The sequence below is a fragment of the Pectobacterium sp. S5 genome, assembly GCF_051707265.1.
Taxonomy (GTDB): Bacteria; Pseudomonadota; Gammaproteobacteria; order Enterobacterales; family Enterobacteriaceae; genus Pectobacterium; species Pectobacterium polare.
Window position 1 is genome coordinate 2,075,615 of the sequence record NZ_JAULSZ010000001.1, and the last position, 55,100, is coordinate 2,130,714.

Consider the following 55,100-nt stretch of genomic DNA (forward strand, 5'->3'; position numbering starts at 1 on the left):
CCATCGGGTGGGTCGGGATCACCAGCAGTGAAAGCGTCGTTAAGTGAAAATAAAATGAACCACGATCCCGTATTGCAGCTCAGCACCGTATTACGTCCTGAGTGCACCCGAAGCACCGTCCACTGCCAGAGTAAGAAACGGGCATTGGAAATTATCAGTGAGCTCGCCGCCAAGCAGCTTAACATTCCTTCGCAGATTATCTTTGATGCCATCCTGACTCGGGAGCGGATGGGCAGCACGGGAATCGGCGGTGGCATTGCCATTCCTCACGGTAAGCTGGAAGACGATAATGCGCTGGGCGCCATCGGTGTTTTCATCCAGTTAGAGCAACCGATCGCTTTCGATGCCATTGATAATCAGGCTGTTGATCTGCTTTTTGCCTTGCTGGTTCCAGCGGAACAATGTAAAACCCATTTGCATACCCTGTCGCTTGTTGCCAAGCGGCTGGCGGATAAAACGGTTTGCCGACGCCTGCGTGCGGCGCAAAGCGATGAAGAGCTGTACCAGATTATGACGGAAGCTGGTTAAGCCGGATGGTTGTCATGTTCACGATGACGGGCGATTCGCGGTGGATTCAGAGAATGCTTGCAATCCATGCGCTAAGCCGTCATTTTTTTAGCTATACATCACTTTATAAAAACAGTGGCAATGAAAATTCGCCATCACATTGCCAGAGGGGAGTCGTCAGATGGTGCTGATGATTGTCAGTGGTCGCTCAGGTTCAGGGAAATCTGTCGCCCTGCGCGCACTGGAAGATATGGGGTTCTACTGCGTAGATAACCTGCCAGTGGTTCTACTGCCAGAACTGGCTAATACGCTTGCGGCACGTAACATTTCCGCAGCAGTCAGCATTGACGTGCGCAATATGCCGGAATCACCAGAGATCTTCGAGCATGCCATGGAGCAACTGCCACCTAGCTTCTCGCCTCAATTGCTGTTTCTGGATGCCGATCGCAATACGCTGATTCGTCGTTACAGCGACACCCGTCGCCTTCACCCGCTCTCCAGCAAGAATCTGTCACTGGAAAGCGCTATTGATGAAGAAAGCGACTTGCTGGAGCCGCTGCGTTCACGCGCCGACCTGATTATCGACACCTCAGAGATGTCGGTACATGAACTGGCCGAAATGTTGCGTACCCGACTGCTCGGCAAGCGGGAACGCGAACTCACGATGGTGTTCGAATCGTTCGGCTTTAAGCACGGTATCCCTATCGATGCGGATTACGTCTTTGACGTGCGCTTCCTGCCGAACCCGCACTGGGATCCGAAACTGCGCCCGATGACCGGTCTGGATAAGCCCGTTGCGTCTTTCCTCGATAGGCATACCGAAGTTCACAACTTCATCTACCAGACTCGCAGCTATCTGGAACTATGGCTGCCGATGCTGGAAACCAATAACCGCAGCTACCTGACTGTCGCCATTGGCTGTACCGGCGGTAAACACCGTTCCGTCTACGTCGCCGAACAGTTGGCAGACTACTTCCGCTCACGCGGTAAGAACGTGCAGTCGCGCCACCGTACGCTGGAAAAACGTAAACCCTCGTAATATTCGGCAAACCAGTACAGCCAGGTAACCTATGACAGTCCGGCAAACGGTTGAAATCAAAAACAAGCTGGGCATGCACGCTCGCCCAGCCATGAAGCTGTTCGAACTGGTGCAGAGCTTTGATGCAGAAGTGATACTGCGTAATGACAGCGGTACCGAAGCCGAAGCCAGCAGCGTGATTGCCATGCTAATGTTGGACTCGGCCAAAGGGCGACTCATCGAGGTAGAAGCGACAGGCCCAGATGAAGAGCAGGCGCTTGCCGCCGTCATCGGGCTGTTTGAAGCCGGGTTCGACGAGGACTAGCATTTCCTTAGCAGGCTATCTGCCCGCCTTCGTAGTAAGGAGCGCTTCACTTTCCCTCCCGAACCCCCTACTATCTACCTCTATAAATCATAATATTTTCTTATACCCCCTGCTCCTTTGGGCGCGGGGGGTTATTTTTATATCATCTGAAAATACCAACTGGAGAGGAGTATGACGAAACCTAACCTGACAATCAGTGAATTGGATGCAGAACGTCTGGATATGTTATTGGAGCAGCCCGCCTTTGCGGACAGCGATATCGCACAGGCGTTGAATGAGGAGCTGGATCGGGCGGAAATTCTGCCTTCGGCATCGATTCCCTCACATGTCGTCACCATGAATAGTCGGGTGCGTTTCCGCGATCTGAATACCAACGAAGAGCATATCCGCACGCTGGTTTATCCAGCCGCGGTGAAGGACAGTCAAGAACCGCTGTCGGTGATGGCTCCGCTGGGCGCGGCACTATTGGGAATGCATGTGGGAAATTCTATCGCCTGGCAGTTGCCAAACGGTGAAGAAACGCGAATTGAAGTACTAGAACTACTCTATCAGCCAGAAGCCGCAGGCGAGTACCACCGCTAAACCAGCAAGGTACAATTCTGATACAAAGTACGTGCTAATAAGACATAGAGTAACAGCCGTCGGACACTGCCGACGGCGACGGTTACTCACACAGAGCAGGCTTATTCCCCTGCGATCTTCATCTCTGGCAGCAGAACGGAACCACACTGGATATTGCTTCGGGTTTCGATATCATTCCCCACAGTCACAATATTACGCAGCATGTCTTTCAGGTTACCCGCGATGGTAATCTCGCTGACCGGATACTGAATTTCGCCGTTTTCGACCCAGAAGCCGGATGCGCCACGGGAATAATCCCCCGTCACACCGCTCACACCTTGCCCCATCAGTTCGGTCACCAGCAGGCCTTTGCCCATCTGTTTCAACATACCGTTGAAATCCAGCCCCTGTCCGGCAATCCGCCAGTTATGAATACCACCTGCATGGCCGGTGCTCTGCATGCCCAACTTACGCGCGGAATAGCTTGTCATAAGCCAAGTCTGCAATACGCCCGCCTTCACAATTTCACGCGCCTGCGTTCGCACACCTTCGCTATCGAACGGCGTAGAGGCCAAACCTCTCAGCAGATGCGGTTGTTCCTCAATCGTCAGCCACTCCGGCAGAATCTGCTGCCCCAGCTTATCCAGCAGGAAAGTGGATTTACGATAAACGCTGCCGCCGCTGATGGCGCCAACCAAATGGCCAAACAGGCCCGTCGCCACTTCCGCAGAAAACATCACCGGTGCCTGCATGGTAGGCAGTTTACGCGGTGACAGGCGGGATAACGTGCGGCGCGCGCACTCTTCGCCCACCCATTCCGGGCTGAGTAAGTCGTCCAGCGCACGGCCAACGGTGTAGGCATAATCTCGCTCCATATCGCCATTCACTTCGGCAATCACACAGCTGGACATGGAGTGACGGCTAGAGCAGTAGCTTTTCAGCAGGCCGTGGCTATTGCCGAACACCTTAACGCCGTAGTGGCTGTTAAAACTGCCGCCTTCGGTGTTGGTGATGCGCTTGTCAGCCTGTAATGCGGCCTGCTCTGCACGAGCGGCTAATTCAATGCCGCGATCTGCATCCAGCTCAGTCGGATGGAACAGATCCAGATCCGGCGCGTCGAACGCCAGAAGATCCCGATCTGCCGGACCAGCAAAAGGATCGACAGAGGTATAACGAGCAATATCCAGCGCGGCCTGTACGGTACGGGCTATCGCATCCGGGCTGAGATCGGTAGACGAAGCGCTGCCTTTACGCTGTTGGTGATAAACCGTAATGCCCAACGCACCATCGCTGTTGAATTCAACATTTTCAACATCACCATAACGGGTACTGACGCTAATGCCCGTCGTTTTTGACACCGCGACTTCTGCCGCATCAGAACCGGCACGCGCCAGTTCCAGCGCCTGAGCAACCGCGAGCTCCAGCGCTTTACGCTGCTCTGCAACCTGAGTAGTTATCGTCATTGTTCTGCCATAATGAGTGGAAGAAAGCTCACCATCATCATCCCCGCAACGAGCACAAAAGGGGCGTATACTCTCTATACTTCGCGCAGCCAACACACAGGTAACGTGAAGTATGAGGAGCATAAAATGGTGTAGCATAATGCTTTCTAGTCTAACAGGATCTACGGACAATTTCGCACAAAGCCCAAACCTGTTAGTATCAGCCTCTTTTTTGCTGGTGGGCACGCTGTTCACCATCCCGGAGCCGCTACACGTAGCGTTACGAATTGCTCCTGGACACTTTTTAGGAGCCAACCATGAAGCAAAAGTACGAAGACTGGCTGAATGACGTCCCAGAGAACCAAGAAGACGACGAAGATGATGAAATTATCTGGGTCAGCAAAAGTGAAATAAAGCGCGATGCCGAAGCGCTGAAAGATCTCGGTGCGGAACTGGTCGAGCTGGGCAAAAACGCTCTGGAAAAGATCCCGTTGGACGACGATCTGCGTGCAGCGGTGGAACTGGCGCAGCGGATCAAGAAAGAAGGCCGCCGCCGTCAGCTACAGCTGATTGGTAAAATGCTGCGCGCCCGCGATCCAGAGCCGATCCAAACCGCACTGGATAAACTGAACAACCGTCATAATCAGCAGGTGGCGTTATTCCACAAACTGGAACAGCTGCGTGACCGTCTGATTGAAGAAGGTGACGATGTGGTTCCTGATATTCTGGCGCTGTATCCTCACGCTGACCGTCAGCAATTGCGCTCTCTGGTACGTAATGCGCAGAAAGAGAAAGCGACGAATAAGCCGCCGAAATCCGCCCGCCAGATCTTCCAGTATCTGCGCGAACTGGCTGAAACCACAGAGTAACGGCAATCGTGGGATGAGGAGTCTGACTCACTCATCCCATGTATTACCTGTATTGTATTGCCTATATTGTCTTACCGGTATTCAATCGGATTCACGATCAATTCCGAGCGCAACATCCATTCAGATCACAACCCGCCCAAATGCCAGGTTTTCACTTCCAGAAACTCGTCCAGCCCCAAAACAGAACCTTCGCGGCCTAATCCTGACTCTTTCACACCGCCGAAGGGAGCTAATTCGGTTGAAACCGCGCACTCATTAATGCCAATCATGCCGCTCTCCAACGCTTCTGCCACGCGGAACACACGCTGCAAATTCTGGCTGTAGAAATAAGCCGCCAGACCAAACGGCGTATTGTTGGCGCGCTGAATCACTTCTTCTTCCGTTTTGAAACGGAAACAGGGAGCAACCGGGCCAAACGTTTCTTCCTGCGCCAGCAGCATCGCTTCGTTGGCATCAATAATCACCGTCGGTTCAAAGAAGCTGTGGCCCAGCTTATGCCGTTTACCACCGACGAGCGCCTTGCCTCCCTTTTCCACCGCGTCATTGACGTGCTTTTCTACCTTCTCAACCGCAGCATCGTCAATCAGCGGGCCGAGCACAACGCCGTCATCCATACCATTACCGACCTTCAGCTTCTTCACTTCTTCCGCGAGCAGAGAGACAAACTCATCGTAGACGCCATCCTGAATATAAAATCGGTTGGCGCTAACACAGACCTGACCCGCATTACGGAAACGGTTAGCTATCGCGCCTTTTACTGCGGCCTGAATATCCGCGTCATCAAACACGATATAAGGCGCATTGCCGCCCAGCTCCATCGACACTTTCTTCATGGTTTCTGCGGCGTTGCGCACCAGCGTTTTCCCTACTTCCGTCGAACCCGTGAAGGAAATTTTGCGCACTTTATCGCTCGCCATGACGGTATCGCTGATTGCCTGTGTGTCGCCCGCCACGCCGTTGAGTACGCCATCCGGCACACCCGCCTGCTGCGCCAGCGCCAACAGCGCAAACGCGGACAGCGGCGTGTTGTTCGCGGGTTTGATGACACCGGTACATCCCGCGGCCAGAGCCGGCCCCAGCTTACGCGTCAGCATCGCCAGCGGGAAATTCCACGGCGTAATGGCGACAACGACCCCAACGGGTTCACGCGTGGCGTAAATCTTCGATCCGGGCTTAGCCGGCGGAATAATCTCACCGTTCGCCCGCTTGCCCTGCTCAGCAAACCACTGAATGAAATTCGCCGCGTAGACGACTTCGCCTTCGGCTTCCTGCACGGGTTTGCCCTGCTCGGCGGTCATCAACTCCGCCAGATAGCGTTTATTTTCCAGAATCAGCTCGTACCAGCGATACAGAATTTCAGAACGCTCCTTCGCGGTTTTACGCTTCCAGGCAGGAAAGGCGGCATAGGCGGCGTCAATCGCCGCCTGCGTCTCTTTCTTTCCCGCTTTCGCCACGCTGGCAATCGACTCGCCCGTCGCCGGATTCACGACCTCGAAGGTCGCGCCGCTCTGCTGCCATTTCCCCGCAGCAAAGTAGCCCGTTTTAAACAGTTCATGATCCTGTAAATTTTGTCCTGACATCGTATTACCTCCTGAAAAGGGTCATATTCCATGACGTTATGAGGGAAGCTACAGATAATTCAGTATAGAAGTGATGGGCGAGGGCTGCGGTACTCTCGGATTAATCGTCAGAGTTACCGCTTCACCTCGCCCACTGAGATTAGTTGCTCAGCGCATGCTGATAATCACGCAGGATCCCGGTCAATCGCCCTACAGGCGCTGTTACGCTCGGGGGAAGCTGCTGTTCTGTTAGCATCTGCTGATAGCGTTCAAGCTCGTCCAACAGCTGCGTGAAATAGCGGCTGCGCGTGCTGTCGCGTCGGGCCGAAATCACCTGCTCCGCCGTTGCACGAATCTGACGATGAAAGGCAGACAGCGCCGCGTTTTGTGGAATATCCAGCGTCCTCAGACGCTGGTGCATGATGATTAGCCACAGTGCGAGACGATACTTGGCAATATCGTCAGGGAAGCGGCTCAGCAGCAGGAACAGTTGTTGATACAGCGCAGGCAGGTGGTTTTCCTTGCGACGCGCCGTGTTGGTCGTCAGCGCCGAGACCGCGCCATACACAAAGCGGTTCAGCAGCGTTCTCCCCGTGTGTGCCTTGGTGTTATCCCGGATCAGCAGGATCACCATCAGCGCCAGAAAACAGCCGATGATCTGGCCGATCGCGCTGTCCAGAAACTGACTGACGTTGAACGTCATCGGGTTATCCAACACCAGAATATTGATCGTACTGGCCAGTGCACCCAGTGAGCCGAGTCGACGTTTTTGTACTTCAAGGCCGAGAAAGAAAGCCATTGCCCCCAGACTCAGGCACAGCAGCAGCATACTTTGCTGCGTTGACGGCATGATAAACATGAACATCACCGCACCCAGCGGCAGCGCGTAGATCGTCCCGAAAAGGAAATCCTTCGCCATCATCTGCGGGTTCGGCAACCGCATGGCAAGCGACGTCACCACCGCAATCATCACCATACACACGCTGCCAGAGGTCCAGCCGGTGCTCAGCCAGAACAGACAGCCCAACGCCGTCGCCACGCCAGTGCGTAACCCATTAATCATGGCGTGATGCGTTTCGGCTGATGGCGCTTTAATTTCCACCTCGCTGTTCAGCACGTCAGCTTCAATCGTATTGATACGCCCGTTGGTCTGCACGCCCTTCGCCAGCAGCAGGTAGCGCGTCGCCGCTCCGACCCAACTGATCAGCATCGGCGGCACATCACGACTGTCCGCCGCAATCAGCTGGCGCAATGCTTTCACACGGCAATGCACATCGCGAAACGACTCAACAGGCTGATCCAACACTTGTTTCAGGCTGCTTTTTACGGGAGTCGGGGCGTCCTGCAAAATCAGGTAGGTTTCACACGCCTGTGTAATCATCGTGAGTGATTGTGTATGCAGCGACGTTAAGCGGCGATTGCTGTTCTGCCAACGCGAGGACTCCAACATCAGGCTGCTGTGCATGCCGTTTAGCGCAGTTGTTTTGCGCACCAGCGCGTGCCATGCCTTGTCTATTGCGTCTTTCTCCGCCCCGCTCATGCAGAGTTGTAGTAACCGATACTGATCCACTAATAGTTCACCGATACTGCGGTCGACATCCTGCTTGATCGAGCGCGGTGAGAACAGCAAATCCGCCAGAATCGCACAGACGATGCCCAGCACAATCTCGCTACAGCGTTCCACGGCAAACTGCGGCGTCAGCAGCGGTGTACTCTGCGTCGAAACAATAATAATCAGTGCGGTATAGCCCGCCAGCCCGAACACATAGGCGTTTTCGACTTTAACCAGCGAGGAAATCCAGGTGCAGAAGCCCGCCCAAATACAACACAGCATCAACATCACGACAGGTGCGCGAACAGTAGCGATAATGATGACAAGTGCGCCGAGACAACCGATAAAGGTGCCGACAACACGTAGCATGCCACGATGGCGAATGGCGCCAGAAAATGGCTCACCACCCGCAGCAAACGCCGGACCAGCGGCGACAATCGCCGCCGTCAGCACCGACCAACGCGGCGTTTCCAACTGGAGATGGAAGCCCAGAAACAAAGACAGCACAATCGCGAAGCTCAGTTTGAAAGCGAAGCGAAGGCGTGCAAACTTTGGCGTCGTAAAGAACATAGCGCCTGTTAGCGACGGAGTTTTCATCATCGCCTCACTTAGCCGAACTCACGCAGGCGATAAAGGAGACGAATGAGCGGCGACGGCGCTTTATCATTGTTGACCTGCTCACCCGTGATCACCACAGTGGCCGTGGTGCCAGCCGGGTAGAGGTAGCCCATTTGGCGATCGAGGCGAATTTTTACCGGCACACGCTGCGCCAGACGCACCCATTCCAGATTGGAATCCACGTTAGCCAAACCTTTACTGTTCGCGCTGTTACTGTTGTTATTCACCCCAGCCGCCACGCTATCGACCGTGCCATAAAATATCTTTTCGCTACCCAGCGGCGTAATCTCCACACGGTAGCCACGACGCACGCCTTCAAGCTTGGTCTCTTCCATGTACGCCAGCAGATAGAACGAATCCTTCTTCACCAGCGCCACCGCCGTGTTACCGCGCTCGATAAACTCACCGCTCTGCACATGCAGGTTGGTCACCCAGCCGTCGGCAGGAGCACGTACCACGGTGCGTTCCAGCTCCAGTTGCGCCAGTGACAACACCGCCTGCGCTTTAGCAAGCTGGTGCGTGGCGGTTTCCAATGCATTACTGGACTGATCGATATTTTCCTGTGACATCGCACTGATGCCCAGTCGCGCCCGGCGTCCTGATTCCCGACGTTTTTCCGTCACCAGCGCCTGATAGTAGGCAACATCGGCTTCCGCCTGCGCCACGGCCTGATGGTAGCGCGGCTGATCGATGACAAACAGCACGTCACCTTTGTTCACCAGCTGATTGTCCGTAACGCGAACGTCGCTCAATAACCCGCTGACGTCCGGCGCAATCGCCACGACATCCGCCGTAAATTTGGCATCACGCGTCCAGGGTGATTCGGTATAGAACGCCCAGACACGGAAAATCGCCACAATCGCACACAGCACAATCACCAGCGTAATGACCACGCGGCTCAGTTTTTTGATCAGTGCGGCCTGCTGTCTAAACAAGGGTAAAAAGAAAGCTTTCACAGACGCCTCACAGACCGTAACGGAACAATAAATAAAACAGACAGCAGAACAGCGCGCTATTAAACAACGCAGGATGCCAGACGAAGTCATAGATCCCCGTCGGTTGCAGCAGGCGATTCACGACAAAAAACAGGGTCAGCGATACCAGTAAGACAAAAAATACCGGGGGAAATGACAGCCCAAACAACACCATAACCGGGAGTGAACTCATCCTCTTTTCCTTTTTCTATTAGAGAGCGGTAACGAGCAGGTGCGCTACCGGGTGGTAAATTATGTCGTCTGGCACGGCCTTTCAGCACCGACAACAGAGCCTCATCCCGCGGGCGGGTAGCCAACGGATGGGATAGCGTTAAACTGATGAATAGCGATGTCAGCAGGGGCTGACTAACGATGGGAAATCAGCGTATTACTCTAATTGGGTAAATAAACACAATCATTGAATGGCTCTGTTCTGCCCAGAACCACCGGATAGGCTATATTATGGATGCTTATTATCACCTTATCTACATAGCGTGATCTAAATCACTTTTAAGCCAGAGTGAATAATGGAAAGACTAAAGAGTATGTCGGTGTTTGCCCGCGTGGTGGAATTTGGTTCTTTTACCGCCGCAGCCCGTCAGTTGCAGATGAGCGTATCCGCCGTCAGCCAGACCGTTACCAAGCTTGAAGATGAGCTACAGATTAAGCTGCTTAATCGCAGTACGCGCAGCATTGGTTTGACGGAAGCGGGGAAAATTTACTACCACGGCTGTCGCCGCATGCTGCATGAGGCGCATGAAGTCCATGAGCAGCTTTACGCCTTCAACAATACGCCGATCGGCACGCTGCGCATCGGCAGTTCTTCCACTATGGCGCAGAATGTGTTGTCCACCATGACTGCCGCGATGCTGAAGGAATATCCCGGTTTATCCGTCAATCTGGTCACCGGGATTCCTGCTCCCGATCTGATTGCAGACGGGTTGGATATCGTTATCCGCGTCGGTGCACTACAGGATTCCAGCCTGTTCTCGAAACGATTAGGCTCGATGCCGATGGTCGTCTGTGCCGCAAAAAGCTATCTGGCACAGCACGGTACGCCGGATAAACCGGCAGATATGGTGAATTTTTCCTGGCTGGAATACAGCGTACGTCCCGACAGCGAATTCGAGCTGATCGCCCCGGAAGGCATTTCGACCCGCGTCACACCACAAGGACGCTTTGTCACTAACGACCCACAAACGCTGGTGCGCTGGCTTAAGACTGGCGCGGGCATCGCGTACATTCCGCTTATGTGGGTTGTGGACGAAATCAATCGCGGCGAAATCGAGATTCTGTTCAACCGCTACCACTCCGACCCGCGCCCGGTCTACGCGCTCTACACCCGCAAAGACAACCTGCCGCTGAAAGTACAAGTCTGCATTAACTACATGACGGAATACTTCAAAAACGTCGCTTTGACGTATCAGGGTTATCGGCAGAATCATAGCGAGGAAAAAAAGTAGGTTTTGCAAAGAGGAAAATGCGAGGCGTTTCCCTCTTTCATACAAAACACATCCCGATCCCACCATCCTTGCGCTATATCTCTTCTTTCGTTCAGGAAAGTAAAATCACATGGATAACGTACGAATAAATTCGTACAATATAGGTGAAAGATGGGATTCAAGGATGCCAAAAAGCAGCTTATTGTCTGTTTGCAGTCAGGTAATGTGCTGCATGAAGCCAGAGGGAATATCAGCACGAAGAATTTTCTGGTAACCGGACAAACATCAATAACAGAACTCATTGATATTATTTATCAATCTGCCGGGCCATCCTACTCCTCTTCACCCCATCATTTTGCAGCGCATATTGATGTTCATATCATCCGTTGCCGCCATCGGGGAATACCATGGTATATCAAATGGTATTTTACCGAGCCGGATTGTGTCTTTATTAGCGTCCACCATTGAGGCGATGACATGAAAATTTTCAAAGTCGGCGATACACAGGCTGCTCTCTGTAACACATGCCAGTCACTTGAAACCGCGACGTTTCAGCTTAAAGACGTCCCGTTCAGCGATAACAGCGGTGTGGTGAGACAAGTTTTGGTTGGCGTTTGCGAACGCTGCGGAAATGTTGCCATCATCCCTCATCAGTCTACGCCCATGATTAAGAAAGCACTGGATGTGCAGCGTAAAGCGCTGGAAAGTCGAGTGCCCGCACACATGATAGATATCCTGAATCTGGCAAGCTGCGAATTAGGTGGGGAGCCCGATTTTATTCCCACGCTGATGAAATATTATCTGCACACACTGGCGGCTGACCACGCAGCGGCAAAAGATATTCCACGTTTTCTACAAAGTGATTTGGCAAAAGGAAAATCCGAGAAACGTCTTTCACTTAAAGGCAGGCATGTCTCGGCAGATATTGATGCACTAAAAACCGCGACAAACATCTCCAGCACAACAGACCTGTTAAAAGGCATTGTTCTCAAGATTAAGGAAGACGTTTTGGTACAGCGGGATGAAATACACATCAAGCAGCTCAAATCGATTATTGCCGCGGTGTCCTGATTTTGTGCTCCGCTACATAACAATCCCAGAAAAAAACCGCGCTCATAAAGCGCGGTCTTAAAGGGAACTCAGGGTATCAGCACGAATTACGCGGTGCCGCCGACGGTTAGGCTTTCCAGCTTCAGCGTAGGCTGACCCACGCCGACTGGCAGGCTTTGCCCTTCTTTGCCGCACACGCCGACACCGTTATCCAGCGCCAGATCGTTGCCGACCATAGAGATCTGCTGCATCGCTTCAATGCCGGAGCCAATCAGCGTGGCACCTTTGACTGGCGTGGTGATACGGCCTTTTTCGATCAGGTATGCTTCGGATGTCGAGAAGACGAACTTGCCAGAGGTAATATCGACCTGACCACCGCCAAAGTTTGGCGCATACAGACCGTATTCGACGCTGGAGATAATCTCTTCCGGCGTGGATTTCCCGGCCAGCATGTAGGTGTTCGTCATACGCGGCATCGGCAAATGCGCATAAGATTCGCGGCGACCATTGCCCGTTGGCGCAACGCCCATCAGACGAGCATTCATCTTGTCCTGCATGTAGCCTTTCAGAATACCGTTTTCGATCAGGACATTGTATTGCCCCGGAACGCCCTCATCATCCATCGAGAGCGAACCACGACGCCCGGTCAACGTGCCGTCGTCCACTACCGTACACAGCTCTGACGCAACGAGTTTCCCCATCTGCCCGCTGAATACTGATGTACCGCGACGGTTAAAATCACCTTCCAGACCATGACCAACCGCTTCATGCAGCAGTACACCCGGCCAGCCAGCCCCCAACACCACAGGCATTGGCCCGGCAGGGGCGGCCACCGCCGACAGGTTAACTAGCGCCATACGCACGGCTTCTTTCGCCCAGGCGTCGACACGTGCTTCGCCGTCAGCCACTTCCCAGAAATAGTCATAGCCGCCACGCATGCCACCGCCGCTGGAACCACGTTCACGTTTGCCCTCAGATTCGACCAGCACGCTGATCGATAGACGAACCAGCGGGCGCACATCTGCCGCCAGCGTACCGTCCGTCGCTGCCACCAGCACCAGCTCATACACGCCGGTCAGGCTGGCTGACACTTCCTGTACGCGCGCATCTGCGGCACGTGCAACCGTGTCGGCACGCTGCAACAGCGCAATTTTATCCTCACGCGTCAGGCTATCCAGCGGGTTCAACGTTGGATAAAGCGCATGATGCGATACCGCTCCCAGCGTGTGCGCAGTCCCTGTACCTTGTTCCCGTACAATGCTGCGTGCAGCCTGCGCGCTCTGATGCAATGCGTTCAGCGTGATCTGATCGGCATAAGCAAACCCGGTCTTTTCACCGTCAATCGCACGGATACCCACGCCCTGATCGATATTGTAAGAACCGTCTTTAATGATGCGATCTTCCAGTACCCAGGACTCATGGTAGCTGGACTGGAAATAGAGATCGGCATAGTCCAGTCGACGCTCATTAAGCGACCCCAGCACAGCGGCAAGGTCGTCAAGATTCAATTTGTTGGCGGTGAGTAACTGCTCACTGACAAACGAAAGGCTCATAGTTTTTCACTCTTTATCAGATAATCGGCTGAGTACGCTGCGCTGCCCTAACGGCATTATTCGCCTTTCTTCTTGTTCGGCTCACGCAGCACTTCCTGAATCTTCGGCTGATCGAGGCTACCGGAAATCTGGTAGCGAATCAGCGAAATCTTGTTCCATAGCGGTGCCAGCACTTTACTGGCAGCAAACACCGCGGCCCCGACAACTGGGTTAACGGCAAATGCAGTCGCCACCCCCACAGTCGCGGAAAGTTCCGGGGCAATAACCGCTTCCATATTGACCTGTCGCTTAGCGAGATCGAGATCGCCTTTTATCGCGATATCGGCCTCCAGACCGTCGACCAACATATCATCAGTATGCAACACGCCGTCTTTAATCCATGCCGTGTTGCGAATCGAGTCGAAGTAAAATCCACGGCCAAACGTATCACTAAAATCGAACCGCAGCTTACGCATCAGCGCATCAAAGCTCAATAAACGCAGCAATTGACCAGCCTGACCCGCGCCGACCTCGGCAATTTCACCTTTACCGATACGCGTGTGCAATATTCCGCTCAGGCTGGCAATATCCGGCGCCCAAGGCGTACCACGCCAGTACAAATCGTAGTCCACATCGAAAGAACCGGCTTTCAGCGGTGAATCAACGCCAAACCAGTTAGCATTCTGCTCCAGGCTATCACCTGTCAGCCGGCCTTTTAGCGCCGTCCGCACGCCTTCCGCGTTTTCCTGCCAGGAACCGTTTACCGTCAGACGGGCTTTGCCCGTATCAATCATACCGTCTGCCAGCGTTAATTTTTCCTTTTCTGGCAGCAGCGTCCCCTGAATGCGTCCCATATTCTGCCCGATAATCCAGCACTGGCGACAGTTAACTGCCAGAGACGGCCAGTCTTCAAAGCTGATGCTCGGGTCATTCAGCGGTGATTTTTTCTCTGCTAATGCCACCGGGTTGGTCGCTTCATTCCCTTTCCACTGAGGATTGTAGTAGAGATAATTGATGTCGCTGCGCCACATGCCACGATTGGGTATCTCAACCGTTCCATCAATTTCGCGTCCTTTTGCCTGCACTTCACTGCCAGCAAGCGTATTTTTACGCGTGATTTCCAGATCGTGCCACTGCTGCCCCAGCAGCTGTAGCTCAGGCGTCCGCAGCGTCACGGCTTCTGGAAAACGAAGCGTACTGTGCGCCTTTTTCCCTTCTGCCGGTGTCGAAGCACGCAGCGCAGGCAGAAGCCCCAGCCAGCTTTCAGCATCCAGTGGCGGAAGATCGAGCACCAGAGAGGAATCTTCTGGCAATGCAGGAGCCACCGTTGCCCCGTTCTGCCAGCTTGCCCGCGCCAGCGTCACCGTGTCGCCTTTCAGCAGCCACTGGCTATTGAAGCGGTTATCCTTGCCCAGCCGTCCCTGCATCGCGAAACCATTCAGGTCACCGCTGGCTTTTACCTCCAGCGGCAGGCTCTCGCCAGCGGGTTTACTTAGCGGGTTAGGTAAGTGACTACTTACTTTATTTAAATCAGCCTGTACATCAACATCATACGTTGTTTTACCGGAATGCGGCAGGTTGACGGCCACCGTACTCTTCCAGCCTGCCGTACCAGACAAGGCTTTGCTTGCCGATGCCGGTAAACCGGGCAAGAGCGCAGGCTGCCAGTCGCCCTGCAAGCCAACATTCACCAGAAAAGCCTTCGCTTGCTCTTCCGTCGTGAAATTGACCGCCATCGGCTGATTCATCCAGTTCGCCTGAAGCGTGTCACTGCGTAAGTTGCCGTTTTCATAGCGGAACTTACCGGTCAGATTCTTAATTGTGGTATCCAGCGGCTTGATATAGAGGCTGTTATTGTTCAGCTCGATATCACCACTGGCGCGGACGTCGTCACCGGCAAGCGGGATATCCAGATGCAGTGTGCCCTTCACCGGCCCGCCAATTTTCAGCTCATCCAACGCCGTACCCAGCGAGGATTTCAGCGGCGTCTGATGAAAATAGTTCCCCACTTCAGGCCCCGGACCGTCCAGTTCGCCATCGACCAGCAGCATCTCTTTTTCATAATCGGGAATGACCGCGCTAATGTTTTTTCCTTCCACCTTGCCCAGCCAGACTTGCGGCGCAAACATCCACAGGCCGTTGTTGGCAAAATCCAGATTGATATCCAGCGGCGTCAGCGCAGGCCAGCCCGGCTGAAATTCGAAGGTGGCTTCTTTAACCGGCACCCAGACTTCAAACTGGCCTTCGTTATGCGTATACGGGAAATGCTGCGGATTGCCAGCAAAGATCAGCGTGGCGTTATCGACACGGCCGCCTTTCAGCGCACCGCTCAGATAGTCCACCAGCTCGGTGCCCATAAACAGTTCAGGATAATAGCGCCAGGCATCCGCCGCATCGGTCAGCCGAATGCCTGCCAGAATATCCAGTTTCGGCTCCTGTTTGGCAGGCTGTTCATAGCGGAAATCACCGTTAGCCCATAGCGACTTCGCCTGCACGTCCAGTCCGTGACTCCAGAGCGCCAGACCCTGTGCATCATTACGCCAGTCAATCGTGCCGCTGGCCTGCTTGATTTCCAGCGGCGCGCGGAACATATCAACATAGGGCAACGTGCTCTGCTTTAACGCGATGCTGACCTGACCACGTTCGGCACTGCCGCGAGCAGAACCGGAGAAATGATCGACCCCCGGCAGCAATTTCCACTGCTTCCAGCTCACATCCTGCCAGTTGGCCTGAAAGCGGCTTCGCTCCGGCTGTTGCAGAGGGATATCGACGGCAACGATATTCAATGTGCCCGTCGGTTGCAGGTCATCCCAGCGCGCTTTCAATTCTGGCGTCGTGCCGGACAGCAGCGGAAGCAGCGTGCTTACTCGCTCCAATGCCACGTTGCTGGCTCGAACGCGCAGCTCTTCCTGCCGATCGGGCCCTAACATGTGTTCATTCTTTGGCAGCCAGAGCGCAGAGAGCCGACCTTTCGGCCAGGCGACGCCGTCCGTTGCCAGATTTAATTCAGGCACATCCACCTGCCAGCCATTTTCCTGACGGCTGACGTGCAGCGTCATGTCATCCACATTCAGGCGATGCGCATCGCTGCCTTCACCCCAGCCTGCCGTTCCGTGATTGAGGAACACATCACCGCTGTGGATGTCGCCGTCACGGACATTCAACCAGGCTGCCAGACTAAAATCGGCACTTTCCAGCCCGGTCGTGTTTTTCATCCAGCGGCTGAGCCAGGGCTTCATATCGATATTGTCAGCCTGCAAGTAGAACGTGCCGTTGCTGAGCAGCCCCTGATCGTCGTGCAAGTCCATACGCATCTGCACGACGCCGTGCTGACCATTAAAACTCGACAGGCTGATTAAGCCTTCCGCCCGGTGACGCTTCTCGGAATTCAGCCAGGTCAGTTGAGGAATGCTCAGTTCCGCACGGGAACCGGCAGGGGTAAGAAAGGTAATCTGGCTATCACGCAGGTCAAAGTGGTCAAACTGGCGCAGGAAAAGATCGCTGACCTTCCCTGACTCCATCAGTTTGCTATCCTGCTGCTGCCCGGTAAATTGGCTATTAATATCCAGTTTTAACTGGTGAAACGTGAGATCGCGAAACTGCCAGCGCCCGTGCAGCAGCGACTGCCACACATCCAGCGCTAGCGTAATGCGTTCAACCTGCCAGTCCGATTCCGGCAGGGACGTGCGAAGCTTTTCAATTTCCAGCGTGGGGCCAAAGGACTCCCAGCGTCCCGTCATCGAGCCGATTTCTAACGGAACACCGGCAGCAGACTGCGCCCAGGCCACCAGCTGTGGCCGGAAGTGATCGAGCTGTGGCAGCACCAGTCTTAAGCCGCTGACTAACAGCGCTACCATCACGACAAGAGTGGCACCCGTGATGATGAGTATTCCGGGCAGTCGCCTCACTAATTTCTCCTTCTTTCGTCGCCGACGACGAGCGCACGAATTTACATCATGACGACGTCAAACTGCTCCTGGCTATACAGGGGTTCGATTTGTACTTTGACCTGTTTGCCGACGAAAATTTCAACCTCAGCTAACGCGTGCGATTCTTCACTTCTCAGCGCTTCCCCGACTGCCGGTGAGGCATAGACCAGGAAACGATCGGTGTCATAAGCGTGGTGGACACGCACGATTTCACGCATGATTTCATAGCAGACGCTTTCTACCGTCTTCACCGTGCCGCGACCATTACACGTCGGACATTCATGACACAGCACGTGTTCGATACTCTCACGCGTGCGTTTGCGCGTCATCTCCACTAATCCTAGTTGAGAGAAGCCGCTAATACTGGTTTTAACCCGATCTTTACTCAGCGCCTGCTCCAGTGAGTGCAGCACGCGCCGACGGTGATCTTCATTATTCATATCGATGAAATCGATAATGATGATGCCGCCGAGGTTACGCAAACGCAGCTGTCGTGCAATCGCCTGCGTCGCTTCCGTGTTGGTATTGAAAATGGTTTCATCCAGGTTACGGTGGCCGACGAATGCCCCCGTATTGATGTCGACAGTCGTCATCGCTTCTGTCTGATCGATAATCAAATAGCCGCCGGATTTCAGTTCAACCTTTCTGTCCAGCGAACGCTGGATTTCATTTTCCACGTCAAACAGGTCAAAAATCGGCTGTTTACCCGCGTAGTGTTCAAGCTTGCGGGTCATCTCTGGAATGTATTCGGCGGTAAATTCCAGCAGCGCTTCATACGTCAGTCGGGAATCAATCCGAATGCGATCCAGCGCCGCGCCAGCAAAATCACGCAAAATTCGCCGAGCGAGCGCCACTTCACCGTAGAGCTTACATTTGGTCTGGTTGCGCTTTTTACGCTCCATCACCTTGACCCACAGACGCTTCAGGAACGCCGCATCCTGCGAGAGTTCTTCTTCACCGACGCCTTCCGCAGCGGTACGAATGATGAAACCACCGTCATCATCGCAATACTCTGCGACCGTTTTCTTTAAGCGCTCGCGTTCCGCTTCGCTCTCAATCCGCTGTGACACACCGACGTGCGATGCGCCGGGCATAAACACCAGATAGCGCGATGGCAGCGTGATATCGGTCGTCAGACGTGCGCCTTTGGTTCCCAGTGGGTCTTTGACTACCTGCACCATGAGATCCTGGCCCTGACGTACCAGTTCGGCGATATCGCGGACGTGAAAATTCTTCTGTTCGTCACCGGCAACGCATTCGGTGTGCGGCATAATATCGGACGCGTGCAGGAATGCCGCTTTATCCAGACCGATATCTACAAACGCCGCCTGCATGCCCGGCAGGACGCGACTCACGCGGCCTTTATAAATGTTGCCGACAATGCCGCGCTTCGCATCACGCTCAATATGAATTTCTTGCAGAATACCGCCGTCGATATAGGCAACGCGCGTTTCTGACGGTGTAACGTTTACCAGTAACTCAGCAGTCATGTTTTCCTCTTGCACTCCGCAACGCAGCAAAATTACTGAATAGCTCATGGGTTTCTACCAGCGGCAGCCCAACCACCGCGTAATAGCTCCCGTTAAGCGACCGGACAAAGCATCCACCCTTGCCCTGAATACCGTAAGCCCCGGCTTTATCCATCGGTTCGCCGCTGGCGATATACCGTTCGATATCCTGCTGCGAAAGCGGGCGAAAGACGACATCGGTTGTCACCAAACAGCTCAAGACATCATCTTTATCTGCCAGCGCAACGGCCGTCATTACCTGATGTGGTTTCCCGGACAGCTGACTCAGCATCTCTGCCGCATGAGCTTCATTCTGTGGTTTTTCCAATACCTGACCGTTCAGTACCACAATGGTGTCTGCACCCAGAACCGGTAAATCAGACGGTGCCGCTACGACACCCGCAGCCGCTTTCTCATGCGCCAGACGTCGGACATAAACTTCCGCCGCTTCTTCCGGTAACCGCTGCTCTTCCACCGCGACATTCAGTACAGAAAAAGGAATATCGAGCTGCGTGAGCAGTTCGCGACGGCGGGGAGAAGCGGAAGCCAGATAAAGCTGAGTCATGAATCACCTTATTGCACAGTAAACTGACGACGAATTTTACGCATCAGCAGGAACAGCCACGGCCAGAGTACGCCATCAACGACACTATTCCAGAGTGTTTCCGGTCGGAAAGAGACATTAATAACTAAAAATTCTGCCCAGAATACCGTGAGGTCCATCACCAGCGACAATAGCATGACAATTAATGCCTGCTGCCATAACGCCATATTTCGGAATAGCTGGAATTTAAAGGCGACCAGATAAGCAACAATGCTCAGCGCGAGCGCCCGTACTCCCAGTGTAGACCCAAGAATCAGGTCCATAATCAGACCTAATATAAATCCTGTGCCGACATTCACCCGATGTGGCAATGCCATCACCCAGTAAATGAGAAACAGCGTCAGCCAGGAAGGGCGAAACATGTAGATTTCATCCGGCCACGGCATAATCTGCAAAACCATAGCGATCAGAAAAGAAAGCCAGATAATCCAGTTGCCATGCCTGCGATAACGGTTCATTGGCGGCCTCTCTGCGGCTCGGCGGTGGGCGCAGCGGTATCAGGAGGAAGCGGCGGACCCATATCGTCAGGCGACGGTAAAACCTGCGGCATCATCTGCATCAGACGCTCATTGGCCACCCGATGTACTTCCGCTGGCGGCAGCGCCGTATTGGAGTTGTTTTCCACGCCCCACAGTAAGAGCAGATAGCGCAGGCGCTGTAGCCCGGCGGTCGGACGAGCCTGAATAATCGTATAGGCTCGCTGTGTATCGGCCTTGACCGATGACACGACACCAACGGGATACCCTTCGGGGAAGCGACCGCCCAGACCCGATGTGACCAGCACGTCACCCACTCGGATATCGGTATTGTTAGGCAAGTGTTCGAGTTGCAGATCGTCGGCGCAGCCATTGCCGGCGGCAATCACGCGGATATCATTGCGTAGCACCTGAATCGGCAACGCGTGGGAAACATCACAAATCAACAAAACCCGGCTGGTAAACTGGCCAACCGCCACAACCTGACCCACCACGCCTTTATCGCTGATGACCGGCTGCCCTTCATACACGCCGTTCGCCTGACCTTTATCAATCACCACCTGATCGCTGTAAGGGTCGGTTCCGGCGGACATCACCTGCGTCACCATTTTCTGCTCATCCTGACGCAGCGGCGAGCCGAGCAGTTCACGTAAGCGCGCATTTTCCTGCTTGAACTGGCCTAGCAGTAACAGGTCACTGTTTTTCATCAACAGTTCCTGACGCAGCGCAGTATTTTCAAGGCCTAATTGCTCACGGGTTGCCAGTGAGGCAGACATATTGTCCAGAACCTGACGAGGCCCATTCGCCAGAAAATAGAATGGACTGACGGTGGTGTCCATGTACGTTCTGATTTTGACGAACGAACCGAGCCGACTGTCCGCAACGATCACGACAATCGCGGTAACGACAGCAAGAAAAAGTCGTAATTGCAGGGAAGGCCCCCTGCTAAAAAGCGGCTTCATAAAATTTGCGTATTCCTCGACAGCAACCTCAAATCGCACCTGGCGATTTTTAACGTCACAAAGCGGCACCCCATAGGGCGAATTTCATTGCTCAGGCAAATAAAAAAGGGGTAACCACGAGAGATGAAAAACGCAGGCGTTCATCCATCCGGTCCCCCCTTTTCCAGACAGGATTACTCCTCGCTGAACAAATCGCCACCGTGCATGTCGATCATTTCCAGCGCCTTGCCGCCGCCACGGGCAACACAGGTCAGCGGATCTTCAGCCACCACAACCGGAATACCGGTTTCTTCCATCAGCAAACGATCCAGGTTACGCAGCAGCGCACCGCCGCCAGTTAACACCATACCGCGCTCGGAAATATCGGAGGCCAGTTCCGGTGGACACTGTTCCAACGCTGCCATGACTGCGCTGACGATACCCGTCAACGGCTCTTGCAGCGCTTCCAGAATTTCGTTGGAGTTCAGCGTGAACCCACGCGGTACACCTTCTGCAAGGTTACGGCCGCGCACTTCAATCTCAAGCACTTCGTCGCCCGGATAAGCGGAGCCGATTTCATGCTTGATACGTTCTGCCGTCGCTTCACCGATCAGTGAACCGTAGTTACGACGAACGTAGTTGATGATCGCTTCATCAAAGCGGTCACCACCAATACGTACAGAAGAGGAGTACACCACGCCGTTCAGCGAGATCACCGCAACTTCGGTAGTACCACCACCGATATCCACAACCATGGAACCGGTCGCTTCGGATACTGGCATGCCAGCACCAATCGCAGCCGCCATCGGCTCTTCGATCAGGAACACTTCACGGGCACCGGCACCCAGCGCGGATTCGCGAATGGCACGACGCTCAACCTGCGTTGCGCCAACCGGCACACACACCAGCACGCGCGGGCTCGGACGCATAAAGCTGTCGCTATGCACTTGCTTGATGAAGTGCTGCAACATTTTTTCTGTGACCTGGAAATCGGCAATCACACCGTCTTTCATCGGGCGAATCGCCACGATATTCCCAGGCGTTCTGCCCAGCATCTGCTTAGCGTCATGGCCGACTGCTGCCACGCTCTTTTGAGAACCCGCACGATCCTGACGAATCGCAACCACAGAGGGTTCATTCAGTATGATGCCCTGCCCTTTAACATAAATCAGGGTATTGGCGGTACCCAGGTCGATGGACAAGTCGTTGGAAAACATGCCACGAAATTTCTTAAACATAACTAAAGGATAATCCTGCAAGCTGGGGGCGAAAAATAAATCCGCCTACTTTACCAACCACACGAAGCAGCGACAAGGCACGAAAAGGCTCTGCTTCGGTGAAAAATGAGTCTGCGTTGCGCACGTCGGCGTCAGGGAGAAGGCACAGCATGCTTTCTCCTCAGGCGGCAAGGCATCTTACCACTGTCCACCCGACAGAATTGCGCTAACACAGGACATAAAATCTAACATTTAATCGGATTGCCGCTAACGTAAGCACACACTAACCGATTTAACAACCGCCTCATTCTACGTCAATTTGAACGGGACGTTTATATTAAACACGATGCCGCGGTGAATATTTTTTCAGCTCATCCGTTATAGGGACTGATGCGGCAAAAAAATCGCCTTGCCCACCATAAACGCCCTTACCCAACAGCATCCGCCACTCCTCTTTGGTTCGCACACCAGCGGCAAACACCCGCGTTTGCGTGCCTTTACAGGCCTCGGTCAGGCTTTGTACAAACAGCTGATTTTCCGGGCGGCGCTCAAGACTGCGGACCAAACCGGGATGAAGCTTGATGATCTCCACGGAGAGTGACTTGATATACGTCGTACTGACCAGCGTTAAACCCGCCTGCGTGACCGCTAGGCGACAGCCTAATCCCAGGATCAAATTGAGAACCGGGCGCAGGCGGCCGATATATTGACAGACATCTGCCTCTGCAAGTTCAAATAAAATGCACTGACGCTGTGTTTTCGGACATTGCAGTAAGACTTCTTTCAACCAACGCAAGAAAGGCTTTTGCAAAAGTGAGTCCACACTTACCGGTAAAGCCAGTGTTTCTCCGGGCCAGTTCGCTGACAAATCAATAATTCGTGCCACAAGCTGCCGATCATAGCTGGCTGCTAGCCCCAGCTGTTGAACCAGCGGCATATACTCCGCCGCAAGCAGTTCCTGTTCTCCGTCATAAATCCGGCTCATCATTTCGCGATGATGTACCACGCCCTCTTTTGTCACCGCAGGCTTCTGATACAGCCGTGGGCCACCGCGTGCCAGCGTCTGTTCCAGCAACGTACGCCATTTCACGCTGCCGCGCCCTTTGTCTGGCACCTGCCTGTCAAACACGCACCAGCTGTTACCGCCCTGCAACACCGCATTGCGCGTCGCGTCCTCCACACTCTCCATCACTTGCTCGGCGCTTTGCCCACCGCGATAGGCACAAATACCCATGTGGAGAACCTCCTCGCGATCGATCAACGGGCAGGCGGGAAGAATATCGATAGACTTCACCAACTGCGTGGCAATTGCAGTGGCTTCCTTTAGCGTACTGTGGGGGAGTAATACGGTGAAATCGCTGCTGAAATAACGCGCCAGCAGCGCAGAGGGATAGCGCATGACAAACGTCGATAGCAGATTGACCAGCGTGAAACGGTATTCCTGAAGCGCATTGGTATAGCCGTGCGTTTCTTGCAAGGTTTCAAAATCAGGTACGCGAATCATCATGACAACGCCGTGCGTCCCCACTTCTTCGCCATCTTCCAGCTGTGTGGTCAATTGATTATCAAAAAACAGACGATTACTCAGCCCGGTTTCGGCATCCTGCGCGGCGAAAGCACGGATTAACGTATCAACCCGCCCACGTTCCTCCCGCGCCTCCACTAAATCAGACAGCAGTTGGTCGAGCGCCCCGCTGGTCTTGACTGGCCATTCACGTACCGACCCCTGCATAACCGATTCTCGCTCGCCCTTGAGAATACGCTGTGCACGTTTTTCCAACTCTTCCTGTCCGGCAGCCTGTCGACGCAGCCAGCGGATGGAGAAATACAGCATCAGGAGCATCAGACCCGCGGCCAGCAATACCGATAACGTCGACACCACGAAACGCGGTAAACCAATCAGCGGGTCGACATATTTTAAGGCGATCGTCATGTTCAAATGATGCATCAGCGGAAATTCGACCTCATGATAGAGGTGCGTGCGTTCCCAACCGGCCTCGGGCAGCTGTATTGAATAGAGGGTCGAATCGTTATCCTGAATATCCAACGCCACAATGCCTGCCGTCTTCATCATTCCCGGCAGCCAATATTGGATATTTTCGGGCGATTGCACTAATAACGCTTGATCGATACTGGCCGTGACCTCGCGTAGCTGCTGCTCAGTTCGCAACTGGCTATAATAACAGAGGCTAAATATGCTACTGAAAAGCATAAGAAAAATAGCGAGAACCGTCAGCAATACTATGAGTATCGAGAACCTGGTCGTAAATCCCATCCCTGCGTCCTATTCCAAATAATTGTCATTTCTGCGAGTTTGTTGTTTTTTATCAGTTCGCATAGGCCAGCTACATAGTACCTTTTTTAACAAACAGTACCTTTTAACAAATAGTACCTGTAATAACTATAGTCGTTAATGACTTCCCCATTTTCATCCTGCTACAGGAGATAGCCCATGCAGGCTTTAGTTCTTGAACAGTCAGACGGACTGACCCACGCTCAGATTCGCGAGATTGACGCGGAGCAGCTTCCCGCCGGGGATGTGACTGTTGATATCAGTTGGTCCGGTATTAATTATAAAGATGCGCTTGCCATTACTGGCAAAGGCAAAATTATTCGTAACTTCCCGATGGTTCCTGGGATCGACTTCGTAGGTACAGTACGCCACAGCGACAGCGATCGGTTTAGCGTCGGCCAACCCGTCATCCTGACCGGTTGGGGCGTGGGTGAAAACCACTGGGGCGGCTTGGCACAACAGGCACGTGTGAAGAGCGATTGGCTGGTTCCGCTACCCGCGTCGCTGGATGAGCGTAAAGCGATGATTCTTGGCACGGCTGGCTTTACTGCGATGCTGTGCGTGATGGCGCTGGAAGACGGTGGCATCACCCCGGACAGCGGCGACATTATTGTGACAGGTGCCAGCGGTGGCGTCGGCAGCACAGCTGTCGCCCTGCTTGCAGAGCTAGGCTATCAGGTTACCGCCGTCAGCGGCCGTGCTGACAACACCGATTATCTGAAAAAACTGGGTGCCAAACAGGTGTTGGATCGCAGCGAATTCAGCGGAAGCCCTCGTCCGCTGGAGAAACAACGTTGGGCTGGCGCGGTGGATACCGTCGGCGATAACGTGCTGGCGACGCTGCTGGCGCAGATGGATTACAACGCGACGGTCGCCGCATGCGGTCTGGCTGGCGGTATTGCGCTGCCAACGACCGTGATGCCATTTATTTTACGCAATGTTCGCCTGCAAGGCGTGGATTCCGTGATGGCACCGCTGGCTCGCCGTCAGCAAGCGTGGGAGCGTCTAGCTGCCATTCTGCCTGAATCGTTCTATCAGCAGGTCACGCAGGAAATCGGGTTGGAAGATGTCCCTGCTGTCGCCGCCGCGCTGCTGGAAAACAAAGTCACTGGCCGCACGCTGGTGAAAATCAGCTAGCGCACTTCGTTGACGCGCTCAGCCACCTTCGGGTGGCTGTTACACCCTGCAAAAAAGTATTTCACCTCTCCTCTCGCGGTTTCTACCGCACTTCATCTATAACTAAGTGAACGGTAACCACTAAGTACGCCACTTTACGTCAACAATAATAATGACTGGCGGGAGTTCACATGCACAAACATCGCAAGCTCACAGAAGCCGACGTTACCCCGGAATCCCTCTTCTATCAGCGTCGGCGTATCTTAAAAGCGTTGGGTATCTCTGCTGCGGCGCTCTCACTGCCGTTCTCTGCACAGGCTGACCTGTTGGCTTGGTTTAAAGGCGGTGATAAACCCAAAGCGCCGCCGGGTAAACCGCTCACGTTTAGCCAACCCGCCGACTGGAAGCTTGATCTGCCGCTCACGCCGGAAGATAAGGTCACGGGGTATAACAACTTCTATGAATTTGGGTTGGATAAAGCCGATCCAGCAGCGAATGCTGGTGGGTTAAAAACCGAAGGCTGGACCGTCAAAATAGACGGTGATGTCGCCAAACCTCTCACGCTGGATATCGACGATTTGCTCAAACGCTTTCCGCTGGAAGAGCGGATCTACCGTTTCCGCTGCGTCGAAGCGTGGTCGATGGTGATTCCGTGGGTCGGCTTTGAGCTAGCCAAGCTGATTAAATTCGCCGAACCTACCAGCAACGCACGCTACGTGGCGTTTCAGACGCTTTACGATCCGGAACAGATGCCGGGGCAAAAAGATCGTTTCATGGGCAGCGGGCTGGACTATCCCTATGTCGAAGGGTTACGGCTCGATGAAGCAATGAATCCTCTGGCGCTGCTGGCCGTCGGGGTTTACGGCAAGACGTTACCGCCGCAGAACGGTGCCCCCATCCGGTTAGTCACACCGTGGAAATACGGCTTCAAGAACATCAAATCTATCGTGCATATCCGGCTCACCCGCGAGCAGCCTCCCTGCACATGGAATCTGGCAGCCTCGGATGAATATGGTTTCTATGCCAACGTTAACCCGCATGTGGATCACCCGCGCTGGTCGCAGGCGACGGAACGCGTCATCGGTTCAGGCGGGCTGCTTAACGTTGAGCGCCAACCCACGCTGTTGTTCAACGGCTATGCCGATCAGGTCGCCTCGCTGTATCGCGGCCTGAATCTGCGCGACAACTTTTAGCTAACTTCTAGCCATCGCCGCCTGTCAGGATAGGAATCCACATCAGCATGAGACTGACGTTACAACACATTACCCGGTTAAAAGTGCTACTCCATCTGGCTGGTTTTCTGCCACTGCTGTGGCTGATATTGTCAGTTGACCAAGGGTGGTTCAGCGCCGACCCGGCCAAAGATATCCAGCACTTTACCGGCAGAATGGCGCTGAAATTGCTGCTGGCGACGCTGCTGGTTACGCCATTAGCGCGCTACGGCAAACAGCCGCTGCTCATTCGCTGCCGACGCCTTCTCGGGCTGTGGTGCTTTTTCTGGGCGACGTTACATCTGGTGAGCTATGCAATGCTGGAGTTGGGTCTGGATCATCTGGCGCTGCTGGGCAAAGAGCTGATATCCCGACCGTATTTAACGCTGGGGATCGTAAGCTGGCTGATTTTGCTGGCGCTGGCGGTGACGTCGCCACAGATAATGATGCGCAAGTTGGGATCGCAATGGCAAAAACTGCATAATTTCGTCTATTTAGTCGCCATCCTTGCGCCTATCCACTATCTTTGGTCAGTTAAAACGCTCTCCCCGCAGCCTATTTTGTATGCGCTCGCGGCGCTGATACTGCTGCTATTTCGTTATAAGAAATTTCGCCAATGGTGGCGCTAAACGCCGCAGCAACACAGGAAAAGCGGGTGATGGGCGACAGTGAGATTCCCGCCTTCTCACGGCTTGGCGCAGGAATATCTCCGCAGATAAGACCAGTATTTAGCTGCGAATTGCCACGATATGGTTATAATGCACGACTTTAATTTCTCGGGCCGGACAATTTGCGTCACGAAAGGTGACAAACGAATAGCTTCGCGCTATTTTGTGCGACACTGTTTTTGCAATCTTGGTCAATCGCGGGAGATAGCAGCACAATGGCAGAAAAGTTTCACATTTTGCTCTTGAATGGTCCAAACCTGAATCTGCTAGGAACCCGAGAGCCCGACAAATACGGTAGTACGACGTTAGCAGACATTGTCAGCGAACTGGAAACACAGGCGCAGGCATTGAACGTGAAGTTTTCCCATCTGCAATCCAATGCGGAACATGTTCTGATCGATACCCTCCATCAGGCCAGAGGAAACACAGACTTCATTCTGATTAACCCAGCGGCATTTACCCACACCAGCGTTGCGCTGCGTGATGCCCTGCTGGCCGTCGCGATTCCGTTTATCGAAATTCATCTGTCCAACGTGCACGCACGTGAGCCTTTTCGTCATCATTCCTATCTTTCTGATGTTGCGGTAGGCGTGATATGTGGCCTGGGGGCAGATGGTTATCAGTATGCTTTACAGACGGCGGTAAAACGCCTGTCAACTTCCAATTAAACAAAAGAGTACGGAACCACATCCATGGATATTCGTAAAATCAAAAAACTGATCGAACTGGTTGAAGAGTCCGGCATCGCCGAACTGGAAATTTCTGAAGGTGAAGAATCAGTACGTATCAGTCGTGCCCCAGCAGCGGTTAACTACCCGATGATGCAACAGGCTTACGCTACGCCAATGATGCAGCCACAGCCTGCTCTGGCTGCCGCCGTTGCACCAGCGCCAGTGGAAGCAGTTGCAGCACCGGCTGCCATCAGTGGACACATCGTTCGTTCTCCAATGGTTGGAACCTTCTACCGCACCCCAAGCCCGGATGCTAAAGCCTTCGTGGAAGTGGGTCAGCACGTCAATGTCGGCGATACCCTGTGCATCGTCGAAGCGATGAAAATGATGAACCAGATCGAAGCCGACAAATCAGGCGTGGTGAAAGCCATCCTGGTCGAAAACGGTCAGCCGGTTGAATTTGACGAGCCACTGGTTGTCATCGAATAACGAGGCTTATCATGCTAGATAAAATCGTTATCGCTAACCGCGGAGAGATTGCGCTGCGTATTTTGCGTGCCTGTAAAGAACTGGGCATCAAAACCGTCGCCGTTCACTCCAGTGCGGATCGCGATTTGAAACACGTATTGCTGGCGGACGAAACCGTGTGTATCGGCCCGGCTCCGTCAACAAAAAGCTATCTGAATATCCCAGCGATTATTTCCGCTGCGGAAATCACGGGTGCCGTCGCGATTCACCCTGGCTACGGTTTCCTGTCCGAAAATGCGGATTTTGCCGAGCAGGTTGAACGCTCCGGCTTTATTTTCATCGGCCCGAAAGCCGACACGATTCGCCTGATGGGCGATAAAGTGTCTGCCATCACCGCAATGAAAAAAGCGGGTGTTCCAACCGTACCAGGCTCTGATGGCCCTCTGACCGACGACATGGACGCTAACCGTGTTCATGCAAAACGCATCGGCTATCCGGTCATCATCAAAGCCTCTGGCGGCGGCGGCGGTCGTGGTATGCGCGTCGTGCGCAGCGACAAAGAGCTGGAACAATCCATCAACATGACCCGTGCGGAAGCCAAAGCGGCTTTCAACAACGACATGGTTTACATGGAAAAATATCTGGAAAACCCACGTCACGTGGAAATTCAGATTCTGGCTGATGGTCAGGGCCACGCCGTCTATCTGGCCGAGCGTGACTGTTCCATGCAGCGCCGCCACCAGAAAGTGGTGGAAGAAGCGCCAGCACCGGGCATTACGGACGAACTGCGTCGCAATATCGGCGATCGCTGCGCCAAAGCCTGTATCGATATCAACTATCGTGGTGCGGGTACGTTTGAGTTCCTGTACGAAAACGGTGAGTTCTACTTCATTGAAATGAACACCCGTATTCAGGTGGAACATCCGGTAACCGAAATGATTACCGGCGTGGATCTGATCAAAGAGCAGCTGCGCATTGCTGCCGGTCAGCCGCTGTCCATCAAGCAGAAAGACGTCAAGGTTCGCGGCCATGCGGTGGAATGCCGTATCAATGCGGAAGACCCGAACACGTTCCTGCCAAGCCCGGGTAAAATCACGCGTTTCCACGCGCCGGGTGGCTTTGGTGTCCGTTGGGAATCGCATATTTACGCCGGTTATACCGTACCGCCGTATTACGATTCCATGATCGGCAAGCTGATCACCTACGGTGAAACGCGCGAAATCGCGATTTCCCGTATGAAGAACGCGCTGGCTGAACTGATTATCGATGGCATCAAAACCAACATCGAACTTCAGATGAAGATCATGAGCGACGAAAACTTCCAGAGAGGTGGTACGAACATCCACTATCTGGAGAAGAAACTCGGCTTGCAGTAAATACTGCCCAATCGAGTCAAAAGGCCAGCTTATGCTGGCCTTTGTTATTTAGGCCTTCGAGTCGTCATGCCGCTCGCAAACACTGACTAGCACAAGCAGCCCGCGAGTAAACGAGGTAGGATATCTCATCTTTTTAGGATGAGAGGACGGTTGCAGAGTGACAAAACAATCCGATTTTGATTTCTCGTGCAGACCATTAATTCCGTACGCACACAACTATACTCACGGGGATTATGAAAGCTGGCACACTCACCGTTGCGCCCAGTTAATTCATACGCTTAGCGGGGTTATTCGGGTTGAAACCCAACAGGGGTTCTGGGTGGTTCCGCCCTCGCGTGGGGTATGGATACCCGCAGATATTCCACATGCCTTACATATTGTGGGTGAAGTTAAGGCCAGAGTGCTTTTTGTCGAACCGCTAGCCAGGGCTGATCTCCCTGTTATCTGTCAGGTCGTGGGGATAACGCCTTTATTACGAGAACTCATCATCGATGTCCTGACACTTCCCGCGAATTATGAACCTGGAAGTCGGACCGAACGTATTTATGAACTTATCCTTGATGAAATACGTTTGATGAATACGCTTCCTTTTTGTCTTCCTGAGCCGATTTCTGAGCGTCTGAAATTATTGTGTCATGCCGTCCGTCAGGCCCCCTATGAAGCCTGGACGGTTGCCAAGGCTGCCGAGCAAGTCAACGTCAGTGTAAGAACGCTCAGCCGACATTTTTATCAGCAAACTGGCATGCAATTCAGTGAGTGGGTTCGTCGCGCGCGTTTGCTGATTGCGCTAACGCGTCTGGCACAGGGCGAACAAGTCACCCGAGTGGCGCTTGATTTAGGCTACGCCAACCCGGGAGCCTTCAGTGCCATGTTTCGCAGAGTCATGGGCGTGACACCCGGCAATTACTTCAACCCCTAATCAAGCGCCCTGCGGCATTCAACATCGCTTGCAAAGAGGCTCGGGTAACATCGCTGTCAATGCTGACACCCCATGCACATTCACCCGCATGGTTCTGACAGCACACATAAGCCACAGAACGGCTGTCACTACGCTGACCTAACGTGTGTTCCTGATAGCTCACAATATTAAGGTCTGCTTTCACCTCTCGGCAGAGTGCCGTCATTCCCGCAGAGAGAAAACCGTTTCCTGCGCCCTTCAAATTCAATTTTTTCTCACGGAAAATGATTTCAGCTGAAAGCGTTGTGTTCTGCCCAAGCTGATTATCGCAGGTATATTTAGTTAACCGAATCGGCGGTAATTCGACTAAACCGTAAGCCTCACGAAAGAGTATCCAGACAGCCATTTGCGACATTTCTTTCCCCTCAGATTCAGACGCGTTCTGTACCAGCAGACTGAATGCCTTCTGAAGTTGACGAGGCAGGATGAGGCCATGGTTTTGCTCAAGCAGCCAGGCAGCACCGCTTTTGCCTGACTGGCTGTTTACGCGGATAACGGCCTCGTAACTGCAACCGATGTCTTCAGGATCGAGCGGAAGATAGGGAATCTCCCATAATGGCGAGGCCGAATGCTGTCGTGCTGCAAACCCTTTTTTAATCGCATCTTGATGCGACCCGGAAAAAGCCGTAAAGGCGAGTTCCCCGGCATAAGGATGACGTGGCGCGACGGGGAGTTGATTACACTCCTCAACCACTTCCACTACCTTCTTCATGTGGCTGAAATCAAGTTCAGGAGAGATTCCCTGCGTGTAAAGATTAAGCGCCAGAGTCACTAAATCGACATTGCCGGTACGCTCTCCATTGCCAAACAGGCAGCCCTCCACTCTTTCAGCACCAGCCAGTAAAGCAAGTTCAGCGCAGGCAATACCTGTGCCACGGTCATTATGCGGATGCACACTGATACAGACCTTATCCCTACGGGAAAAATGTCGGCAAAAATACTCTATCTGATCGGCATACACATTGGGCGTGTTGACCTCAACAGTCGCTGGAAGGTTGATGATCATGGGACGGCACGCATCAGGTTCCCAGACATCGGCGACGGCCTCGCAAATCTGAAGCGCGAAATCAGGCTCGGTAAAGCAGAACGTTTCTGGCGAATATTGAAAGGTCCAGTCCGTCTCCTGCGCCTCAGCACATAACCGACGGATCTGCTTCGTCGCATTGACCGCAAGCTGAATAATTTCATCGCGTGTCTGACGGAACACCACATCCCTGAAAATCGGCGCAGTCGCGTTATATAAGTGAAGGGTTGCGCGATGTACGCCACTCAGCGATTCAAAGGTACGCGCAATCAAATCTTCTCGTGCCTGTGTTAAAACCTGAATTGTCACATTCTGTGGAATACGCTTTTCTTCAATCAATAAGCGAACAAAATTAAAATCAGTTTGTGAAGCAGACGGAAAAGCGACTTCAATCTCTCTGAATCCGCAGGCAATCAGCAGATCCCAAAATTTCAGTTTACGCATTTCATTCATCGGCTCAGCAAGCGCCTGATTACCGTCCCGTAAATCGGTGGAAAGCCAACGTGGAGGTTGGATTAATGTATTGTCAGGCCATTGCCGATCTTTTAGGTCAATCGGTGGATGCGCTTTGTATTTCGATGAAGGGTTATTCAACATGATCGGGCTCCTTTTAATGGAACCCCAGTGTTATCCAGAGAGCCATGAGCACGCTCATCCGGAGGTGACAACTGATGACGCAAAAGTGACAATCATTAAACCGTTCAGCTCCTTTGCTGCATTTTTCCCTCGAAAAAAAACCGTCACACTCACTCCCTGCTGGCGCTCGTGGTAAAACGTTCTCTCGCCAAATAATGAGTACATCGCAACTGGCCTTCGCTGAGAGACAGAGCGTCTCTCATTTCATCCCGATGAGCTTATTTAAATAAGTCATTCTGATGAGTGACGAATCATCTAGATCACATTTCCAACGATACCTGACGTGGGTCATTTGAACAGCAAAATAAGGGATATTCTACGCGGGGATACATCAGGAGGGAGAAAGCATTTACGATAAAAAATAAGCCGATAAACCCGTATAGATCGGTCGTTTATCGGCTGGGAGCGGTATCATTCGCTAAAGAGATCGGCAATTACTTCCGGGTAGCCAGAATAATACTGGATGCTTTAACCAGAGCGATTAATTCGCTGCCCACCTCAATGTTCATCTCTTCCAGACTTTCATTGGTAACAGTTGAGGTCAGCGTCAACCCACCGGCAGTCACCAGTTGAACTGTCGAGTTGACGGCGCCTTTCGTAACGGAACTCACCTTACCGTGAAACTGATTGCGGGCAGAAAAATTCAAACCACATTCGGCGGATGCCAGAATGACCCAAGGGGCTTTCACCAGCGCAATAGCCGGTTTGCCAACGGCAAGGTCCATAGACTGACAGCTGGCTCGTGTAATCACCGTCGTTAACTTATCCCCACTTTCCAGGGTCAATGCGACTTCATTGTTTACCGCACCCTCAACAATGGAAGACACAACACCCGAAAGCTGATTTCTTGCTGAAACTGACATAACGACTCCTTTGGTTCATCTTTAACATAATAGTAACGACTACATAATTCAGGCAGCAGGAAGTTGCGACACGATAATTACCTGATGCAAAATAGCGCCAATATCGTTGGCGCTATTATTACTTTCCTTTCGTACCGCAACTATTCCACGCTGGAATAGCAGACGATAAATAATAGCCCTATAGTAAACGTTCTCCTGAGAAAATTATGCGATGTGACGTCCATCATTCGCCAATTACCTCAAGATCAATAAGTCAAGATACTCATTTAGTATTATTTTGTGGCGAGATAGATTCTATTTCCGTCCTGCTCTGTTGCTCACCAGACCGAAATAGACCCGTCGTACTCCCTTTTTAACACCTATCGCAAAGCAGGCTTTTTCTGCCAGACAATGAGCGCCCCGCGACTGGCTTTTACGCTGATGGCGTAATTCTTACTAGTCAATTGGCCCACATGCCGTAAAATTCCCGCTTTCGTCATCACGACGTTCATAACAATACCCATTCTCCCATTTACGGTGGAGCAGAACATGGATACACGCTTTCCTCAGGCGCACAAAGAGGCCCGCTGGGCTTTTGGCCTGACGCTGGTTTATTTATTGGCCTGGGTGCTTGCCGCCTATTTGCCTGACAACACACAAGGGATCACCGGCCTTCCACACTGGTTTGAGATGGCCTGCCTGCTGCTGCCGCTCGTGTTTACGCTGCTGTGCTGGCTGATGGTGCGCGTCATTTTCCGCGACATCTCACTGGAGAGTGACGATGCAAATTGAAATTTTATTGCCGCTGATTGGCTATCTGTTGCTGGTCTTCGGGCTGTCGGTCTACGCGTACCGTCGCCGTCAGGCGGGTAACTTTCTTAACGAGTATTTCCTCGGCGGCCGCTCAATGGGCGGGTTTGTTCTGGCGATGACGTTGATCGGCACTTACGTCAGCGCCAGCTCTTTTATCGGCGGGCCGGGTGCGGCGTATAAATACGGGCTGGGCTGGGTGCTGCTTTCGATGATCCAGCTTCCCACCATGCTGCTGTCGCTCGGGATTTTGGGGAAAAAGTTCGCCATTTTGGCGCGACGCTACAACGCCATCACGCTGAACGACATGCTGTACGCCCGCTACAACAGTCCGCTGCTGGTGTGGTTTGCCAGTATCAGCCTGCTGGTCGCGTTTATCGGTGCCATGGCCGTGCAGTTCATCGGCGGCGCACGCCTGCTGGAAACTGCGGCGAACATACCTTACGACATCGGCCTGCTGATTTTCGGCGTCACCATCGCGCTGTACACCACGTTTGGCGGCTTCCGCGCCAGTGTGCTCAATGATGCGATGCAGGGCATTGTGATGCTGATCGGCACCGTCATCCTGCTGGTGGGCGTGATTTATGCCGCCGGCGGCCTGCACAGCGCGGTGGATAAGCTGCAACAGATTGACCCGATGCTGGTGTCGCCGCAGGGCAGCAACGGTATTCTGTCGATGCCGTTTATGGCCTCATTCTGGGTGCTGGTCTGCTTCGGCGTCATCGGCCTGCCAAACACCGCCGTCCGCTGTATCTCTTATCGCGACAGCAAGGCGCTGCACCGTGGGATTATCATCGGCACGATCGTCATCGGCATTCTGATGCTCGGCATGCATCTGGCCGGTGCGCTGGGCCGCGCCGTGATGCCAGATCTGACCATTCCCGATCAGGTGTTACCAGCCCTGATGGTCACCGTATTACCGCCGCTGGCCGCTGGGATCTTTCTCGCTGCGCCAATGGCCGCTATCATGTCCAACATTAATGCTCATCTGCTTCAGGCCTCCGCCACGATCGTCAAAGATCTCTATCTCAGCGTACGCCCGCAGCAGATCCATAACGAACGCCGCATCAAGATCCTGTCCAGCATGACCACCCTACTGTTGGGTCTGCTGGTGCTGCTGGCCTCCTTACGGCCACCGGAGATGATCATCTGGCTGAACCTGCTGGCGTTTGGCGGGCTGGAAGCGGTGTTCCTATGGCCGCTGGTGCTGGGTCTATATTGGGAACGCGCGAATGCCGCGGGGGCGCTTAGCGCCATGTTCACCGGGGCGATTTGCTATACCTTACTGGCTAGCTTCAATCTTCAGCTGGCTGGATATCACCCGATTGTGCCATCGCTGTTACTCAGCCTGATGGCGTTTATTATTGGCAACCGCTTTGGTCATAATCCACCAGCGCCGGTTGCCGCTTCATCTTCACTTTAAATGTAATAGAGACTGCTATGCCGTGGATTCAACTAAAAATAAACACCTCAGGAAAGGTTGCTGAACAGCTGGGTGACGTCATGATGGAAAGCGGTGCGGTATCCGTTACGTTTCAGGATACGCACGATACTCCAGTGTTCGAGCCGCTGCCGGGCGAGACCCGCCTGTGGGGCGATACCGACGCGATTGCGCTGTACGATGCCGAAACCGATATGAACGCGGTTATCGCGATGCTGGAGCAAGAACCACTGCTGGGCGTCGGTTTTAAACACAAGATCGAACAGTTGGAAGATAAAGACTGGGAACGCGAGTGGATGGATAACTTCCACCCGATGCAGTTCGGCAAACGTCTGTGGATTTGCCCAAGCTGGCGTGACATTCCTGACCCAACGGCCGTCAACGTCATGCTCGATCCGGGTCTGGCATTTGGCACCGGCACCCATCCAACGACCGCGCTGTGCCTGCAATGGCTTGACGGGCTGGATCTGGAAGGGAAAACCATCATCGATTTCGGCTGCGGCTCCGGCATTCTGGCGATTGCCGCCCTGAAACTGGGTGCAGCACGCGCTATCGGGATTGATATCGATCCGCAGGCAATTCAGGCCAGCCGCGATAACGCACAGCGCAACGGTGTTTCCGAGCGTCTTGAGCTTTATCTGCCGAAAGACCAGCCTACAGATCTGTCTGCCGATGTCGTCGTTGCCAACATCCTTGCTGGCCCGCTGCGCGAACTGGCACCGCTGATTAGCGATTTGCCAAAAGCAGGCGGTCACCTCGGCCTGTCTGGCGTGCTGGCGACACAGGCCGAAGGCGTCGCAGAAGCGTACGCAGACAAGTTCACCCTCGATCCGGTGGCTGAACGCGAAGAGTGGTGCCGCATTACCGGCCAACGCCGCGCATCGTAATAACGTCATCCCGCTAGTCCCGCCCACCGTATGTGCAACGGTGGGCACCTTTCTTCCTGCTATATCTCACGATTGATCCCCATAAACAGGCGTATTATTCGGCTCGGCAAGCGACTGGACGTCACCTGCGCCCGGCGCTCAACGATGCCATATCATTATTTTCAAGGGATGAAAAATGAAAGGTAAACTCTCTATCGTATTGATGCTATCCGCCTGCTCTTCCGCCTTGGCGGCCGCTCCGGTGCACTGGGGCTACGAAGGCAACGGCGATCCGGCACACTGGGGAAAGCTGTCTCCAGACTTCTCGCTATGTGAAACCGGTAAAAACCAATCTCCCATCAATATCCGCCAGGCGCTGGACGCCCAGCACGACCCTCTACAGTTAGCTTTCCAGTCTGGGACACAGCAAATTATCAACAACGGGCATACCGTTCAGGTTAACGTTGGCTCGGGGAATACGCTGGTATTGGATAACGAAACATTCACCTTGCAGCAGTTTCACTTTCACGCACCGAGTGAAAATGAAATAGACGGTAAACAGTTTCCGCTAGAAGGCCACTTTGTCTATAAAGACGCGGCTGGCGCGCTTACCGTTATCGCGTTGATGTTTCAGGAAGGAGAAGCCAATCTGCCGTTAGCCACGACCTGGCAGCAGATTCCGGCTCAGGTTAATCAAGCAGAGGACGTGCGCACGCCGATCGCGATTCAGAGCCTGTTACCGACATCATTAAACTACTATCGGTTTAGCGGGTCGCTCACCACGCCACCGTGTTCAGAAGGCATTCGCTGGCTCGTGCTGGATCACCCCGTCACTGCCTCTGCCGATCAGATAAACCAGTTCCGCTCGGTCATGCATCACGCCAATAACCGCCCCACACAGCCGCTTAATGGCCGCATCATCATCCATTAAGCCATTCCGCGAGGCTGGTCAGACTGTTCTGTCGGCCAGCCTCAGGTCAATCAGCGCCCTTTTTTGCCATATTAACCAACGCATTTCACTGATAAAGCATTGATAGGCTGCTGTATCTTCACCAAAAATGACCGCGCTTGCAGATAAAATTCTGTAAACAGATGATTATTTCCCAGCACAAAAAATCGACATAAAAATATAACTAACTGTTAAATATGAATAATATTTTTATACGGCTTTATGAAGTGCATTTTCATTGATCGATAGCCGTAAATTGGTCAAAGTTTGGCCTTTCATCTGACGTAAAAAATGCGTAATATACGCGCCCTTGCAGGCACAGTATGGTCAATTTTTGTCTATGCACATTGGACAATTTCAGCTTAGTAATCGCTTGATAGCGGCCCCAATGGCTGGTATTAGCGATCGCCCATTTAGAGCACTCTGTCATGCGATGGGCGCTGGAATGACCGTGTCTGAAATGCTTTCTTCCAATCCGGAAGTGTGGCGTTCAGACAAGTCGCGTTTGCGAATGGTCCATAGCGATGAACCGGGTATCAGGGCCGTGCAGATTGCCGGTTGTGACCCCGATGAGATGGCGGCGGCAGCGAGAATTAATGCTGATTTCGGCGCACAGATCATCGACATCAATATGGGCTGCCCGGCGAAGAAGGTGAATCGCAAGATGGCAGGATCTGCATTGTTGCAGTATCCGGATTTGGTCAAACAAATCCTCTCTACGGTAGTGAAAGCGGTAGACGTACCGGTAACACTGAAGATCCGAACCGGTTGGGCACCAGAGCACCGCAACTGTGTAGAAATTGCCAAATTGGCTGAAGACTGTGGCATTCAGGCGTTAACCATTCACGGACGCACCCGTGCGTGCCTGTTCAATGGTTTCGCCGAATACGACAGCATTCGGGCAGTTAAGCAGGCCGTTTCCATTCCTATTATTGCGAATGGCGACATTACAGACCCGCATAAAGCCAGAGCGGTTCTTGACTACACCGGGGCTGACGCCCTGATGATAGGACGAGCCGCTCAGGGAAGACCCTGGATCTTTCGGGAAATCCAGCATTATCTGGACACAGGGGAGTTGCTGGCACCAATGCCGTTGGCAGAGGTTAAGCGCTTGTTGATCGAGCATATACGGGAATTGCACGACTTTTATGGTCCAGGCAAGGGATTTCGTATCGCTCGTAAGCACGTATCCTGGTATCTCCAGGAACATGCCCCAAACGACCAGTTTAGGCGCACATTCAACGCCATTGAGGATGCCAGCGAGCAGCTGGAGGCGTTGAAGGCATATTTTGAAAATCTTGCGTAAACAGAAAAAGAGCTGACAGAACTATGTTCGAACAACGCGTGAATTCTGACGTACTGACCGTTTCCACTGTAAACTCTCAGGCTCAGGTAACCCAAAAACCCCTGCGCGACTCGGTTAAACAGGCACTGAAGAACTATTTTGCTCAATTGAACGGTCAGGATGTAAGTGACCTGTATGAGCTGGTATTGGCTGAAGTTGAACAGCCACTGTTGGACATGGTGATGCAATACACCCGCGGTAACCAAACCCGCGCTGCCCTGATGATGGGCATCAACCGCGGTACTCTGCGTAAGAAATTGAAAAAATACGGCATGAACTGATACTAATCAGTTAAGCATTTAAAAAAAGGCGCTTTACCTTTCCGGTTAAGCGCCTTTTTCTTTGCCCTCTATTTAGGCTTCAGCCTTAGCGTGGGCGTTCTAAGCGGTGACGTCTGCGAGATGAGACGAAAACAAACAGCCCAAAGAAGAATCCAAAGACTGGTTGGTGTTACAGGCAGCGTAAGTGCTGACTTAAACTTACTCTAACGGTCAGTTCAGCCCTCAGAAGCAGACATTACTGTAACTTTATGGCGTGTTGCTTCGCGAGGGATCAGGACAGATGGCAAGAAATAATTAATAAGCATGAATAATCAAAATGCATATGGAAATAAATTTTAACCGTTATAACTCTTGAGGAGCGCCGCAAATTCCTTGTGCTTTCTTGTAGCCCATTCGGGCTTGATGGAAAACATTAAATGATACTGTCTTCGGAGATATACATCCCTGAACGTTCTGTCTGGAGAACTATTCAAAGCCGCATAGCTTGAAGCCATACCGCAGACACCGCAGTCAGTGAACCAATAAAGGATGTCTTCGTCACTAAGAGTCACATGACGCTCCCTTTCTATACCTCTTTCACTGAGGATAAAATGGTATTCCTCCCCATGAATCTCCAGATACGGAGTAGCAAGACCATCAGGTTTGTCAGGGATAAAGAAGTAATAATTTGGCCTTACCCCACCGCAAAGCTGTTGGCCAATTTTAAGGAGTTCCGCCCTCAGTTCTTCGATTGTTTTCATCGGAATATGCTTTTCTTGTATTTCAACCACTCACCCCAGACGTATTCTGCGCCAATATCAGGATAGCCACGATCAACTTGAGGACCTACCTATAAGTCACATCAGTCGCAGAAAGATTAAACTTATCCTTTCTGACCCATTGTTGCGGCATTCAAATCACTCAAGAGATACGTTGTAGTCATCGATAACTCGCATTAAAACCGGTCTTGGTGTGTCTTTTGTACTAATTCTGAAGTTACTTTTCAGTCGCTGCACGATCATTGCTGTGGAAAGTTCGTTACCCAAATATGAGATAGTTAATTCTCTCCCCATGTTCTCATGAGTAATTTCCCCCAATCTATCCCCACATCTATCCGTAAGGTGAATACCCAAGCTATCTGAGCCCGTTTCATCACGTTTCACATACTGAATGGACTTTATACACGGCGAATCAAAAATATGATTTTGGGTTCCAACCGAAAATTCAAATGTCCCTTTTTCTGCATACGACGTAAATGGTATTAACGCAGACAAACACAATAAGCCGATCTTACTAAACATTTTATCCTCCATTATGGGAGGAAAGTGTATCACGAGCTACAAACTCCAACTGAGTCACTACAGTTTTGATAGACATCTAAAAGCCATTATTGTGACTATGAGCTGAAATGGTTAACGTCGGCTCATGCTAGTACCCGACTGTGAAATTTAGCCACACATTCCCATAAAACACAGTCGGGTTTATCAGCAGCTAATCCAGAATCAAAACACCTCGATCAGCTCAAATTCTTCAAACACCAGCAGCATATCTGGGGCGAAAGAGCCTCCTCGTTCGAAAAACGCCTGATGCGCTTGCTGCCAGAAAGCCAGGCTTTTGTCGCCTTCACCCTCTTTCGCCGCCATCTCGGCGGTAACATCGCAGTAGCGCACCAGCGTTAACGAGCGCGTCCGAATCACGCAGGAAGGCTGTCCGGCACCGTCCAGAACAATGTTGTAATCACCGACCTGCGGCGTTTCCTCATTTTTGAACGCGTGATACGAGCTACAGGTTGCCGTTTTATGCCCTTCCTGCACCAGTTGCAGAAGCTCATCCGCCAGCTCGGGGCTGTCGCCAAATGACCAGCGCAGCGCATCTGGGTACTTCTCTAATCCTTGTTTATGGCTCATCATCGCCCTCGGTTTATACGGCTATCACTGCTCTTTTTTCTCACGTAATCATAGCCTTAAAGCGACCATCAGGTAATATCCACTTCCACCCAGAGCGCGGCATGGTCAGACGCGGCGGTGTCCCATGATGTCACTTCGGGCAACGGCGTAACGGGTTCCGCGCCCTCTTTGGCAGCAATCTTGTCGATATTATAAATCCCCCGACGCTCGATTCCCCACTCCACCACCGCCTGATGCAGCGGTGCGGACAGGAAAATATAGTCCAGCTGATTTAACCGCGCGCCCTTCTTTCCCCCAGAGAAATAGTAGGTATAACGCTCTTTCTCCGGGCGTTCAGGGTCGATAACGGGGTGTAAGTCCGACAGAGAAAACAGCGGAGCCAAACTGTGCCAAGGGTTGGACGAATCTTCGTTCAAATCGCCGAGGATGACCACGTAGTCCTTCTTGAGATCGTAAGTCTGTTGGACTATCTCCGCGACGCGTTCGGCCTGATCTCGGCGCTTCTCCGCCCCACGCTGCCGCTCTTCTTCTGTTTGACCGCTCTGACTTTTGAAATGGTTACACAGAATATAAATCGGCTGTTTGAGGCCGGCATCCAGCGTGACCTCAAGGCAATCACGGCTAAAGACCGGATCGAAGCGCTTTCCGGCATCAAAAATATGCGTGCGGAGCTGGGCAATCCGATAACGCGTCAGGCAGGCAACATCAATGCCGCGTGGGTCATTCGGGCTGTCGATCATCACGAACTGGTTAAATTTATGTTCCCCCAGCACCTGATTGTTGAAATCACGCAGGACATCCATGTTTTCGACTTCAACGGCACACAGAATATCGGCGTTAAGCAGGGTGATAATCTTGCCCGTATTCTTACGTTGCTGACTGCTGAACTCCTGTGCCTTAAAGACAATTTCACCGATCCAATCCCCACGACCACGGCAGCTTTTATTGATCCTGAATCCGGTGCCAGCGTCCTCTTTTTTCCATCGCCCCAGCGTGCCCGCGTCAGTACGGATATCAATATAAGGGCGCAGTGCGATAGACAAGCGGAACACCTGATCTTTCAGGGCATCATCGTATTGTGGCTGTTCGAGAAGGTGTTGCAGCTGCCTGACCTGTTGCAGTAAGGCATCGATCTGCTGGGAATCGGGGAGGTTGAGAATCGCGGTACGGTGGAACAGGTTCTCAACGTTATAGCTGGCGATGCGGATTTTCATTGTTGTCTCCTTAACGGATAACGACAGAAGCAATAGTCCTCTTTAAGAGTAGGCTTCTATTGTGACAACCACGCTAGGGTGTTTATCTTTAAACCGTTACATCACAGCATAGAAAGTAAAAATACGTGATGATAAAACCCACCATATAGAACGGTGATAATAGGTAATTGCCCTGGTGAAGGCGCATTGCTCAACGGCCCTATTACCACCGTTTGTATTCAACAAACCCGATGCGACGATCTGATGCTTCTTATCAAATATCAGGTGGGTATCGGCGCATCGGCCGTGATTAACTTCTGTTCCCTGAGCTCATCCCAAAAGCCCTTTGGAATACTCACTTTCATCGACTGGATATTGGCTTCGACCTGCCCAGGAGCACGAGCACCAGGAATAATGGCCGATACGATTGGCGGCGCAGCGGCAAATTGAAGCGCCGCAGTACGAATATCAATACCGTGCCGATCCGCGATAGAAGCTAAACGAGCCCGCTTCTCAACGACGCCGGGAGGAAGATCATTGCTGAAGTGGTAACGATTTCTCCCCCCCAGAAAACCGTCGTTAAGTGGCGTACCAACCGTCACCGTAATGCCTTTTTTCGCCAAAGCCGGAAACGTTTTTGTCAGTGTTTCCTGATGGTCGATAATACTGTACTGGCAGGCAAGTAAAACAATATCCGGTGTTGGCCCCTTGTCCAACGCCGCCGCCATCACGGCAGCGTCAGCACGGTTGATACCGAACCCCCAGGCTTTGATGAGCCCTTCCGAACGCATCCGTTCCAGCTCAGCCATCGCACCGTTACGCGCAATCTCAAATGATGTCGTCCACGGCGTAGGCAATTCGGTATTATCCGAGCTGAGATCGTGGATGTAGACGATATCAATACTGGACAACCCTAACCGTTGCAGACTGTCCTCAACAGAGCGTCGGGCACCTGCCGCGGTATAATCATACTCATAAGAAAAGTTGAGTTTGTCCGCCCATAGTGAGTCAGGCAGCGGCGTCCGACTGGGATGAAAAATACGCCCCACTTTTGTAGAAACAAGGTATTGATCGCGCGGCTTGTCACGCAGGAACCTCCCGAGCCGATGTTCAGAAAGGCCGTGACCGTAGAAAGGTGAAGTATCGTAGTAGCGAACACCGCCGTCCCACGCGGCTTGTAGCGTAGAGTGTGCCTGCTCATCACTGATAGGGGCGAAAATATTGCCAATCTGTGTGCCCCCCATACCGAAGCGGAAAGGTGTCCGATAACGGATATCCTTTGTTGCAGGGGCATTGAGTGGTAATGCCGTACCTGTAACCCTGCCACGCGTCGGCAACACCGTTCCCTGCACCGTCAGAGGTTGAAAAGCTGAAATAACCCCATTCGCATTATCCGTTTGAGCAAACGCACGCCCTGTTGCCACAAGAGCGGCACTTCCAGCAGCCAGCTTCAGAAAATTTCTGCGTTCCATACTGAATACCTCTTCGTCGATGCCTATTGATGATTGATTGCGCGATACCCACGACAGAAAAACTGCGTAAGACTGCCTTTTCATTCAACGTAAATCAGGGGCTTCTCCCAGTAACGCCGGATCCCAATGCTCTACCGCTTTACCGTCTTTAATACGCCACGTGTCATACCATGTTGTGGTATAGGAACCCCCTGCGACTTTCGGGTCACGAACGGTGCGCGGATAAAGCACCGTAACCAGATCGCCTTCCGCTACCACGGCAATGATTTTCATATTTAGCCGTTCAGGGAGCGGCTGAGGCTTAACCTTGAGCACCTTGGTAAAGTAATCAACAACCGCGTCACGGCCGCTCTGTGCATTCGGGTTATGTTGTAAGTACTCAACAGACAGGAGCTCATCGGCTTTCTCCCAATGGCCTGCGTCAAGCAACTCGCGGAGGATACGGTAAACCACCTGCTTGTTTGCGTTTAGTGCTGGGTCTGGACTGGTAAACAACGCCTCAGGGTTACGGGAAACAGACACTGGTGTTTGAGCGTATACGGAGCCGATCGTTAGGCTTAATCCCAATGTTGCCGTCAGGAACAGCGTCTTTATCATAAAAATCACCTTGCTATTTAGTGGTAGGGAATCGGTGGTATCAGGAAATAACATTGGGGATAATTACGGTGTAGTTAACTTTTTTACAAGTACGCACCAAAAAGTTAGTGTGATATGACTGAATCAGGAGAGACACATGACGACAGAATCCTCACCATGTTTTACCTGCGCTGACGTTATGGCGGAAGCGTGCCCATCACGAACCATTCTGCGTGATGTGACGAGCCGCTGGGGGGTATTAGTGCTGTTGGCACTACGTGAGCGCACCTATCGATTCAGTGAACTACGGCGAACAGTGGGCGGCGTTAGCGAAAAGATGCTGGCGCAAACGCTACAAACGCTGGAGCATGACGGTTTTGTTTTGCGCGTATCACATCCCGTTATCCCGCCGCATGTCGATTACTCGTTAACGCCAATGGGCAGAGAAGTGAGCAAACTTGTCGAGGGGCTTGCCCTATGGATAGAGGGCAACCTCCCCTCCATTTTAGATGCCCAAAACACCTCAAATGAGGCAGATAGTCTGTTCACGCAGTAAGGTGAGCAACATCGCCAAAACGACGCAAAGCCACTATATTCACTTCTGATATAAACCATCACACAACGTGATTTATAAACAGATGTTTTGTCGCGTAGATTCTTTATTAACAAAAGTTATAAGCGCATCACTGCACACCACTCACAGGAATTCATAATGAAAAAAATACGTTTTGCTTTACTGACCAGCGCCCTGCTTGCTACCAGCGTATTCGCTCATGCAGATGACCTTAGCGCCATCAAGTCCGCAGGGGTTATCAAGATCGGCACGGAAGGCACCTACGCCCCTTATACCTATCATGATAAATCAGGCCAGCTGGTTGGCTTCGATGTGGATATTGGCCGTGCGGTGGCAGAAAAGCTCGGCGTGAAAGCCGAGTTTATTGAAGGACGTTGGGACGGTTTAATCGCCGGTATTGATGCCAAGCGCTACGATGCGGTCATCAATCAGGTTGGCGTCACCAAAGAGCGTCAGGCCAAGTATGATTTCTCCAAGCCTTATATCGATTCCAAGGCGGTGCTGGTTGTCCGTGGCGATAACACCACCATCAAAGATTTCAGCGATCTGAAAGGCAAAAAATCTGCCCAGAGCCTGACCAGTAATTACTCTAAGCAAGCCACCAGCTACGGTGCGGACATTGTGCCGACGGACGGTTTTAACCAGTCTCTGGATCTGGTGCTCAGCGGCCGTGCCGACGCCACGTTAAACGATAATCTGTCATTCCTGGATTTCAAAAAGCAGAAGCCGGATGCCAACGTGAAGATTGCGGCAACCTCAAAAGACGGTGAGCCTTCCGCGATTCTGGTGCGTAAAAATCAGGAACCACTGGTGGAAGCATTGAATAAAGCTCTGGATGAAATTAAAGCAGACGGCACCTATAAAACGATATCTGTGCGATACTTCGGGGAGGATGTTTCTCAATAATCGCACTGTTATCAGAACGCGCTGTCATCAATATGATGGTCATCAGCGCGCTCTGTGATTAGCGCATACCGTTATCGGAGCTCGTTTTCATGCCGCCTTGGCTACAACTCATGGCAGACTCCTTCTGGAGTCTGCTGTCTGCGGGACTTAAATTTACCGTCCCTCTGGCTATTCTGTCTTTCATCTTTGGCTTAACTCTCGGCATTATCACCGCGCTGGTTCGCCTTTATGGCCCAAAGCCGCTGAAATGGCTGGGGGATTTCTACGTTTGGGTTATCCGTGGCACACCATTGCTGGTGCAGCTTTTCCTGATTTTTTATGGGCTACCCAGCGCGGGTATCACTCTGGATGCCTTCCCTGCCGCACTCATTGGCTTCACCATCAGCGTGGGTGCCTATAGCTCGGAGATCGTGCGCGGAGCCATCTTGTCTGTCCCGAAAGGCCAATGGAATGCCGCCTATTCTCTCGGTATGAATGGCAAGCAGGCGATTCGCTGGGTGATCTTCCCGCAGTCCGTTTTCGTTTCGCTGCCACCGCTCTCCAATACGTTTATTTCCTTAATCAAGGATACGTCGCTGGCCGCCGTGATCACCGTGCCGGAGATGTTCTTGTCCGCTCAGCGCATCGTTTCCGTTACCTATGAACCCTTGATTCTGTACGTCGAGGCTGCGCTGATTTACCTGATGTTTAGTACCGTGCTAAGCCAGCTACAGGTAAAGCTCGAAAAGTATTATCAGCGCCACATCACGCACTAATGCCTCCCGCATCAGCCCACGCCATCCGCTGGGCTGATGACATTACCGCGTTCCCGACCTCTCCCTATTCAACGGGCAATCCCATCGCTGGCAAGCCTGAGATGCCTCACGATCTCCATTTCGACGCACTAAAAGAGGGCGCATCAGCCTCTTTGCATTTGTCACGGTGCGCACATACCCAATTAGAATTACCCACTTAGATCAATAAACATTCCTTTTCGTCTTCATTATCAAGCAAATAGAAAATTGGCATTTTATTTGCTTTGCTCTGCTCACGTCGGCATACCGACAGACAGGTATGGTGCACCTCATTGTGCACCGCAACACAACTGTGTACTGCAACAACAGCAGATAACTCTAGACGCTAGGATGATTATGAAAAGAATAGTGATTTCTACTCTGGTTGCTGGCGCGTCACTCTTTGCCGCAATCAATCAAGCCCATGCGGGTGCAACGCTGGACGCCATTCAGAAGAAAGGATTTGTGCAATGCGGTATCAGTGATGGCTTGCCCGGCTTTTCCTATGCGGACGCCAGCGGAAAATACTCCGGTATTGATGTCGATGTATGCCGCGGCCTTGCCGCCGCCGTATTCGGCGATGCCAATAAAGTTAAATACACACCGCTGACGGCAAAAGAACGCTTCACTGCGCTGCAATCCGCCGAAGTCGATGTGCTATCACGTAACACCACCTGGACGTCTTCCCGTGACAGCGGCATGGGCATGCTCTTTACCGGCGTGACCTACTACGACGGCATCGGCTTCCTGACGCACAACAAAGCGGGCTTAACCAGCGCCAAAGAGCTGGACGGCGCAACCGTCTGCATTCAGGCGGGTACGGATACCGAACTGAACGTCGCTGACTATTTCAAAACCCATAAAATGCAGTACACCCCCGTCACGTTCGACCGCTCTGATGAAAGCGCCAAAGCGCTGGAATCTGGCCGCTGCGATACGCTGGCATCAGACCAGTCACAGCTGTACGCACTGCGTATCAAGCTGAGCAAACCAGCTGAATTCATCGTCCTGCCAGAAGTGATTTCCAAAGAGCCGCTGGGCCCAGTGGTGCGCCGTGGTGATGAAGAGTGGTTCGCGATCGTACGCTGGACGCTGTTCGCCATGCTGAATGCTGAAGAGATGGGTGTAACCTCGAAAAACGTCGACCAGTTGGCAGCAAAACCCACGACGCCAGATATGTCCCATCTGCTGGGTCACGAAGGCAGCTACGGCAAAGATCTCAAATTACCGAATGATTGGGCGTTCAAAATCATCAAACAGGTCGGTAACTACGGCGAAATCTTTGAACGTAATGTCGGTATGGGCAGCGAGTTGAAAATTAAGCGCGGCCTGAACGAGCTGTGGAACAAAGGCGGTCTCCAGTACGCGCCAGCGGTACGTTAATTATCAGAAAACCCCGGGCGCAGTGGATCGCTGCGCCCCTCAGTACCCCCGTTTCGAGGTTCAAGCATGCTACAACGCCCAACCGTAAAAGGTGATTTATCACTGACTAATCCAGCGGTGCGCGCCTGGCTGTATCAAATTGTCGTTGTTATCGCTGTATTGGCTGTCGCAGCCTACCTGTTGCACAACACCGTGACCAATCTGGCACAAAGGGGCATTACCTCTGGCTTCGATTTTCTAAATAAAAGCGCCGGCTTTGGCATCGTCCAGCACCTGATTGACTATCAACAAGGTGACACCTACGCCCGCGTTTTTCTTGTTGGGTTATTCAACACGCTTCTGGTCTCGGCGTTGTGTATCGTGTTTGCGTCGATTCTCGGCTTCACTGTTGGCCTGGCACGACTGTCTGACAACTGGCTGCTACGAAAAATATCCAACATTTACATTGAGATATTCCGTAACATTCCGCCGTTGTTGCAGATCTTTTTTTGGTATTTTGCCGTACTGCGGAATCTACCGGGGCCACGCCAGTCAATCAGCGCGTTTGATGTCGCCTTCCTCAGCAACCGGGGCTTTTATCTGCCATCCCCTGAAATGGGACCGGGCGCCGCAGCATTTTTTCTTTCTCTGCTGATCGTATCGGTCGTGACATGGCGCGTATTTCGACGTAACCAGCGCTATCACGCCTTAACCGGTCAACCGCGCAAAACCTGGCCACTGACGTTAGGCCTGTTACTTGTGCTGTGCGCACTCAGTCACCTGATTTTCGGCCCCGCCTTTCACTGGAATATGCCGGAGTTAAAAGGGTTTAACTTTCGCGGCGGCATGGTGTTGATCCCTGAGCTGGCGGCGTTAACCGTCGCTCTGTCGGTCTACACGTCATCATTTATTGCCGAGATCATTCGTTCAGGCATTCAATCGGTTTCCCACGGTCAACACGAAGCCGCGCGTTCTCTCGGCTTACCGAATCCCGTTACGCTACGCAAAGTGATCCTTCCACAGGCTCTGCGCGTCATCATTCCGCCACTAACCAGCCAATACCTCAATATTGTGAAGAACTCGTCGCTGGCTGCCGCCATTGGCTATCCCGATATGGTGTCGCTGTTCGCAGGAACCGTGCTGAATCAGACCGGTCAGGCTATCGAAACCATCGCCATTACCATGTCGGTTTATCTCATTATCAGCCTGCTGATCTCGCTGCTGATGAACCTGTATAACCGCAAAATCGCGTTAGTCGAACGCTAAGAGGACGTCATGACGATGAACCATTATACGCAAGGCCGTCAGTCCCCTCTGTTCAAAGCGATGCAGTGGGCACGGCGTAATCTCTTCTCAAGTATCGGCAATAGCCTGTTAACACTGTTTTGCCTCTGGCTACTGTGGATTGCCATACCGCCGCTGCTCAACTGGACGATCTTTCAGGCAAACTGGATCGGCACAACTCGTAATGACTGTACGCGTGATGGTGCCTGCTGGGTCTTCATTCACGCCAGATTTGGTCATTTCATGTATGGGTTGTATCCAGCGGCGGAAGTCTGGCGCATCAACTTCGCACTCGCCATCGGGTTACTCAGCATTCTGCCGATGTTCCTGAAAAGCATCCCCTATCGCGGACGCTATCTTGCCGTCTGGGCAGTGACTTATCCGCTTATCGCCTGGTGGTTACTTTACGGCGGCTTTGGCGGGCTAAGTAGAGTAGAAACCTATCAATGGGGCGGCCTAACGCTGACGCTGATCATCGCTGCCGTGGGTATCGCGGGAGCACTACCACTTGGTATCTTGCTCGCATTAGGTCGCCGTTCCACACTGCCAATTGTCCGTATGCTTTCAGTCGTGTTTATCGAATTTTGGCGTGGTGTACCGTTAATCACCGTGCTTTTTATGTCATCCGTGATGCTGCCGCTATTTTTAACGGAAGGCACCACGATCGATAAACTGCTGAGGGCATTAGTCGGCGTTATTTTATTCCAGTCCGCTTATGTCGCAGAAGTGGTTCGCGGCGGCTTACAGGCGCTGCCTAAAGGACAGTATGAAGCCGCAGAATCTCTGGGCTTAGGCTATTGGCGCATGCAGGGGCTGGTCATCCTCCCGCAAGCGCTAAAAATGGTTATCCCAGGTCTGGTGAATACCATTATTTCTCTCTTTAAAGACACCAGTCTGGTGATCATCATCGGCCTTTTCGATCTCTTCAGCAGTATCCAACAGGCAACGGTCGACCCCACCTGGCTAGGCATGTCGACGGAAGGCTATGTCTTTGCCGCAATGGTCTATTGGATTTTCTGTTTCAGCATGTCGCGCTATAGCCAACATCTGGAAAATCGTTTTAACACCGGACACAAGTCACACTGAGGCCATCCATGAATCAGACTGCATCAACTCAATCAACCGATCACATGATTACCTTAGAGAATGTGAATAAGTGGTACGGGCAATTTCATGTGCTTAAAGACATCAATCTGCAGGTCAGGCAAGGGGAACGAATTGTACTGTGCGGCCCTTCCGGCTCGGGGAAATCAACCACCATACGCTGCATTAATCATCTTGAAGAACATCAGGCAGGGCGGATTGTCGTTGATGGTATCGAAGTGAATAATGATTTACGTAACATCGAAAAAATTCGTACTGAAGTCGGCATGGTTTTTCAGCATTTCAATCTTTTCCCGCACTTAACTGTGTTGCAGAACTGCACGCTGGCACCGTCCTGGGTGCGCCATACGCCGAAAAAAGAAGCGGAAGAGTTGGCAATGCACTATCTGGAACGCGTGCGTATCGCCGCACATGCGCATAAATTTCCGGGGCAGCTCTCTGGAGGCCAGCAACAACGTGTGGCCATCGCCCGTTCACTGTGCATGAAGCCCAAGATTATGCTGTTTGACGAGCCGACGTCTGCGCTGGATCCTGAAATGGTAAAAGAGGTGCTAGATACTATGCTTGGGCTAGCTCAGGATGGAATGACGATGCTTTGCGTCACGCATGAAATGGGATTCGCGAGAACCGTCGCTGATCGGGTGATCTTTATGGATCAAGGTGAGATCGTAGAACAAGCTCCACCGGATATCTTCTTCTCCAGCCCTCGTTCAGAGCGTACTCAGGCATTTCTCTCACAAATCCTGCACTAAGCTGAAGCATCCTGCCTGCGTGTCCTACGCAGGCCTTCCCCTTCATAGCCATAATTATGGATCTCACAGCTCGTGTTATCGCATTACTAACGCAAACTGGATCAGGTAGGAAGGTTTCTGCATCCTAAAAAACATCCCCATCTTCCATAGCTGTCATGGTTATCTACCTGATACACCGCAATAAATGCACAGTGAGCAAATCGTTGCAGGTAACCCCAAAATTTCGCATAGCAAAAAGCCCCTGTCTTTCGACAGGGGCTTTCCACTTGTTTGATGCCTGGCAGTTCCCTACTCTCACATGGGGAARCCCCACACTACCATCGGCGCTACGGCGTTTCACTTCTGAGTTCGGCATGGGGTCAGGTGGGACCACCGCGCTATCGCCGCCAGGCAAATTCTGTTTCATTCCAACCGTTATACGTTGCTTACGCGCTCGCACAACCATCAGAACCAATCTTTGAACAAGCTGAGTATTGTTTTTTGAGTCGTCTCAAAACACCTTCGGTGTTGTAAGGTTAAGCCTCTCGGGTCATTAGTACTGGTTAGCTCAACGTATCGNTCGCACAACCATCAGAACCAATCTTTGAACAAGCTGAGTATTGTTTTTTGAGTCGTCTCAAAACACCTTCGGTGTTGTAAGGTTAAGCCTCTCGGGTCATTAGTACTGGTTAGCTCAACGTATCGCTACGCTTACACACCCAGCCTATCTACGTCGTCGTCTTCAACGGCCCTTCAGGGGCATCTAGTGCCCAGGGAAGACTCATCTCGAGGCAAGTTTCCCGCTTAGATGCTTTCAGCGGTTATCTCTTCCGCACTTAGCTACCGGGCAATGCAATTGGCATCACAACCCGAACACCAGTGGTGCGTTCACTCCGGTCCTCTCGTACTAGGAGCAACCCCTCTCAATCTTCCAACGCCCACGGCAGATAGGGACCGAACTGTCTCACGACGTTCTAAACCCAGCTCGCGTACCACTTTAAATGGCGAACAGCCATACCCTTGGGACCTACTTCAGCCCCAGGATGTGATGAGCCGACATCGAGGTGCCAAACACCGCCGTCGATATGAACTCTTGGGCGGTATCAGCCTGTTATCCCCGGAGTACCTTTTATCCGTTGAGCGATGGCCCTTCCATTCAGAACCACCGGATCACTAAGACCTGCTTTCGCACCTGCTCGAGCTGTCACTCTCGCAGTCAAGCTAGCTTATGCCTTTGCACTAACCTCCTGATGTCCGACCAGGATTAGCTAACCTTCGTGCTCCTCCGTTACGCTTTGGGAGGAGACCGCCCCAGTCAAACTACCCACCAGACACTGTCCGCAACCCGGATYACGGGCCCACGTTAGAACATCAAACATTAAAGGGTGGTATTTCAAGGTTGGCTCCACGCAGACTGGCGTCCACGCTTCAAAGCCTCCCACCTATCCTACACATCAAGGCTCAAGGTTCAGTGTCAAGCTATAGTAAAGGTTCACGGGGTCTTTCCGTCTTGCCGCGGGTACACTGCATCTTCACAGCGAGTTCAATTTCACTGAGTCTCGGGTGGAGACAGCCTGGCCATCATTACGCCATTCGTGCAGGTCGGAACTTACCCGACAAGGAATTTCGCTACCTTAGGACCGTTATAGTTACGGCCGCCGTTTACCGGGGCTTCGATCAAGAGCTTCGCCTTGCGGCTGACCCCATCAATTAACCTTCCGGCACCGGGCAGGCGTCACACCGTATACGTCCACTTTCGTGTTTGCACAGTGCTGTGTTTTTATTAAACAGTTGCAGCCAGCTGGTATCTTCGACTGATTTCAGCTCCGTGAGCAAGTCACTTCACCTACCATCAGCGTGCCTTCTCCCGAAGTTACGGCACCATTTTGCCTAGTTCCTTCACCCGAGTTCTCTCAAGCGCCTGAGTATTCTCTACCTGACCACCTGTGTCGGTTTGGGGTACGATTTGATGTTACCTGGAGCTTAGAGGCTTTTCCTGGAAGCGTAGCATCGGTTACTTCATCACCGTAGTGACTCGTCATCACGCCTCAGTGTTAATGACGACCCGGATTTACCAAAGTCATCCACCTTCACGCTTAAACCGGGACAACCGTCGCCCGGATAACCTAGCTTTCTCCGTCCCCCCTTCGCAGTAACACCGAGTACAGGAATATTAACCTGTTTCCCATCGACTACGCTTTTCAGCCTCGCCTTAGGGGTCGACTCACCCTGCCCCGATTAACGTTGGACAGGAACCCTTGGTCTTCCGGCGTGCGGGTTTTTCACCCGCATTATCGTTACTTATGTCAGCATTCGCACTTCTGATACCTCCAGCAGCCCTCACAGGCCACCTTCGACGGCTTACAGAACGCTCCCCTACCCAACAACACCTGAGTGTCGCTGCCGCAGCTTCGGTGCATGGTTTAGCCCCGTTACATCTTCCGCGCAGGCCGACTCGACCAGTGAGCTATTACGCTTTCTTTAAATGATGGCTGCTTCTAAGCCAACATCCTGGCTGTCTGTGCCTTCCCACATCGTTTCCCACTTAACCATGACTTTGGGACCTTAGCTGGCGGTCTGGGTTGTTTCCCTCTTCACGACGAACGTTAGCACCCGCCGTGTGTCTCCCGTGATAACATTCTTCGGTATTCGTAGTTTGCATCGGGTTGGTAAGTCGGGATGACCCCCTAGCCGAAACAGTGCTCTACCCCCGAAGATGAATTCACGAGGCGCTACCTAAATAGCTTTCGGGGAGAACCAGCTATCTCCCGGTTTGATTGGCCTTTCACCCCCAGCCACAAGTCATCCGCTAATTTTTCAACATTAGTCGGTTCGGTCCTCCAGTTAGTGTTACCCAACCTTCAACCTGCCCATGGCTAGATCACCGGGTTTCGGGTCTATACCCTGCAACTTAACGCCCAGTTAAGACTCGGTTTCCCTGCGGCTCCCCTATACGGTTAACCTTGCTACAGAATATAAGTCGCTGACCCATTATACAAAAGGTACGCAGTCACCCTGATTAATCAAGGCTCCCACTGCTTGTACGTACACGGTTTCAGGTTCTATTTCACTCCCCTCGCCGGGGTTCTTTTCGCCTTTCCCTCACGGTACTGGTTCACTATCGGTCAGTCAGGAGTATTTAGCCTTGGAGGATGGTCCCCCCATATTCAGACAGGATGTCACGTGTCCCGCCCTACTCATCGAACTCACAATCTGTGCATTTTTGTGTACGGGACTATCACCCTTTACTGTGCGACTTTCCAGACGCTTCCACTAACACACAAACTGATTCAGGTTCTGGGCTCCTCCCCGTTCGCTCGCCGCTACTAGGGGAATCTCGGTTGATTTCTTTTCCTCGGGGTACTGAGATGTTTCAGTTCCCCCGGTTCGCCTCATTACGCTATGTATTCACATAATGATAGTGTGTCGAAACACACTGGGTTTCCCCATTCGGGTATCGTCGGGTATAACGCTTCATATCAGCTTACCGACGCTTATCGCAGATTAGCACGCCCTTCATCGCCTCTGACTGCCTAGGCATCCACCGTGTACGCTTAGTCGCTTAACCTCACAACCCGAAGGTGTCTTTGATAAATCAAAGTCACTGTCGTGCTGCGATTATTTGAGAGACTCATTGACACACTGATACACCATTCATACCCGCAGGTATCAATGCATGTTCAGCTGTCATGTTTCAATTTTCAGCTTGTTCCAGATTGTTAAAGAGCAAAACTTCGCAGTGCACCCAAACAGGTACACTCTGAAGTTTTCTATATAGCGAGTAGTGATGGTGGAGCTATGCGGGATCGAACCGCAGACCTCCTGCGTGCAAGGCAGGCGCTCTCCCAGCTGAGCTATAACCCCATCGTTGCTTACAGATACCTTAGATACCACTCATGGAAGAGTTGGTAGGCCTGAGTGGACTTGAACCACCGACCTCACCCTTATCAGGGGTGCGCTCTAACCACCTGAGCTACAAGCCTATTAAGGTATTTCTGCTCGTTATTTTCATCAGACAATCTGTGTGAGCACTTCACTTAACACACATCTTTTTGGTAAGGAGGTGATCCAACCGCAGGTTCCCCTACGGTTACCTTGTTACGACTTCACCCCAGTCATGAATCACAAAGTGGTAAGCGCCCTCCCGAAGGTTAAGCTAC

General features: G+C 52.4%; 50 protein-coding genes, 2 tRNA genes and 3 rRNA genes. 28 read left to right on the forward strand and 27 right to left on the reverse strand.

Features of this window, described 5'->3' with window-relative positions; all coding sequences use genetic code 11:
• Window positions 1-54: 54 nt before the first annotated feature.
• From ptsN to rnk, 4 genes are all read left to right on the forward strand, one after another.
• On the forward strand, window positions 55-528 hold the full coding sequence (ptsN, locus tag QWJ20_RS09365; RefSeq protein WP_029367653.1) for a PTS IIA-like nitrogen regulatory protein PtsN: 474 nt from the start codon (window positions 55-57) through the stop codon (window positions 526-528).
• Window positions 529-688: 160 nt separating this feature from the next.
• Window positions 689-1,546, forward strand: a complete 858-nt coding sequence (gene rapZ, locus QWJ20_RS09370) for an RNase adapter RapZ (protein ID WP_010296630.1) — start codon at window positions 689-691, stop codon at window positions 1,544-1,546.
• Window positions 1,547-1,577: 31 nt separating this feature from the next.
• Window positions 1,578-1,850, forward strand: coding sequence for a PTS phosphocarrier protein NPr (gene npr, locus QWJ20_RS09375; RefSeq protein ID WP_010296626.1), 273 nt, complete (start codon window positions 1,578-1,580; stop codon window positions 1,848-1,850).
• A gap of 171 nt (window positions 1,851-2,021) precedes the next feature.
• Window positions 2,022-2,432 carry a nucleoside diphosphate kinase regulator gene (rnk, locus tag QWJ20_RS09380; RefSeq protein ID WP_095701292.1) on the forward strand — a complete coding sequence of 137 codons (411 nt, stop codon included), beginning with the start codon at window positions 2,022-2,024 and terminating at the stop codon, window positions 2,430-2,432.
• A gap of 101 nt (window positions 2,433-2,533) precedes the next feature.
• On the opposite strand, the gene pmbA is transcribed toward rnk, so the two are convergent.
• Window positions 2,534-3,874, reverse strand: coding sequence for a metalloprotease PmbA (gene pmbA, locus QWJ20_RS09385; protein ID WP_095701291.1), 1,341 nt, complete (start codon window positions 3,872-3,874; stop codon window positions 2,534-2,536).
• Between the two features lie 296 nt (window positions 3,875-4,170).
• On the opposite strand from pmbA, the gene yjgA reads away from it, so the two are divergent.
• The gene (yjgA, locus tag QWJ20_RS09390) at window positions 4,171-4,722 is read left to right on the forward strand and encodes a ribosome biogenesis factor YjgA (RefSeq protein ID WP_095993452.1); all 552 of its coding nucleotides are present in this window, start codon (window positions 4,171-4,173) and stop codon (window positions 4,720-4,722) included.
• A 125-nt stretch (window positions 4,723-4,847) separates the two neighbouring features.
• On the opposite strand, the gene QWJ20_RS09395 is transcribed toward yjgA, so the two are convergent.
• From QWJ20_RS09395 to aaeX, 4 genes are all read right to left on the reverse strand, one after another.
• On the reverse strand, window positions 4,848-6,302 hold the full coding sequence (locus QWJ20_RS09395; RefSeq protein ID WP_433992353.1) for an NAD-dependent succinate-semialdehyde dehydrogenase: 1,455 nt from the start codon (window positions 6,300-6,302) through the stop codon (window positions 4,848-4,850).
• 139 nt (window positions 6,303-6,441) lie between these two features.
• Window positions 6,442-8,430: a p-hydroxybenzoic acid efflux pump subunit AaeB gene (gene aaeB / locus QWJ20_RS09400; protein ID WP_433992403.1), complete on the reverse strand. Its 1,989-nt coding sequence runs from the start codon at window positions 8,428-8,430 to the stop codon at window positions 6,442-6,444.
• A gap of 11 nt (window positions 8,431-8,441) precedes the next feature.
• On the reverse strand, window positions 8,442-9,407 hold the full coding sequence (gene aaeA / locus QWJ20_RS09405; protein WP_433992354.1) for a p-hydroxybenzoic acid efflux pump subunit AaeA: 966 nt from the start codon (window positions 9,405-9,407) through the stop codon (window positions 8,442-8,444).
• A 7-nt stretch (window positions 9,408-9,414) separates the two neighbouring features.
• A complete protein-coding gene (gene aaeX / locus QWJ20_RS09410; protein ID WP_005975424.1) occupies window positions 9,415-9,618 on the reverse strand; it encodes a p-hydroxybenzoic acid efflux pump operon protein AaeX in 204 nt (67 codons plus the stop codon).
• Between the two features lie 334 nt (window positions 9,619-9,952).
• On the opposite strand from aaeX, the gene aaeR reads away from it, so the two are divergent.
• The 3 genes from aaeR to QWJ20_RS09425 all read left to right on the forward strand — a co-directional run bounded on the left by aaeR (window position 9,953) and on the right by QWJ20_RS09425 (window position 11,938).
• Complete coding sequence (gene aaeR, locus QWJ20_RS09415) at window positions 9,953-10,888, forward strand: HTH-type transcriptional activator AaeR (RefSeq protein ID WP_039482347.1); 936 nt, start codon at window positions 9,953-9,955, stop codon at window positions 10,886-10,888.
• A 150-nt stretch (window positions 10,889-11,038) separates the two neighbouring features.
• Complete coding sequence (locus QWJ20_RS09420; protein WP_039482512.1) at window positions 11,039-11,335, forward strand: hypothetical protein; 297 nt, start codon at window positions 11,039-11,041, stop codon at window positions 11,333-11,335.
• Between the two features lie 9 nt (window positions 11,336-11,344).
• Window positions 11,345-11,938 carry a hypothetical protein gene (locus QWJ20_RS09425; protein ID WP_039482350.1) on the forward strand — a complete coding sequence of 198 codons (594 nt, stop codon included), beginning with the start codon at window positions 11,345-11,347 and terminating at the stop codon, window positions 11,936-11,938.
• Window positions 11,939-12,024: 86 nt separating this feature from the next.
• Here the strand turns inward: QWJ20_RS09425 and tldD are convergent, their stop codons facing one another.
• From tldD to csrD, 9 genes are all read right to left on the reverse strand, one after another.
• Window positions 12,025-13,470: a metalloprotease TldD gene (gene tldD / locus QWJ20_RS09430; protein ID WP_039512724.1), complete on the reverse strand. Its 1,446-nt coding sequence runs from the start codon at window positions 13,468-13,470 to the stop codon at window positions 12,025-12,027.
• 56 nt (window positions 13,471-13,526) lie between these two features.
• A complete protein-coding gene (gene yhdP / locus QWJ20_RS09435) occupies window positions 13,527-17,357 on the reverse strand; it encodes an AsmA2 domain-containing protein YhdP (RefSeq protein ID WP_433992355.1) in 3,831 nt (1,276 codons plus the stop codon).
• Window positions 17,358-17,398: 41 nt separating this feature from the next.
• On the reverse strand, window positions 17,399-18,868 hold the full coding sequence (rng, locus tag QWJ20_RS09440; RefSeq protein WP_095701285.1) for a ribonuclease G: 1,470 nt from the start codon (window positions 18,866-18,868) through the stop codon (window positions 17,399-17,401).
• Entirely contained in the window at window positions 18,858-19,451 is a 594-nt protein-coding gene (locus QWJ20_RS09445; RefSeq protein WP_039482362.1) for a Maf family protein, read from the reverse strand. Before QWJ20_RS09445 ends, rng begins: the two co-directional genes overlap by 11 nt.
• Window positions 19,452-19,459: 8 nt before the next feature.
• Window positions 19,460-19,948, reverse strand: coding sequence for a rod shape-determining protein MreD (gene mreD / locus QWJ20_RS09450; RefSeq protein ID WP_039482366.1), 489 nt, complete (start codon window positions 19,946-19,948; stop codon window positions 19,460-19,462).
• A complete protein-coding gene (gene mreC, locus QWJ20_RS09455) occupies window positions 19,945-20,928 on the reverse strand; it encodes a rod shape-determining protein MreC (protein WP_095701283.1) in 984 nt (327 codons plus the stop codon). The genes mreD and mreC overlap by 4 nt, the downstream gene beginning before the upstream one ends.
• A 173-nt stretch (window positions 20,929-21,101) precedes the next feature.
• Window positions 21,102-22,145 (reverse strand): rod shape-determining protein MreB, encoded by a 1,044-nt coding sequence (gene mreB, locus QWJ20_RS09460; protein WP_010300322.1) that lies wholly within the window; start codon window positions 22,143-22,145, stop codon window positions 21,102-21,104.
• Window positions 22,138-22,296, reverse strand: coding sequence for a hypothetical protein (locus tag QWJ20_RS09465; protein ID WP_156890158.1), 159 nt, complete (start codon window positions 22,294-22,296; stop codon window positions 22,138-22,140). The genes mreB and QWJ20_RS09465 overlap by 8 nt, the downstream gene beginning before the upstream one ends.
• A 165-nt stretch (window positions 22,297-22,461) precedes the next feature.
• Entirely contained in the window at window positions 22,462-24,399 is a 1,938-nt protein-coding gene (gene csrD, locus QWJ20_RS09470) for an RNase E specificity factor CsrD (RefSeq protein ID WP_120358130.1), read from the reverse strand.
• 177 nt (window positions 24,400-24,576) lie between these two features.
• Here csrD and acuI point away from each other — a divergent pair, with 177 nt between their 5' ends.
• The 7 genes from acuI (at window position 24,577) to QWJ20_RS09505 (ending at window position 30,846) form a co-directional block, all read left to right on the forward strand.
• Window positions 24,577-25,554, forward strand: coding sequence for an acrylyl-CoA reductase (NADPH) (gene acuI, locus QWJ20_RS09475; RefSeq protein ID WP_433992356.1), 978 nt, complete (start codon window positions 24,577-24,579; stop codon window positions 25,552-25,554).
• Between the two features lie 170 nt (window positions 25,555-25,724).
• Window positions 25,725-26,726, forward strand: a complete 1,002-nt coding sequence (msrP, locus tag QWJ20_RS09480; protein ID WP_433992357.1) for a protein-methionine-sulfoxide reductase catalytic subunit MsrP — start codon at window positions 25,725-25,727, stop codon at window positions 26,724-26,726.
• 47 nt (window positions 26,727-26,773) lie between these two features.
• A complete protein-coding gene (gene msrQ, locus QWJ20_RS09485) occupies window positions 26,774-27,373 on the forward strand; it encodes a protein-methionine-sulfoxide reductase heme-binding subunit MsrQ (RefSeq protein ID WP_039482382.1) in 600 nt (199 codons plus the stop codon).
• Window positions 27,374-27,627: 254 nt separating this feature from the next.
• On the forward strand, window positions 27,628-28,080 hold the full coding sequence (gene aroQ / locus QWJ20_RS09490; RefSeq protein ID WP_039482384.1) for a type II 3-dehydroquinate dehydratase: 453 nt from the start codon (window positions 27,628-27,630) through the stop codon (window positions 28,078-28,080).
• Window positions 28,081-28,104: 24 nt separating this feature from the next.
• Window positions 28,105-28,572 (forward strand): acetyl-CoA carboxylase biotin carboxyl carrier protein, encoded by a 468-nt coding sequence (gene accB / locus QWJ20_RS09495; protein WP_039482387.1) that lies wholly within the window; start codon window positions 28,105-28,107, stop codon window positions 28,570-28,572.
• 11 nt (window positions 28,573-28,583) lie between these two features.
• Window positions 28,584-29,927, forward strand: coding sequence for an acetyl-CoA carboxylase biotin carboxylase subunit (accC, locus tag QWJ20_RS09500; protein ID WP_095701277.1), 1,344 nt, complete (start codon window positions 28,584-28,586; stop codon window positions 29,925-29,927).
• Between the two features lie 157 nt (window positions 29,928-30,084).
• Window positions 30,085-30,846, forward strand: coding sequence for an AraC family transcriptional regulator (locus QWJ20_RS09505; protein WP_433992358.1), 762 nt, complete (start codon window positions 30,085-30,087; stop codon window positions 30,844-30,846).
• On the opposite strand, the gene leuA is transcribed toward QWJ20_RS09505, so the two are convergent.
• Both leuA and QWJ20_RS09515 read right to left on the reverse strand, forming a co-directional pair.
• The gene (gene leuA, locus QWJ20_RS09510) at window positions 30,836-32,506 is read right to left on the reverse strand and encodes a 2-isopropylmalate synthase (RefSeq protein WP_433992359.1); all 1,671 of its coding nucleotides are present in this window, start codon (window positions 32,504-32,506) and stop codon (window positions 30,836-30,838) included. The two genes, QWJ20_RS09505 and leuA, sit on opposite strands and share 11 nt — an antisense overlap.
• A 473-nt stretch (window positions 32,507-32,979) precedes the next feature.
• The gene (locus QWJ20_RS09515; protein ID WP_095701274.1) at window positions 32,980-33,408 is read right to left on the reverse strand and encodes a TOBE domain-containing protein; all 429 of its coding nucleotides are present in this window, start codon (window positions 33,406-33,408) and stop codon (window positions 32,980-32,982) included.
• A gap of 528 nt (window positions 33,409-33,936) precedes the next feature.
• Between QWJ20_RS09515 and QWJ20_RS09520 the strand changes: the two genes are divergently transcribed.
• The 6 genes from QWJ20_RS09520 (at window position 33,937) to fis (ending at window position 39,079) form a co-directional block, all read left to right on the forward strand.
• Entirely contained in the window at window positions 33,937-34,179 is a 243-nt protein-coding gene (locus QWJ20_RS09520) for a YhdT family protein (protein WP_039482401.1), read from the forward strand.
• Window positions 34,169-35,620 carry a sodium/pantothenate symporter gene (gene panF / locus QWJ20_RS09525; protein ID WP_233965731.1) on the forward strand — a complete coding sequence of 484 codons (1,452 nt, stop codon included), beginning with the start codon at window positions 34,169-34,171 and terminating at the stop codon, window positions 35,618-35,620. Before QWJ20_RS09520 ends, panF begins: the two co-directional genes overlap by 11 nt.
• Before the next feature lie 17 nt (window positions 35,621-35,637).
• On the forward strand, window positions 35,638-36,525 hold the full coding sequence (gene prmA, locus QWJ20_RS09530) for a 50S ribosomal protein L11 methyltransferase (RefSeq protein ID WP_249715719.1): 888 nt from the start codon (window positions 35,638-35,640) through the stop codon (window positions 36,523-36,525).
• A gap of 175 nt (window positions 36,526-36,700) precedes the next feature.
• Entirely contained in the window at window positions 36,701-37,435 is a 735-nt protein-coding gene (locus QWJ20_RS09535) for a carbonic anhydrase (RefSeq protein ID WP_433992360.1), read from the forward strand.
• 358 nt (window positions 37,436-37,793) lie between these two features.
• A complete protein-coding gene (gene dusB / locus QWJ20_RS09540) occupies window positions 37,794-38,759 on the forward strand; it encodes a tRNA dihydrouridine synthase DusB (protein WP_039482411.1) in 966 nt (321 codons plus the stop codon).
• 23 nt (window positions 38,760-38,782) lie between these two features.
• A complete protein-coding gene (gene fis / locus QWJ20_RS09545) occupies window positions 38,783-39,079 on the forward strand; it encodes a DNA-binding transcriptional regulator Fis (RefSeq protein WP_005975342.1) in 297 nt (98 codons plus the stop codon).
• A 335-nt stretch (window positions 39,080-39,414) separates the two neighbouring features.
• Here fis and QWJ20_RS09550 read toward each other — a convergent pair whose 3' ends face one another.
• From QWJ20_RS09550 to QWJ20_RS09575, 6 genes are all read right to left on the reverse strand, one after another.
• Window positions 39,415-39,819, reverse strand: a complete 405-nt coding sequence (locus QWJ20_RS09550; RefSeq protein WP_233965728.1) for an Imm63 family immunity protein — start codon at window positions 39,817-39,819, stop codon at window positions 39,415-39,417.
• A gap of 156 nt (window positions 39,820-39,975) precedes the next feature.
• Window positions 39,976-40,359 (reverse strand): SecDF P1 head subdomain-containing protein, encoded by a 384-nt coding sequence (locus QWJ20_RS09555; protein WP_233965727.1) that lies wholly within the window; start codon window positions 40,357-40,359, stop codon window positions 39,976-39,978.
• 201 nt (window positions 40,360-40,560) lie between these two features.
• Window positions 40,561-40,965 (reverse strand): ASCH domain-containing protein, encoded by a 405-nt coding sequence (locus QWJ20_RS09560; RefSeq protein ID WP_433992404.1) that lies wholly within the window; start codon window positions 40,963-40,965, stop codon window positions 40,561-40,563.
• 68 nt (window positions 40,966-41,033) lie between these two features.
• Entirely contained in the window at window positions 41,034-42,179 is a 1,146-nt protein-coding gene (locus QWJ20_RS09565) for an endonuclease/exonuclease/phosphatase family protein (RefSeq protein WP_433992361.1), read from the reverse strand.
• 260 nt (window positions 42,180-42,439) lie between these two features.
• Window positions 42,440-43,630, reverse strand: a complete 1,191-nt coding sequence (locus QWJ20_RS09570; RefSeq protein WP_433992362.1) for an aldo/keto reductase — start codon at window positions 43,628-43,630, stop codon at window positions 42,440-42,442.
• 84 nt (window positions 43,631-43,714) lie between these two features.
• On the reverse strand, window positions 43,715-44,227 hold the full coding sequence (locus QWJ20_RS09575; RefSeq protein ID WP_433992363.1) for a nuclear transport factor 2 family protein: 513 nt from the start codon (window positions 44,225-44,227) through the stop codon (window positions 43,715-43,717).
• Window positions 44,228-44,363: 136 nt separating this feature from the next.
• Here QWJ20_RS09575 and QWJ20_RS09580 point away from each other — a divergent pair, with 136 nt between their 5' ends.
• The 7 genes from QWJ20_RS09580 (at window position 44,364) to QWJ20_RS09610 (ending at window position 50,961) form a co-directional block, all read left to right on the forward strand.
• On the forward strand, window positions 44,364-44,762 hold the full coding sequence (locus QWJ20_RS09580; protein ID WP_095701263.1) for a winged helix-turn-helix transcriptional regulator: 399 nt from the start codon (window positions 44,364-44,366) through the stop codon (window positions 44,760-44,762).
• Window positions 44,763-44,918: 156 nt separating this feature from the next.
• A complete protein-coding gene (locus QWJ20_RS09585; RefSeq protein ID WP_095701262.1) occupies window positions 44,919-45,686 on the forward strand; it encodes an amino acid ABC transporter substrate-binding protein in 768 nt (255 codons plus the stop codon).
• Window positions 45,687-45,775: 89 nt separating this feature from the next.
• Window positions 45,776-46,441 (forward strand): amino acid ABC transporter permease, encoded by a 666-nt coding sequence (locus QWJ20_RS09590; protein ID WP_095993427.1) that lies wholly within the window; start codon window positions 45,776-45,778, stop codon window positions 46,439-46,441.
• Between the two features lie 375 nt (window positions 46,442-46,816).
• Complete coding sequence (locus QWJ20_RS09595; RefSeq protein WP_095701260.1) at window positions 46,817-47,842, forward strand: amino acid ABC transporter substrate-binding protein; 1,026 nt, start codon at window positions 46,817-46,819, stop codon at window positions 47,840-47,842.
• Between the two features lie 66 nt (window positions 47,843-47,908).
• On the forward strand, window positions 47,909-49,087 hold the full coding sequence (locus QWJ20_RS09600; RefSeq protein ID WP_219681334.1) for an amino acid ABC transporter permease: 1,179 nt from the start codon (window positions 47,909-47,911) through the stop codon (window positions 49,085-49,087).
• A gap of 9 nt (window positions 49,088-49,096) precedes the next feature.
• Window positions 49,097-50,191 (forward strand): amino acid ABC transporter permease, encoded by a 1,095-nt coding sequence (locus tag QWJ20_RS09605; RefSeq protein WP_109410510.1) that lies wholly within the window; start codon window positions 49,097-49,099, stop codon window positions 50,189-50,191.
• Window positions 50,192-50,199: 8 nt separating this feature from the next.
• The gene (locus QWJ20_RS09610; RefSeq protein WP_095993424.1) at window positions 50,200-50,961 is read left to right on the forward strand and encodes an amino acid ABC transporter ATP-binding protein; all 762 of its coding nucleotides are present in this window, start codon (window positions 50,200-50,202) and stop codon (window positions 50,959-50,961) included.
• 275 nt (window positions 50,962-51,236) lie between these two features.
• On the opposite strand, the gene rrf is transcribed toward QWJ20_RS09610, so the two are convergent.
• The 5 genes from rrf to QWJ20_RS09635 form a co-directional block, all read right to left on the reverse strand.
• A 5S ribosomal RNA gene (rrf, locus tag QWJ20_RS09615) occupies window positions 51,237-51,352 on the reverse strand.
• Window positions 51,353-51,598: 246 nt separating this feature from the next.
• A 23S ribosomal RNA gene (locus QWJ20_RS09620) occupies window positions 51,599-54,508 on the reverse strand.
• Between the two features lie 220 nt (window positions 54,509-54,728).
• A tRNA-Ala gene (locus QWJ20_RS09625) sits at window positions 54,729-54,804 on the reverse strand.
• A gap of 42 nt (window positions 54,805-54,846) precedes the next feature.
• Window positions 54,847-54,923, reverse strand: a tRNA-Ile gene (locus QWJ20_RS09630).
• Between the two features lie 73 nt (window positions 54,924-54,996).
• Window positions 54,997-55,100 (reverse strand): 16S ribosomal RNA (locus QWJ20_RS09635); the annotation flags it as partial.

Bases quoted from the DNA above. Each gene is read 5' to 3' on its own strand.
- rapZ (WP_010296630.1), top strand. From the start codon at position 689: ATGGTGCTGATGATTGTCAGTGGTCGCTCAGGTTCAGGGAAATCTGTC.
- rng (WP_095701285.1), bottom strand. From the start codon at position 18,868: ATGACTGCTGAGTTACTGGTAAACGTTACACCGTCAGAAACGCGCGTT.
- QWJ20_RS09445 (WP_039482362.1), bottom strand. From the start codon at position 19,451: ATGACTCAGCTTTATCTGGCTTCCGCTTCTCCCCGCCGTCGCGAACTG.
- QWJ20_RS09465 (WP_156890158.1), bottom strand. From the start codon at position 22,296: ATGCTGTGCCTTCTCCCTGACGCCGACGTGCGCAACGCAGACTCATTT.
- QWJ20_RS09555 (WP_233965727.1), bottom strand. From the start codon at position 40,359: ATGTTTAGTAAGATCGGCTTATTGTGTTTGTCTGCGTTAATACCATTT.
- dusB (WP_039482411.1), top strand. From the start codon at position 37,794: ATGCACATTGGACAATTTCAGCTTAGTAATCGCTTGATAGCGGCCCCA.
- leuA (WP_433992359.1), bottom strand. From the start codon at position 32,506: ATGTTGAATAACCCTTCATCGAAATACAAAGCGCATCCACCGATTGAC.
- csrD (WP_120358130.1), bottom strand. From the start codon at position 24,399: ATGGGATTTACGACCAGGTTCTCGATACTCATAGTATTGCTGACGGTT.
- yjgA (WP_095993452.1), top strand. From the start codon at position 4,171: ATGAAGCAAAAGTACGAAGACTGGCTGAATGACGTCCCAGAGAACCAA.
- acuI (WP_433992356.1), top strand. From the start codon at position 24,577: ATGCAGGCTTTAGTTCTTGAACAGTCAGACGGACTGACCCACGCTCAG.
- QWJ20_RS09425 (WP_039482350.1), top strand. From the start codon at position 11,345: ATGAAAATTTTCAAAGTCGGCGATACACAGGCTGCTCTCTGTAACACA.
- mreD (WP_039482366.1), bottom strand. From the start codon at position 19,948: ATGAACCGTTATCGCAGGCATGGCAACTGGATTATCTGGCTTTCTTTT.
- QWJ20_RS09565 (WP_433992361.1), bottom strand. From the start codon at position 42,179: ATGAAAATCCGCATCGCCAGCTATAACGTTGAGAACCTGTTCCACCGT.
- QWJ20_RS09590 (WP_095993427.1), top strand. From the start codon at position 45,776: ATGCCGCCTTGGCTACAACTCATGGCAGACTCCTTCTGGAGTCTGCTG.
- QWJ20_RS09585 (WP_095701262.1), top strand. From the start codon at position 44,919: ATGAAAAAAATACGTTTTGCTTTACTGACCAGCGCCCTGCTTGCTACC.
- aaeB (WP_433992403.1), bottom strand. From the start codon at position 8,430: ATGAAAACTCCGTCGCTAACAGGCGCTATGTTCTTTACGACGCCAAAG.
- QWJ20_RS09550 (WP_233965728.1), bottom strand. From the start codon at position 39,819: ATGAAAACAATCGAAGAACTGAGGGCGGAACTCCTTAAAATTGGCCAA.
- accB (WP_039482387.1), top strand. From the start codon at position 28,105: ATGGATATTCGTAAAATCAAAAAACTGATCGAACTGGTTGAAGAGTCC.
- npr (WP_010296626.1), top strand. From the start codon at position 1,578: ATGACAGTCCGGCAAACGGTTGAAATCAAAAACAAGCTGGGCATGCAC.
- aaeR (WP_039482347.1), top strand. From the start codon at position 9,953: ATGGAAAGACTAAAGAGTATGTCGGTGTTTGCCCGCGTGGTGGAATTT.
- QWJ20_RS09395 (WP_433992353.1), bottom strand. From the start codon at position 6,302: ATGTCAGGACAAAATTTACAGGATCATGAACTGTTTAAAACGGGCTAC.
- msrP (WP_433992357.1), top strand. From the start codon at position 25,725: ATGCACAAACATCGCAAGCTCACAGAAGCCGACGTTACCCCGGAATCC.
- aroQ (WP_039482384.1), top strand. From the start codon at position 27,628: ATGGCAGAAAAGTTTCACATTTTGCTCTTGAATGGTCCAAACCTGAAT.
- rnk (WP_095701292.1), top strand. From the start codon at position 2,022: ATGACGAAACCTAACCTGACAATCAGTGAATTGGATGCAGAACGTCTG.
- mreC (WP_095701283.1), bottom strand. From the start codon at position 20,928: ATGAAGCCGCTTTTTAGCAGGGGGCCTTCCCTGCAATTACGACTTTTT.
- msrQ (WP_039482382.1), top strand. From the start codon at position 26,774: ATGAGACTGACGTTACAACACATTACCCGGTTAAAAGTGCTACTCCAT.
- tldD (WP_039512724.1), bottom strand. From the start codon at position 13,470: ATGAGCCTTTCGTTTGTCAGTGAGCAGTTACTCACCGCCAACAAATTG.
- QWJ20_RS09570 (WP_433992362.1), bottom strand. From the start codon at position 43,630: ATGGAACGCAGAAATTTTCTGAAGCTGGCTGCTGGAAGTGCCGCTCTT.
- QWJ20_RS09575 (WP_433992363.1), bottom strand. From the start codon at position 44,227: ATGATAAAGACGCTGTTCCTGACGGCAACATTGGGATTAAGCCTAACG.
- QWJ20_RS09420 (WP_039482512.1), top strand. From the start codon at position 11,039: ATGGGATTCAAGGATGCCAAAAAGCAGCTTATTGTCTGTTTGCAGTCA.
- QWJ20_RS09595 (WP_095701260.1), top strand. From the start codon at position 46,817: ATGAAAAGAATAGTGATTTCTACTCTGGTTGCTGGCGCGTCACTCTTT.
- ptsN (WP_029367653.1), top strand. From the start codon at position 55: ATGAACCACGATCCCGTATTGCAGCTCAGCACCGTATTACGTCCTGAG.
- accC (WP_095701277.1), top strand. From the start codon at position 28,584: ATGCTAGATAAAATCGTTATCGCTAACCGCGGAGAGATTGCGCTGCGT.
- mreB (WP_010300322.1), bottom strand. From the start codon at position 22,145: ATGTTTAAGAAATTTCGTGGCATGTTTTCCAACGACTTGTCCATCGAC.
- QWJ20_RS09580 (WP_095701263.1), top strand. From the start codon at position 44,364: ATGACGACAGAATCCTCACCATGTTTTACCTGCGCTGACGTTATGGCG.
- prmA (WP_249715719.1), top strand. From the start codon at position 35,638: ATGCCGTGGATTCAACTAAAAATAAACACCTCAGGAAAGGTTGCTGAA.
- pmbA (WP_095701291.1), bottom strand. From the start codon at position 3,874: ATGACGATAACTACTCAGGTTGCAGAGCAGCGTAAAGCGCTGGAGCTC.
- QWJ20_RS09515 (WP_095701274.1), bottom strand. From the start codon at position 33,408: ATGTCAGTTTCAGCAAGAAATCAGCTTTCGGGTGTTGTGTCTTCCATT.
- QWJ20_RS09605 (WP_109410510.1), top strand. From the start codon at position 49,097: ATGACGATGAACCATTATACGCAAGGCCGTCAGTCCCCTCTGTTCAAA.
- QWJ20_RS09610 (WP_095993424.1), top strand. From the start codon at position 50,200: ATGAATCAGACTGCATCAACTCAATCAACCGATCACATGATTACCTTA.
- panF (WP_233965731.1), top strand. From the start codon at position 34,169: ATGCAAATTGAAATTTTATTGCCGCTGATTGGCTATCTGTTGCTGGTC.
- fis (WP_005975342.1), top strand. From the start codon at position 38,783: ATGTTCGAACAACGCGTGAATTCTGACGTACTGACCGTTTCCACTGTA.
- aaeX (WP_005975424.1), bottom strand. From the start codon at position 9,618: ATGAGTTCACTCCCGGTTATGGTGTTGTTTGGGCTGTCATTTCCCCCG.
- QWJ20_RS09520 (WP_039482401.1), top strand. From the start codon at position 33,937: ATGGATACACGCTTTCCTCAGGCGCACAAAGAGGCCCGCTGGGCTTTT.
- QWJ20_RS09600 (WP_219681334.1), top strand. From the start codon at position 47,909: ATGCTACAACGCCCAACCGTAAAAGGTGATTTATCACTGACTAATCCA.
- QWJ20_RS09535 (WP_433992360.1), top strand. From the start codon at position 36,701: ATGAAAGGTAAACTCTCTATCGTATTGATGCTATCCGCCTGCTCTTCC.
- QWJ20_RS09560 (WP_433992404.1), bottom strand. From the start codon at position 40,965: ATGAGCCATAAACAAGGATTAGAGAAGTACCCAGATGCGCTGCGCTGG.